53 protein-coding genes (1 of these 53 only partly in view) are annotated in these 55,614 nt (G+C 67.8%); 20 read left to right on the forward strand and 33 right to left on the reverse strand.

Translation table 11 applies throughout. The features are described 5' to 3' along the window. Positions 1–49: 49 nt before the first annotated feature. The 5 genes from B0W80_RS11455 to B0W80_RS11475 form a co-directional block, all read right to left on the reverse strand. Positions 50–2,533: an AI-2E family transporter gene (locus tag B0W80_RS11455; RefSeq protein ID WP_083745318.1), complete on the reverse strand. Its 2,484-nt coding sequence runs from the start codon at positions 2,531–2,533 to the stop codon at positions 50–52. Positions 2,534–2,668: 135 nt separating this feature from the next. Next, positions 2,669–3,112, reverse strand: coding sequence for a universal stress protein (locus B0W80_RS11460; protein ID WP_076999265.1), 444 nt, complete (start codon positions 3,110–3,112; stop codon positions 2,669–2,671). A 3-nt stretch (positions 3,113–3,115) separates the two neighbouring features. Next, the gene (locus tag B0W80_RS11465; RefSeq protein WP_076999266.1) at positions 3,116–3,835 is read right to left on the reverse strand and encodes a TerC family protein; all 720 of its coding nucleotides are present in this window, start codon (positions 3,833–3,835) and stop codon (positions 3,116–3,118) included. 138 nt (positions 3,836–3,973) lie between these two features. Further along, a complete protein-coding gene (locus B0W80_RS11470; RefSeq protein WP_076999267.1) occupies positions 3,974–5,377 on the reverse strand; it encodes a sensor histidine kinase in 1,404 nt (467 codons plus the stop codon). Then, complete coding sequence (locus tag B0W80_RS11475; RefSeq protein ID WP_076999268.1) at positions 5,364–6,038, reverse strand: response regulator transcription factor; 675 nt, start codon at positions 6,036–6,038, stop codon at positions 5,364–5,366. Before B0W80_RS11475 ends, B0W80_RS11470 begins: the two co-directional genes overlap by 14 nt. A gap of 179 nt (positions 6,039–6,217) precedes the next feature. Here B0W80_RS11475 and B0W80_RS11480 point away from each other — a divergent pair, with 179 nt between their 5' ends. Continuing rightward, positions 6,218–6,445, forward strand: a complete 228-nt coding sequence (locus B0W80_RS11480; RefSeq protein ID WP_076999269.1) for a hypothetical protein — start codon at positions 6,218–6,220, stop codon at positions 6,443–6,445. 12 nt (positions 6,446–6,457) lie between these two features. Here the strand turns inward: B0W80_RS11480 and B0W80_RS11485 are convergent, their stop codons facing one another. The 5 genes from B0W80_RS11485 to B0W80_RS11505 all read right to left on the reverse strand — a co-directional run bounded on the left by B0W80_RS11485 (position 6,458) and on the right by B0W80_RS11505 (position 9,998). Beyond that, positions 6,458–6,691 carry a hypothetical protein gene (locus B0W80_RS11485; protein ID WP_076999270.1) on the reverse strand — a complete coding sequence of 78 codons (234 nt, stop codon included), beginning with the start codon at positions 6,689–6,691 and terminating at the stop codon, positions 6,458–6,460. Beyond that, the gene (locus B0W80_RS11490; protein ID WP_076999271.1) at positions 6,688–7,293 is read right to left on the reverse strand and encodes a bifunctional 2-polyprenyl-6-hydroxyphenol methylase/3-demethylubiquinol 3-O-methyltransferase UbiG; all 606 of its coding nucleotides are present in this window, start codon (positions 7,291–7,293) and stop codon (positions 6,688–6,690) included. Before B0W80_RS11490 ends, B0W80_RS11485 begins: the two co-directional genes overlap by 4 nt. After that, positions 7,290–8,048 carry a PIG-L deacetylase family protein gene (locus B0W80_RS11495; protein ID WP_076999272.1) on the reverse strand — a complete coding sequence of 253 codons (759 nt, stop codon included), beginning with the start codon at positions 8,046–8,048 and terminating at the stop codon, positions 7,290–7,292. The genes B0W80_RS11490 and B0W80_RS11495 overlap by 4 nt, the downstream gene beginning before the upstream one ends. After that, positions 8,036–9,058 (reverse strand): acyl-CoA dehydrogenase family protein, encoded by a 1,023-nt coding sequence (locus B0W80_RS11500; RefSeq protein ID WP_218668891.1) that lies wholly within the window; start codon positions 9,056–9,058, stop codon positions 8,036–8,038. Before B0W80_RS11500 ends, B0W80_RS11495 begins: the two co-directional genes overlap by 13 nt. A 148-nt stretch (positions 9,059–9,206) precedes the next feature. Continuing rightward, complete coding sequence (locus B0W80_RS11505; protein WP_076999273.1) at positions 9,207–9,998, reverse strand: SDR family NAD(P)-dependent oxidoreductase; 792 nt, start codon at positions 9,996–9,998, stop codon at positions 9,207–9,209. A gap of 101 nt (positions 9,999–10,099) precedes the next feature. On the opposite strand from B0W80_RS11505, the gene B0W80_RS11510 reads away from it, so the two are divergent. Continuing rightward, a complete protein-coding gene (locus B0W80_RS11510; protein ID WP_076999274.1) occupies positions 10,100–12,217 on the forward strand; it encodes a hypothetical protein in 2,118 nt (705 codons plus the stop codon). A gap of 18 nt (positions 12,218–12,235) precedes the next feature. On the opposite strand, the gene B0W80_RS11515 is transcribed toward B0W80_RS11510, so the two are convergent. The 4 genes from B0W80_RS11515 to B0W80_RS11530 form a co-directional block, all read right to left on the reverse strand. Next, entirely contained in the window at positions 12,236–12,628 is a 393-nt protein-coding gene (locus B0W80_RS11515) for an OsmC family protein (RefSeq protein ID WP_076999275.1), read from the reverse strand. A 94-nt stretch (positions 12,629–12,722) separates the two neighbouring features. Then, positions 12,723–14,228 (reverse strand): tripartite tricarboxylate transporter permease, encoded by a 1,506-nt coding sequence (locus B0W80_RS11520; RefSeq protein ID WP_076999276.1) that lies wholly within the window; start codon positions 14,226–14,228, stop codon positions 12,723–12,725. A gap of 7 nt (positions 14,229–14,235) precedes the next feature. Continuing rightward, the gene (locus B0W80_RS11525) at positions 14,236–14,658 is read right to left on the reverse strand and encodes a tripartite tricarboxylate transporter TctB family protein (RefSeq protein ID WP_076999277.1); all 423 of its coding nucleotides are present in this window, start codon (positions 14,656–14,658) and stop codon (positions 14,236–14,238) included. A gap of 136 nt (positions 14,659–14,794) precedes the next feature. Next, the gene (locus B0W80_RS11530; RefSeq protein ID WP_076999278.1) at positions 14,795–15,874 is read right to left on the reverse strand and encodes an aromatic ring-hydroxylating dioxygenase subunit alpha; all 1,080 of its coding nucleotides are present in this window, start codon (positions 15,872–15,874) and stop codon (positions 14,795–14,797) included. Between the two features lie 330 nt (positions 15,875–16,204). Between B0W80_RS11530 and B0W80_RS11535 the strand changes: the two genes are divergently transcribed. The 4 genes from B0W80_RS11535 to B0W80_RS11550 all read left to right on the forward strand — a co-directional run bounded on the left by B0W80_RS11535 (position 16,205) and on the right by B0W80_RS11550 (position 20,627). Then, positions 16,205–17,251, forward strand: a complete 1,047-nt coding sequence (locus B0W80_RS11535; RefSeq protein WP_076999279.1) for an ABC transporter substrate-binding protein — start codon at positions 16,205–16,207, stop codon at positions 17,249–17,251. Further along, on the forward strand, positions 17,248–17,784 hold the full coding sequence (locus tag B0W80_RS11540) for a nucleoside deaminase (RefSeq protein WP_076999280.1): 537 nt from the start codon (positions 17,248–17,250) through the stop codon (positions 17,782–17,784). Before B0W80_RS11535 ends, B0W80_RS11540 begins: the two co-directional genes overlap by 4 nt. 239 nt (positions 17,785–18,023) lie before the next feature. Continuing rightward, positions 18,024–18,854 carry an urease accessory protein UreD gene (locus B0W80_RS11545; RefSeq protein ID WP_076999281.1) on the forward strand — a complete coding sequence of 277 codons (831 nt, stop codon included), beginning with the start codon at positions 18,024–18,026 and terminating at the stop codon, positions 18,852–18,854. A 330-nt stretch (positions 18,855–19,184) separates the two neighbouring features. Then, on the forward strand, positions 19,185–20,627 hold the full coding sequence (locus tag B0W80_RS11550) for an MFS transporter (protein ID WP_076999282.1): 1,443 nt from the start codon (positions 19,185–19,187) through the stop codon (positions 20,625–20,627). Here B0W80_RS11550 and B0W80_RS11555 read toward each other — a convergent pair. From B0W80_RS11555 to B0W80_RS11575, 5 genes are all read right to left on the reverse strand, one after another. After that, positions 20,617–21,303, reverse strand: a complete 687-nt coding sequence (locus tag B0W80_RS11555; protein ID WP_076999283.1) for a GntR family transcriptional regulator — start codon at positions 21,301–21,303, stop codon at positions 20,617–20,619. The two genes, B0W80_RS11550 and B0W80_RS11555, sit on opposite strands and share 11 nt — an antisense overlap. Positions 21,304–21,445: 142 nt before the next feature. Next, positions 21,446–22,900: a dihydropyrimidinase gene (gene hydA / locus B0W80_RS11560; RefSeq protein WP_076999284.1), complete on the reverse strand. Its 1,455-nt coding sequence runs from the start codon at positions 22,898–22,900 to the stop codon at positions 21,446–21,448. Positions 22,901–22,915: 15 nt separating this feature from the next. Then, on the reverse strand, positions 22,916–23,638 hold the full coding sequence (locus tag B0W80_RS11565) for an amino acid ABC transporter permease (protein WP_076999285.1): 723 nt from the start codon (positions 23,636–23,638) through the stop codon (positions 22,916–22,918). Between the two features lie 37 nt (positions 23,639–23,675). Then, positions 23,676–24,506, reverse strand: a complete 831-nt coding sequence (locus B0W80_RS11570; RefSeq protein ID WP_076999286.1) for an ABC transporter substrate-binding protein — start codon at positions 24,504–24,506, stop codon at positions 23,676–23,678. 57 nt (positions 24,507–24,563) lie between these two features. Beyond that, positions 24,564–25,457: a dihydrodipicolinate synthase family protein gene (locus B0W80_RS11575; RefSeq protein WP_076999287.1), complete on the reverse strand. Its 894-nt coding sequence runs from the start codon at positions 25,455–25,457 to the stop codon at positions 24,564–24,566. Positions 25,458–25,567: 110 nt separating this feature from the next. Here B0W80_RS11575 and B0W80_RS11580 point away from each other — a divergent pair, with 110 nt between their 5' ends. The 3 genes from B0W80_RS11580 to B0W80_RS11590 are packed head-to-tail and all read left to right on the forward strand — an operon-like array spanning position 25,568 to position 30,511. Beyond that, positions 25,568–28,513, forward strand: coding sequence for an FAD-dependent oxidoreductase (locus tag B0W80_RS11580; protein ID WP_076999288.1), 2,946 nt, complete (start codon positions 25,568–25,570; stop codon positions 28,511–28,513). 4 nt (positions 28,514–28,517) lie between these two features. Beyond that, a complete protein-coding gene (locus B0W80_RS11585; RefSeq protein ID WP_076999289.1) occupies positions 28,518–29,780 on the forward strand; it encodes a M20/M25/M40 family metallo-hydrolase in 1,263 nt (420 codons plus the stop codon). Next, the gene (locus B0W80_RS11590; RefSeq protein ID WP_076999290.1) at positions 29,777–30,511 is read left to right on the forward strand and encodes an amino acid ABC transporter ATP-binding protein; all 735 of its coding nucleotides are present in this window, start codon (positions 29,777–29,779) and stop codon (positions 30,509–30,511) included. Before B0W80_RS11585 ends, B0W80_RS11590 begins: the two co-directional genes overlap by 4 nt. A gap of 89 nt (positions 30,512–30,600) precedes the next feature. On the opposite strand, the gene B0W80_RS11595 is transcribed toward B0W80_RS11590, so the two are convergent. The 5 genes from B0W80_RS11595 to B0W80_RS11615 form a co-directional block, all read right to left on the reverse strand. Then, the gene (locus B0W80_RS11595; RefSeq protein ID WP_076999291.1) at positions 30,601–31,554 is read right to left on the reverse strand and encodes a VTT domain-containing protein; all 954 of its coding nucleotides are present in this window, start codon (positions 31,552–31,554) and stop codon (positions 30,601–30,603) included. 116 nt (positions 31,555–31,670) lie between these two features. Next, a complete protein-coding gene (locus tag B0W80_RS11600; protein WP_076999292.1) occupies positions 31,671–32,633 on the reverse strand; it encodes a PDR/VanB family oxidoreductase in 963 nt (320 codons plus the stop codon). A gap of 13 nt (positions 32,634–32,646) precedes the next feature. After that, on the reverse strand, positions 32,647–33,420 hold the full coding sequence (locus tag B0W80_RS11605; protein WP_076999293.1) for an SDR family NAD(P)-dependent oxidoreductase: 774 nt from the start codon (positions 33,418–33,420) through the stop codon (positions 32,647–32,649). Position 33,421: 1 nt separating this feature from the next. After that, on the reverse strand, positions 33,422–34,393 hold the full coding sequence (locus B0W80_RS11610) for a tripartite tricarboxylate transporter substrate binding protein (protein ID WP_076999294.1): 972 nt from the start codon (positions 34,391–34,393) through the stop codon (positions 33,422–33,424). Positions 34,394–34,430: 37 nt separating this feature from the next. Further along, complete coding sequence (locus B0W80_RS11615; protein WP_076999295.1) at positions 34,431–35,702, reverse strand: Rieske 2Fe-2S domain-containing protein; 1,272 nt, start codon at positions 35,700–35,702, stop codon at positions 34,431–34,433. Between the two features lie 89 nt (positions 35,703–35,791). Here B0W80_RS11615 and B0W80_RS11620 point away from each other — a divergent pair, with 89 nt between their 5' ends. Then, a complete protein-coding gene (locus tag B0W80_RS11620) occupies positions 35,792–36,613 on the forward strand; it encodes an IclR family transcriptional regulator (RefSeq protein WP_083745320.1) in 822 nt (273 codons plus the stop codon). A 10-nt stretch (positions 36,614–36,623) separates the two neighbouring features. On the opposite strand, the gene urtE is transcribed toward B0W80_RS11620, so the two are convergent. Genes urtE through urtA form a run of 5 tightly spaced genes read right to left on the reverse strand, consistent with a single transcriptional unit; the run spans position 36,624 to position 42,272 of the window. Next, on the reverse strand, positions 36,624–37,316 hold the full coding sequence (gene urtE / locus B0W80_RS11625) for an urea ABC transporter ATP-binding subunit UrtE (RefSeq protein WP_076999297.1): 693 nt from the start codon (positions 37,314–37,316) through the stop codon (positions 36,624–36,626). A 13-nt stretch (positions 37,317–37,329) separates the two neighbouring features. Beyond that, positions 37,330–38,208, reverse strand: a complete 879-nt coding sequence (gene urtD / locus B0W80_RS11630; protein WP_076999298.1) for an urea ABC transporter ATP-binding protein UrtD — start codon at positions 38,206–38,208, stop codon at positions 37,330–37,332. Continuing rightward, entirely contained in the window at positions 38,205–39,398 is a 1,194-nt protein-coding gene (gene urtC / locus B0W80_RS11635) for an urea ABC transporter permease subunit UrtC (protein WP_076999299.1), read from the reverse strand. Before urtC ends, urtD begins: the two co-directional genes overlap by 4 nt. Beyond that, the gene (gene urtB, locus B0W80_RS11640) at positions 39,395–40,984 is read right to left on the reverse strand and encodes an urea ABC transporter permease subunit UrtB (RefSeq protein ID WP_076999300.1); all 1,590 of its coding nucleotides are present in this window, start codon (positions 40,982–40,984) and stop codon (positions 39,395–39,397) included. Before urtB ends, urtC begins: the two co-directional genes overlap by 4 nt. A 13-nt stretch (positions 40,985–40,997) precedes the next feature. Then, positions 40,998–42,272 carry an urea ABC transporter substrate-binding protein gene (gene urtA / locus B0W80_RS11645; RefSeq protein ID WP_076999301.1) on the reverse strand — a complete coding sequence of 425 codons (1,275 nt, stop codon included), beginning with the start codon at positions 42,270–42,272 and terminating at the stop codon, positions 40,998–41,000. Positions 42,273–42,492: 220 nt separating this feature from the next. Between urtA and B0W80_RS11650 the strand changes: the two genes are divergently transcribed. Together B0W80_RS11650 and B0W80_RS11655 are read left to right on the forward strand one after the other, a co-directional pair. Then, positions 42,493–42,768, forward strand: coding sequence for a helix-turn-helix domain-containing protein (locus tag B0W80_RS11650; RefSeq protein ID WP_076999302.1), 276 nt, complete (start codon positions 42,493–42,495; stop codon positions 42,766–42,768). Between the two features lie 2 nt (positions 42,769–42,770). Then, on the forward strand, positions 42,771–44,111 hold the full coding sequence (locus B0W80_RS11655; RefSeq protein WP_076999303.1) for a type II toxin-antitoxin system HipA family toxin: 1,341 nt from the start codon (positions 42,771–42,773) through the stop codon (positions 44,109–44,111). A gap of 34 nt (positions 44,112–44,145) precedes the next feature. On the opposite strand, the gene B0W80_RS11660 is transcribed toward B0W80_RS11655, so the two are convergent. From B0W80_RS11660 to ppk2, 3 genes are all read right to left on the reverse strand, one after another. Then, the gene (locus B0W80_RS11660; protein ID WP_076999304.1) at positions 44,146–44,748 is read right to left on the reverse strand and encodes a lipase family protein; all 603 of its coding nucleotides are present in this window, start codon (positions 44,746–44,748) and stop codon (positions 44,146–44,148) included. Between the two features lie 244 nt (positions 44,749–44,992). Further along, positions 44,993–46,039 carry a PHB depolymerase family esterase gene (locus tag B0W80_RS11665; RefSeq protein WP_076999305.1) on the reverse strand — a complete coding sequence of 349 codons (1,047 nt, stop codon included), beginning with the start codon at positions 46,037–46,039 and terminating at the stop codon, positions 44,993–44,995. Positions 46,040–46,115: 76 nt separating this feature from the next. Then, a complete protein-coding gene (gene ppk2, locus B0W80_RS11670) occupies positions 46,116–47,033 on the reverse strand; it encodes a polyphosphate kinase 2 (protein ID WP_076999306.1) in 918 nt (305 codons plus the stop codon). Between the two features lie 148 nt (positions 47,034–47,181). Between ppk2 and B0W80_RS11675 the strand changes: the two genes are divergently transcribed. The 8 genes from B0W80_RS11675 (at position 47,182) to B0W80_RS11710 (ending at position 55,168) form a co-directional block, all read left to right on the forward strand. Then, positions 47,182–48,810 carry an inorganic phosphate transporter gene (locus B0W80_RS11675; protein ID WP_076999307.1) on the forward strand — a complete coding sequence of 543 codons (1,629 nt, stop codon included), beginning with the start codon at positions 47,182–47,184 and terminating at the stop codon, positions 48,808–48,810. A 22-nt stretch (positions 48,811–48,832) separates the two neighbouring features. Continuing rightward, on the forward strand, positions 48,833–49,876 hold the full coding sequence (locus B0W80_RS11680; RefSeq protein WP_373038561.1) for a transporter: 1,044 nt from the start codon (positions 48,833–48,835) through the stop codon (positions 49,874–49,876). A 101-nt stretch (positions 49,877–49,977) separates the two neighbouring features. Further along, a complete protein-coding gene (locus B0W80_RS11685; RefSeq protein ID WP_076999309.1) occupies positions 49,978–50,832 on the forward strand; it encodes a 3',5'-nucleoside bisphosphate phosphatase in 855 nt (284 codons plus the stop codon). A gap of 26 nt (positions 50,833–50,858) precedes the next feature. Then, positions 50,859–51,776, forward strand: coding sequence for a DMT family transporter (locus B0W80_RS11690; protein WP_256856552.1), 918 nt, complete (start codon positions 50,859–50,861; stop codon positions 51,774–51,776). Positions 51,777–51,821: 45 nt separating this feature from the next. Further along, positions 51,822–52,457, forward strand: coding sequence for an L-threonylcarbamoyladenylate synthase (locus B0W80_RS11695; RefSeq protein WP_076999311.1), 636 nt, complete (start codon positions 51,822–51,824; stop codon positions 52,455–52,457). Between the two features lie 46 nt (positions 52,458–52,503). Continuing rightward, positions 52,504–53,163 (forward strand): site-2 protease family protein, encoded by a 660-nt coding sequence (locus tag B0W80_RS11700; protein WP_076999312.1) that lies wholly within the window; start codon positions 52,504–52,506, stop codon positions 53,161–53,163. Between the two features lie 5 nt (positions 53,164–53,168). Continuing rightward, positions 53,169–54,569, forward strand: coding sequence for a tryptophan--tRNA ligase (locus B0W80_RS11705; RefSeq protein ID WP_083745323.1), 1,401 nt, complete (start codon positions 53,169–53,171; stop codon positions 54,567–54,569). Continuing rightward, positions 54,566–55,168, forward strand: a complete 603-nt coding sequence (locus tag B0W80_RS11710) for a LuxR C-terminal-related transcriptional regulator (RefSeq protein ID WP_076999313.1) — start codon at positions 54,566–54,568, stop codon at positions 55,166–55,168. Before B0W80_RS11705 ends, B0W80_RS11710 begins: the two co-directional genes overlap by 4 nt. A 125-nt stretch (positions 55,169–55,293) precedes the next feature. Here the strand turns inward: B0W80_RS11710 and B0W80_RS11715 are convergent, their stop codons facing one another. Further along, positions 55,294–55,614, reverse strand: the 3' portion of a protein-coding gene (locus B0W80_RS11715) for a HAMP domain-containing sensor histidine kinase (RefSeq protein WP_256856548.1). It continues 1,116 nt past the right edge of the window; 321 of the gene's 1,437 nt are visible here — the last part of the coding sequence; the start codon falls outside the window, past its right edge — the gene reads right to left on this strand; the stop codon is at positions 55,294–55,296.

Consider the following 55,614-nt stretch of genomic DNA (forward strand, 5'->3'; position numbering starts at 1 on the left):
TCCAGTCTCCCAGACCCTTCCGGGTGAACAACCTATTGAGACATCACAACTAGGCCGCCGGCACCGGCTGCCCGAGCGTGGCCGAATTGACCGTCGTCGCCATCGGCACGGGAAGCACGTCGCCCCATTGCACGACGCTGGCGGCCAGGGTCTTCATCAGATCGTCGGCCATGGCTTCCAGCAGGCGGATCTCCCGTTGATTCAACGCGCGCGGCTCGGTATCCAGAAGGCACAAAGTGCCCAGGACGTGCCCGCCCGCGTCGCGCAGCGGCGCACCGGCGTAGAAGCGCAGGCCTTTCGACTGGAGCGCCGGGTTGCCGGCGAATCGCATGTCTCGGGCGATGTCGGGCACGACGAGCGTCTTGACGTTGGCGACGACGTGGCCGCACATCGACAAGGCTCGCGGCATGTTCAAGTCCTCGCCGCGCACGGTCGGCGTCGAATCGGTGCCTTCGAGGCCGCCATGCGCGCCACGCACGTACTGAGTTTCCGCATCGATCAATGACACCATGGCCAGGGGCACGTCGAAGATGTCCGCGGCGCGCTGCGACGCGGCGTCGAATAGGGCCTGGGCACGCGCATCGAGGGCGCCACTGCTCAGCAGCGCGGCGACCCGTGCGGGGTCGGCCTCGCCGACCGGGGCGGCCAGGAATTCTTCGGTCAACCGGACTCCCGCGATGGAGGACACACGCATGACGGCCTCGCCGACCGACGTCACGATCGCATCGGCACCCAGGCCCTTGCACGCGTCTTCGACCAACAGCTCGGCCGGCGCGTTCCAGCACGCGAGGACGACCTTCACCTCGGGCCAGCGGCGCTTGAGCCTTCGGCACAGGTGGCGCGCGTGCACCTGCGGCTCGGGACTCAGGTACGACACGCACACGCACTGCGCGCCGTCCAGATCCAGCCCGGCGATGTAGTCGCCCGTGACGGTGCCAGGCTTTCGGACGCCGGACCGCTGCCCTTGCAACGCCATGGCGTGCGCCAGCATGCGGGCCGCCAGCGTGTCGGCCTCCCACTTGCCGCCGATCGCGACGACACGGACCGTGCCGCTGGCTTCCGGCTCCGGATACTGCTCGCGCAGGTCGTCGATCAGCGTGTCCATCCCGATGACGACGCGATGGCGGTGCTCGACGGTCGCCACGCTGGCGTGGTCGCTGGAGGCCATGCGCAGCACCGGCAGTCCGATCTCGTCGTAGAAGCCTGCCACGTTGCCGTCGACGACGTGCTCCTCGGCAAGTTCGCTGACTTCGTCGACGTCGCCGGCGATGAGCCGCTGGTAGATGCGCGTCGGCGTGTCCAGCGCGGGCTGGCTGCCCAGAAGCACGTCGAGGAAGCGCAGCCGCGGCAGATGCCGGCCGATGACCAGCAGGCAGACCGTGAGCGGGGTCGACATGATCAGCCCGAGCGGCCCCCACAACGCCGTCCAGAAGGTGGCGGAAACCATCAGCGACATCGCCGACAAGCCCGTGCTCACGCCATACAGCCAAGGTTCGATCACGTTGTTGCTGAGCATTTCGAGCGCGACGATCAGCCCGATCGTCCAGAGCACCATGCTCCAGCCGGGGTCCACGGCGAACGCCAGGCCGATCGGAAAGACGGCCGAGATCATGGGGCCGATGTAGGGCACGAAGCGCATCACCGCCGCGACCGCGCCCCAGAGGATGGCGCCCGGCACGCCGATGAACCACAGGCCGGCGGCCATCGGCACGCCGTAGCTCAGGTTGACGACCAGCTGCATCGTCAGATAGCGGCTGATGCGCTGGCCCGCCTCGTCCATGGCATCGGTCGACCTGTGCAGGCTGCCGCCCCACAGGCGCAACAGACGGTCCCGCAGATCGAGCCGGTCCAGGAGGATCAACACGACGAACACCAGCACGATGCCTGCGGTCGCGAGCGGTCCGCTCGCCGCCTCCAGCCAGGTGATGGCCTGCTGGAACGCCGACTGCGGCCGCTCGGTGAGTTGTACGCGCTGGGGCGGTGAAGATGGCGCGCTTCCCCTCTCCACGGGCGCGTTGCCGCGTTCGATGACGGGCGATGTCTGCTCGACCTCTTTCTTGAGCGTGTCGAATGTCCTCAGCGCGCCATCGAACATGCCGGGCCGATTGGCGCTCTCCCTGAGGTTTTGCAGCTTGGTCTTGATGTTGGTCTGGTACGTGGGGAGCTGCGCGCTCAGCGTGCTGACCTGGTGGCCCAGGAAGACAGCGGCCAAGCCCACCATGCCCAGCGCGAACGCGACCACGACGATCACGGCCGGCGCCCGCGGCAGGCCGCGGCGCTTCAGCAGCGTCACGAGCGGGTCGAGCACGAAGCCCAGCAGGAAGGCCAGCGCAAGGGGAATCAGGATGTCGCGGCCGAAGTACAGCGCGGCGACGATCACGCTGCCGCTCAGCAGCCCGAGCACCAATTTCAATTCGGGAATGACCGCGGCGATGGCCGCCAAAGCGCCTTGCGCGTCCGGCGATGCCGTCGACAGGGCCAAAGCTGACGCAGATTCGTCGCCGCTGCGAGGCGGCTTGTCCAGGCCAGCCATGGCTGCTCCTCATGATGGAGCTTTAAATGTCTCCGCCCAGCCGATGCGGGCACCGTCGTCCGGCCTCTTCAGGCGGAGTAGGTCATGCGCTCGAACGAGTGCATACACGAAGCGCGGCAAGCCCGCGCCGGTGCGTCACGAGCCGATGACCTGCGGCATCCGCCCTTCGTCTCCGCTGGCCCCCAGGTGATGCCTCACCTGCTGCGCCAGCGAGCCGAAGATCTTGCCGGCCAGGCTCGGCTCGTCGCGGCCGAAGACGATGCGGTCGCAGCCGTAGTCGCGGGCCGCCGTGGCGATGGTCTCGGCCGTGCGCCCCACCAGCACCGTGCAGGTGCAGGGAATGCCGGCCAGGTCGAGCAGGCTGCGTGCGTATTCGAGCTCTTCAGCCCCTGCCTCGAGCTGAAGCTCGAGCAGTTCCTGCTTGCCGAAGAGCATGGCGACATGCCCCGAGACCTTGGGCACCACCCGCAGCAGGCGGATGCTGACCCGATCGTTGCGGCGCATGCGCACGACCTCTTCGATCGCCGAGCGCGTGCGCGCAGGCTCGGTCGGATCGATGGGTACCAGGATGCGCGTCATGGCTTACCTGTTGCCGACAGCCGGTTGGCTGCCCGCGGCAGGGGCTTCTTCGCGGGGCGGACGGCGGCTGTTGATCCACTTGCCGAGCGCGACCACGGCGGCGGCACCGAAGGCCGGAACGACCGTGTGCAGGAAGTGGTGGTCGGCAACCCAGCCGGCGATGGCCGGGTCGGACACCGCCATCTCGCCGGCCACCCAGCCCAGCAGGGCCGCGCCGAGAACGATGATGATCGGGAAGCGGTCCATCAGCTTGAGGATGAGGGTGCTGCCGAAGATGATCAGCGGGATGCTGATGACGAGGCCGAAGACCAGCAGCGGCACGTTGCCCTTGGCTGCGGCGGCCACGCCGACCACGTTGTCCAGGCTCATCACCAGGTCGGCCAGCACGATGGTCTTGATGGCGGCAGCCAGGCCGGCATGGCCTTCGAGGTGCGACTCTTCGTCTTCACCCTTGAGCAGGCCGATGCCGATCCAGAACAGCAGCGCTGCACCGACCAGCTTGAGGTACGGCAGCGTGAGCAGGTAGACGGCGAAGAAGGTCAGGATGACGCGCAGGACGATCGCGCCCACGCTCCCGAAGATGATGGCCTTTTTCTGCTGCGCAGGCGGCAGCGAGCGTGAGGCCATCGCGATGACGACCGCGTTGTCGCCACTCAGGACGATGTTGATGAGGATGATCTGCGACAGGGCGATCCAGAAATCGGGGCTCGACAAGAACGACACGGTGTCTCCTGAAAATGAATCGGAACCACCGCGGTTCCGTCATCCCGAGGTTAGAGACCTGTCCTGTCACCTTTCTGCCGGCTGGCTGACAGCCGCATGTCCGCAAGCTGTCAGAAACCTGACCAAACGGCCTCTCCTCTACACCACCCTGTCACCTGTGCGCAACGGGAAAAACACGCTGAAAGTGTTGCCCACCCCATCGATGTCTTCTTCGAGCGTGATGCGCGCGCCATGCAGCGTGGCGATCTCGCTGACGATGGCCAGGCCGAGGCCGCTGCCGTCTTCCTGCGTGCCCAGCAGGCGGTGAAAGCGCTCGAAGATGCGCGCGCGGTCCTGCACCGGAATGCGGGGGCCGTCGTCGTTGATGGCGAGGCGGCATTGGTCGTCGCCGATCTGGGCGGTCTGCACGGTCACGCGGCCGCCCGGATGGCTGTAGCGGATGGCGTTGTCGATGAGGTTGTTGACGAGCTCGCGCAGGCGGTCGTGGTCGGCATCGATCATCAGCGCGTGCTCGGTGCCTTCGAAGCCCAGGTCGATGTCGCGCTTGAGGGCCTGCGGCACCCATTCCATGCTCACTTCGAGCGCATGGGCGTTCAGGTCCAGCGGCCGCAGCTGCATGGAGTCGAGCGCGCCGGGTTCGTTGCGGGCCAGCGAAAGCAGCTGCCGCACCAGCCGCGACAACCGGTCGGCGCTGATGTAGAGCTGGGCCAGCGAATGGCGCACGCGCTCCAGGTCGTTCTCGCGCAGCGCGAGTTCGATCTGGGCCTTGAGGCCGCTCACGGGGGTCTTGAGCTGGTGGGCCGCGTCGGCGACGAAGCGGTTCTGGAAGTCGAAGGTGCGCCCGAGCCGCGCCATGAGCTCGTTGACGTCGTCCACCAGCGGCCGCACTTCGCCCGGCACGTCGTGGGTGTCGATCGGGCTCAGGTCCAGGTGCGAGCGGTTGGCCACGGCACGCCGCAGCCGCTGCAGGGGCTCCAGGCCTCGCGACACGCCGAACCACACGACCAGGGTGGCCATGACCATCAGCAGCAGTTGCGGCAGCACCACGTTGGCCACCATCTCCCAGGTCAGGTGGTCGCGCTTGTTGAGCGTCTCGGCCACCTGCACGCGGACTTGCGGCGGCCCGGCGTCGGGCCCGACGGGCATCCAGGCGACCATCATGCGCACCGGCTCGCCGCGGAATTCGGCGCCGTAGAAGTCGGGCGCCGGGGGCTTGCCGTTGCGCGGCGAGGGCAGCTGGGCGTCGCCGCCGAGTTCGGCGCCGTCCTCGCCCACCACTCGGTAGAAGAGCCGGTCTTCCTGGTCGAGCAGCAGCACGTTGGCGGCCGGCTCCGACAGTTCGAGCCGGGGCCGCGTGCCGTCGAGCTTGACGTGCAGCGCGATCTCGCGGCCGATCTCGTGCAGCGCACGGTCGTAGGCCAGGTTGGCGAAGCGCAGCGAGTTCCAGTAGGCGACGCCGGTGTCGAGCACCAGCAGCACGGCGAGCGGGCCCAGCAGCCACGCCAGCAACTTGCGCTGCAGCCGGGGCTCAGCCTTCCCCATCGCTGCTGTCGATCAGGTAGCCCATGCCGCGCACGGTGCGGATCTCGCAGCCCAGCGGCTCCAGCTTCTTGCGCAGGCGGTAGACGTTGACTTCGATGGCGTTGTCGCCGACCTCGTCGCCCCAGCCGTACAGGTGGTTGACCAGCTGCTCCTTGCTCACCACGCGGCCGGCGCGCATCAGCAGCAGTTCGAGCAGGGCCAGTTCGCGCGGCGACAGGTCGAGCGGGCGCTTGTCGTGGAAGACACGGCGCCCCACGGTGTCGTAGCGCAGCAGGCCGTGTTCGAGGAATGGCGTGGACTGCGTACTGCGGCGCAGCAGCGCGCGCACGCGGGCTTCGAGCTCGGGCAGGTCGAAGGGCTTGGCCAGGTAGTCGTCCGCGCCCAGGTCGAGGCCGCGCACGCGGTCTGCCAGCGTGTCGAAGGCGGTGAGCATGAGGACCGGCATGGTGGACTTGCGCGCGCGCAGGCGCTTGAGCACGTCGAGCCCGCTCAGGCCGGGCAGGCCGATGTCGAGGATGGCGAGGTCGTAGATGGCCGGCACCAGCGCATGGTCGGCCTCTTCGCCGGTGGACACCACGTCGACGGCATGGGCCGACTGCACGAGCGCGCGGGACAGCGCATCGGCCAGCACCCGGTCATCTTCGACGAGCAGTATCCGCATGGGGTCTCTTCTGTCTTCTGTTGTGTCGGTTCTATCGCGTCGCTCCGTCGCAGCGCCGTGTTGCTGTGTTGCTGGGACGCATCTCCCGACCATGCTAACCGCAAGGCGCTGACACGCGCCCGCGCTTCGGCGGCGCAGAATCCGGGTTTTCGACTTGAGGCCCGAGGAGGCGGGACAAGATGGACATGGAAGAAGTCAACGAACGGCTGCGTGCGCTGGAACTGCGTGCCGTGGCCCACACCGCGGCGATCGCGGTGCTGCTGCAGGAGCAGCCCAACGCGGCGGCCAAGCTGCACCTGGTCAGCGAACACCTCGTCGACGCGCCACCGATCCCGATGTCGGACGCGGACTTGGTCAAGGTGGCGGCGTACATCCAGTCGATGCTGGGAGGGCCCTGGATCGATTGACGACCGTCGCGGTCACTCGTCCGTCTTCTTGAGGCCCCGCACGTTCATGATGGCCAGGCAGACCTGGAGCGCGATGAGCGCCCAGGCCTTCTGCTGAAAGCCCCAGACGGTCCACAGCACGTTGCTCGCCAGGAAGACCCAGAAGCCGACGTTGCGGCGGCCCTTGTCGTTGGACGCCACCAGCCAGGCGGCCAGCACCGAGGCGACGAAGGCGGGCCACTGCAGCAGATCGGCGATCTCGCTCAACGGATGCCTTCCTGCTGCGCCACCGAGCGCGGGTCGCGCGACCACACCTCGAGGATGAAGTCGTCTTCTTCGTGGCGCAGCAGGCGCGGAAGGCGGAGCTCGGCCAGGATCGCGTGGACCTTCAACGTGGAAAGCGTGCGTTCCTCGAAGTCAGGCCGCCAGTGGCACGCGACCAGGCTGCCGCCGAGCGCCAGCGCATCGCCGCAGCAGGCGGCCGTGGCGCGCATCGATGCTTCGTCGAGGAAATAGCCGATCTCGCTGAGCACGATCAGGTCGAAGGGGCCGTCGTCGCGCGGCCACTGCGCCGGCAGCACGTGCTGCTCGACGCGCACGTTGTCGCGCGTGCGCGCCCTGTCCCGTGCCAGGTCCACCGCCCGCGCGTCGAAGTCGCTCGCGAGCACCTGGTCACAACGGTCGGCCAGAGCCAGGGTCAGCACGCCGACGCCGCAGGCGGGCTCGTAAGCGCTGCGATAGCGCCGCCGGGGCAGCGATGCCATCAGCAGCGCGCACTTGCGTTCCTCGTACCAGCGCGTGCCGACGCCATAGGGGTCGTCGCTCCCACGGTAGAGACGGGCGAAATAGTCGGACTCCGGCCCGCTCATGCCAGCACCACTTCGAAAGGCCACGATGCCCGCGCCACCGCCTTGGCCGGGAGGATCGGGCCGGCGCCGGTCGAAGCGTCGGGCTCGAGCTGGCTGGCATGGCTGTGCAGCGCGCGGCGCTTGCGGTCGACCAACGCGGGCGACAGTTGCAGGCGTCTGGCGCGCTGCCATGGAATGCGAGGATCGCCGGGCGCGGCCCAATGCCAGGCCCACACGGGTACTTCGAGCAGGCCGGCGCCGGAGCGCGCGGCGAGCCCAACGCATGCATCGCCGGTGGCTTCGTGGTCGGGATGGCCGTCGAGCCGCCAGGTCGTGACGATCAGGTCGTCGGGCCGCACCAGCGGCTGCAGTCGATCGAGCAACGCCGGACCCAGCGCGCGCAGGCCGCCATCGGGCAGGCCCAGCCGCAGCGGCTCGACATCGAGGCCCAGGCAACGCAGCGCCTGCCGGCTTTCCAGCGGCCGCATGCGGGCCAGGCGCGACGGCGGCCAGATGGAAGAACCCGGATGGCTCGCGGCGCCGTCCGTCACGGCGACGACCTGCACAGGAATGCCGGCCTGTGCCAGCAACACCATCAGCCCGCCGGCGACCAGCAACTCGTCGTCGGGATGCGGGGCGACCACGACGGCCCGCGCCCGGCCGGCCATGAGCGTCACCGCGTCGACATCGCCGATCGCCGCAGCCGACAGCCACGCGCGCCAGGCTTCTTCGGAGGTGCCCTCGCCTTCGATGCGCCGATCGCTCACAGCGTCCATGGGTCACGCTCCTTGTCGCGCTCCTGGTCGGCCGCGATCAAGCTGCCCAGGGCGGCGAGATCGCGTTCCGCGTGGCTTTGCCGCAGATAGACGGGCAGGTCCGCCATGGCACGGGCGAAGTGCGGGTCGCGGCAGAAGGGCGTGGCGCCGAGCGCCCGGCCGGCGTGTCGCATGACTTCGGTGGCGGCCTGCTCGACCACGAGCCGGGCACGCAGCGCCACGGCCTGCGCATCGGCTTGGGGGTGTGCGTCGATCCATGCCGCACTCTCCCGCAACACCACCGCCGCGGCTTGCAGTGCGACGTCGACCGAACCCAGGTGCGCCAGGCGGTGCGGGTCCGGCTTGCCGCCGGCGCCGCGGTGCAGTGCGCGCGCGATGCCGAGTGCGCCGCCGAACCAGCAGGCGGCGATGCCGGCACCGCCGTGCCAGAAGCCGGGGCGTGCGACGTAATCACCGGGGCCACCGAGCGCCGTGGCCTCGGCATCCTCGAATCGAACCTCGACGCTGCCGCTCGCAGCCATGCCGACGGCCGACCATCCTTCGCCTGTCACGGTGACGCCCGGCGCCTGCAGCGCGACGGCCGCGAGGCAAGGCTCGGAGGCTTCGTTCCAGCAGCTCACGACCGCATGGGTCACGTCGTTCGCGCCCGAGCACCAGGCCTTGGTGCCCGAGAGCCGCACGCGCCCCGACGAAACCTCGCGCATCGCCAGCCGCGCGGTCGGCGGCTCCGCGCACCAGGTTCCCCAGCGGCTGCCGGCTTCGGGCGCGCGACCGCCGAGTTCGGCAAGGATGGCCAAGGCATCGGTGTGTCCTTCGAAAAGCTTGGCGAGCGAGAGATCGCACGCCGCCACCTCGGCGAGCAAGCGCCAGCGGGCCAGCGTCCGGCCAGCACCCGGCAGCGGGAGGTCGCCGATGCCGGCCTCCAGCACTTGTGTAAGTGACGGCACGGTGCCGTCCGCTTCTGCAAGCGATCGAAGGTATTGGAGATGCTGGAGATGGAGGTCGGGCATGGGCGCGTCGGGAGCCGACAGTGGACGGTGGTCCCGCCACAGCCGGCTCTGGAAAGTTAGACGCGGCACTGGCGGTCACGCGTCGGCGCAACGCGTCTGGCGGTGTAAGGTCGCGGCCCGCGCCGGCCGCGTCGCGCGAGTGCCCGGCCTAGAAGGCGCTCTTGGTGCAGCCGCCGTCGACCCGCAGCGCGGCGCCGGTCGTTCCCGACGACAGCGGGCTCGCCACGTAGGCCACCAGGCTCGCGATCTCTTCCGGCGTTTCGAAGCGCTTGATCAGCGAGGTCGGTCGCACCTTCTCGAAGAACTGCTTCTCGTAGGCCTCGAAGGACATGCCGTCGGCCTTGGCCAGCGCTTCCACGAAATCGCCCACGCCGCGCGACCGGGTCGGGCCGGGCAACACGCTGTTGACGGTGATGCCGGTGCCGGCCAGCGACTCGGCCAGGCCGCGCGCGACGGCGATCTGCGCCGTCTTGGTCATGCCGTAATGGATCATCTCGGCCGGTATCTGCAGGGCGCTTTCGCTCGACACGAAGACGATGCGGCCCCAGTCGGCGCGCTTCATGGCCGGCAGCACCAGGCGCGCCAGGCGCACGCCGCTGAGCACGTTGACGTCGAAGAAGCGCAGCCAGTCCTCGTCGGGGATGTCCTCGAAGGGCTTGGGCTCGAAGATGCCCAGGTTGTTGACCAGGATCTCGATGCCCGGGAACTGCCCGACCAGCGCCTCGGCCGCCGCGGCGGTGCTCAGGTCGCCTGCGAAGCCCAGCACCTCCCCGCCTTCGCCTGCCTGGATGCCGGCCACCGCCTTGTCGACCGCCTCCTGCTTGCGGCCGTTGACGATGACGCGCGCGCCTTCGGCCGCCAGTGCCGCCGCGATGGCGTGGCCGATGCCGGCGGTGCTGCCGGTGACGAGTGCGAGTTTGCCCTTGAGTTGGAGGTCCATGGTTCCGCCTTTCTTGTGGATGGAATGGTCGACGCGAATAGCCCGGCATCCTTGCATGGATCAATGGCCGTTGCCAGCGCCGGAAATGGAGAATGCAACGGATGAACCTTGCCCGCCTCGCCGCGTTCACGTCGCCCCTCCTCTTCTGGCTCGCGCAGCCGGCCATGGCGCAGTCGCCCGACCGCAACTGGTCCCGTGCGGAAGGCGACGACTTCGTGCTCCAGGCCCCGGCGCGCGTGCGCTACGGCGCCGGCGAACGCTGGGTGGAAAAGATCGTCGACGCGCGGGGCAGCTGCACCAACGCCTTCTTCGGCATGGACCCGGCGCCGAACGTGCGCAAGGCGTGCAGCCTGAGCGGCCCGGCACCGTTGCGGGCCGTGCGCTCGACGGCCGCCACTTCCGGCGTGACCGGCGTGACCGATGTGGTGGACCGCGCCGGCAAGATCGTGCCCGAGGCCTACCGCGCGCTGGCATCGGTGCTGGGCGAAGACCAGGGCATCGCCTACCGCTACGGCCCCGCAGGCGCGCCCGACGCCGCTGCCGATGCGAAGCGCCCCACCTTGTTCGAGCGGCAGGACCAGTTCGCACGCTGCGGCAATCCGTCGGACTGCCGCACGTCCTGGCAGGTCGGCGGGCCGCGCCGGGAAGTCGACTTCTCGTACTCCACCAACCAGTCGAGCGTGGTCTTCGTGGCCGACGACCCGGTGCAGCGCGCCGGCGTGGGCGACCTGCAGGCGTCGGCCTTCGAGACCAACACCTATGCGCAGAAGCCGCAGTTGCCCTGGCAGCTCGGCGGCGGCGGGCTGGACAGCGTCAACGCGGTGAAGTACCGGTCGGCCGCGCTGCTGCCCAACGACGGCAGCGCCCGCCCCATCGCGGCCGGCCGCTGCAGCGGGCCGGCCGGCTACTGCCCGACATCGGTGATCGCCTTCCAGAACGGTCTGCTGGCCACCACCGGCAGCAATACGGCGCACAACCAGGCCACCGCGCAACTGGCGCCCAACAAGGTGCCGACGGCCGTGGCGATGACCGCCAACAGCGAGTTCGCCTTCGTCACGGTGTGGGACACCGCTGCGCTTAAGGGCCAGGTGGCCGTGGTCGCGCTGGCCGGCCTGTGCGACGGCTGCAAGCTCGAAGGCCCCTACTACGAGTGGTGGAACGAATGGCAGGGCGTCTACCCCGGCCTGCCCAACATGGGCAACATCGCCTTCATGAAGGTCATGGGCTACGTGGACCTGCCCGATGACATGAAGGCGCCCACCGAGATCGCGGTGACCACCGGCATGCATCCCTTCGCCACGGTGCTGGGCGGCGGCCTCTTCATGGGCCAGAAGCATTCGCCGCTGGCGTACAACTGGCGCTCGTTCACGCGCTACGGCGAGAACTACCAGCGCTATGCGAAAGGCGGCATCGCGGTGGTGGTGTCGAAGTCGGAGCAGAAGGCGGCCTTCATCGACCTGAAGCCGCTCTTCGGCTACATCAACGACGTGTACTTCAGCGACCAGGTCGAGCGCCTCGGCCGCGTGGGGCAGGAAGAACGGCAGTGGCCGCACGGCTTCGGCTTTCGTCCGCAGGCCAGGCCGGTGGTGGTGAAGACCATCGCGCTCGATGCACGGCCCACGGCCGTGAAGACCACCATCACCCGCACGAAGGATGCACAGGCCTGGATCGCCACGCAGGAAGGCGCGGTGCGCATCTTCAGCACGGGCGGCTACGCGCTGGGCGCGGCGGACGGCTCGGGGTCGCCCGACAACATCGCCATGCTGGGCAAGGTGGCGGTGGGCCGCAACCCGACATCGCTCGCGCATTCGAAAGGCGAGCCCGACCCCGCGATGCGTGACGACCCGCTCAACGGCCAGGTGATCGTGACTTCGCGCGCCGAGCGCAAGGTGCAGTGGGTGCGCTTCGCGCCGGACGGCCGCGGCGGCCGCGTGGTGCGCACCCTGCAGGACAGCCGCATGGCCGACCCCATCGCGGCCGAGGACATCGACAACTTCGCCAACGTCGGCATGACGATGAGCGTGGCCGACTACGGGGGCCGGTCGGTGCTCAACTACCGCTACGGCACCGTCGTCTTCGCCGACCGCGGTGCGCAATGGGCCTGCCAGCCGCCGCGCGGATGCCCGGTGCAGGCGACCAACGGCATCGGCATCGAGTTCGGCGGTGGCTACAAGATGGAAGGGCGGCCGTTCCAGATCAACACGTCGAACGTGCCCTGACCTGCGCAGCGCGGTCCGTCACACGAGCCGCGTGTCGATCTCCGTCTTCACCTCGGTCATCAGCTTGTGCAGCGGGCACTTGCCCGCCACACGCAGCAACGCCGCCTTCTGGTCGTCGCCGATCGCGCCGGAGACGTGGAGCGTGGCGTCGAGCTTGTAGACGCCCTGGCGTTCCTGGCTGTCGTCGCGGTCGACCGTCACCTCGATCTCTTCGACCGGAATGCCCTTGTGCTGCGCGTAGACAAGCACGGTGAGCGCCTTGCAGGCCGCGAGCGCGGCGTCGTACAGGTCGTGCGGGCTGGGGCCGGCATCGTGGCCGTCGAGCGAGGTGTCGACGGCGAACTCGTGGCCGCGGATCTTGACGATGTGGCGCGTGCCGGTGGTGCCGTCGCGGCGAACGGTGATGGTCATGGGAGTCCTTCCGGAGATGGATCGGCCCGGCTTGCACCGCCATGGCGCAGGCCGGGCCGAGGGCGTCCGATGGTAGCGCCCAGGTGCCGGGTCGTCAGGCCTCCTGCCGCTGCGGTGCACCTGGCCGGCGCGCCTGCCGCACGAACGCGATCAACTGCCAAGCCACGAACACGCCCACGAGCGCCAGCAGCGTCCCGCTGATCGGCCGCGTGAAGAAGATGCCGAAGCTGCCGCGGCTCAGCAGCAGCGAGCGGCGGAAGTTCTCTTCGAGCATCGGGCCGAGGATGAAGCCCAGCATCAGCGGCGCGGCGTCGAGCTCGAGCCGCATGAACATGTAGCCGACGAAGCCGAAGGCGGCAGTGATGAAGATGTCTTCGAGGCTGTTGTTCACGCTGTAGGTGCCGATGCAGCAGAAGAACAGGATCGACGGGAACAACACGCTGTAAGGTATCTTGAACACCGACAGCCAGTAGCGCACCAGCGGCACGTTGAGCACCAGCAGGAAGACGTTGCCCACCCACATGCTCGCGACCAGGCCCCAGAACAGGTCGGGGTGGCTCGCGATCATGTTGGGGCCGGGCTGGATGCCCTTGATGATGAAGGCTGCCAGCATCAACGCCATCACGGCGTTCTCGGGAATGCCGATGCTCATCAGCGGAATGAAGCTGGTGCGCGCGGCGGCTTCGTCGGCGGCGGCCTGGCCGGCCACACCTTCGATGCAGCCGGTGCCGATCTCGTGCTTGTACTTGCTGACCTTCTTGTCGATGGCATAGGCCGCGAACTGCGCGATGGTCGGTCCGCCGCCGGGCAAGATGCCCAAGAAGGAACCGATGGCACCGCCGCGCAGTGCGCTGGGCAGGATGCGCTTGAACTCGGCCCAGGTCGGCATGAGGTGGATCTTGCCGTTGAAGGGCGAGCGCTCCTCGCGCGCGTCGAGGTTCTTCGTGATCTCGGCGATGCCGAAGCAGCCGAGCGCGATGCTCACGATGCCGACGCCGTCGACGAGGAAAGGCAGGTCCATGGTGAAGCGCGCCACGCCGCTGTTCACGTCGGTGCCGATCTGGCCCAGCAGCACGCCGATCAGGCACATGGCCAGGCCGTTGAGCAGGCTGCCGGTGGTGACGAAGCTCACACAGACGAAGCCGACCATCATCATGGCGCAGTAGTCGGCCGGCCCGAAGAGGAAGGCGACCTCGCCGAGCACCGGCGCCAGCCACGAGAGCACGACGATCGCGATGGTGCCGCCGATGAAGCTCGATACCCCCGCCGTGAACAGCGCGAGCCCGGTCTTGCCCTTGAGCGTCATCTGGTAGCCGTCGATGCAGGCCACGATGCGGCTCGCATGCGGGATCTTCATCGTGATGGCGCTCACGCTGTCGCCGTACTGCGCACCGTAGTAGATGCCGGCCAGCATGATGAGCGCACCGCCGGTGGGAATGGAATAGGTCAGCGGCAGCAGCAGGCTGATGGTGGCCAGCGGGCCCAGGCCGGGCAGCAGGCCGACGAGCGTTCCGACGACGCACCCGAGGGCGCAGAACATCAGGTTCTGGATGGTCAGGGCGTGCGAGAAGCCGAACGCCAGGTTGTGCAGGACGTCCATGGCGCGGTCAGTAGAGCGGCAGGTTGAGGCCGAGCAGCTTCTGCAGAAGCAGCGCCATGGCGACCAGGCCGGCCGCGATCTTGACGTTGCGCACCCACGAATACGAGGTGCCGGCCATCGTCGAGCAGAACACCATGAACACGATGCCCGCGATCATGTTGAGGTGCTCCGAGATCAGCGCGAAGCCACAGAGGCTCGCCAGGATGATCGCGATGTTCTTGGGGTTGAGGTCGAGCCGCACCTTGTCGACCAGCCGCGACCGGATGACAGTGACGACGCCGATCACGAACAGCAGCGAGCTCACCAGCGCGGGAAAGAGGCCGGGGCCCGCATGGCTGAAGTCGCCGATGGTGTAGCGCAGCGATTGCAGGCCGAAGGCCAGTGCGATCGCCATGAGGAACAAACCTCTGGCCAGGTTTCTGTCTTTCATACGAACGCTTGTCTCCGAGTGATGAGGGCGGAAGCGATGCTCCTGCCGCGTCACTGATCGGAATCTGACGGGTCCGTGAGGGGAAACACGTAGCGCCCGGCCGGCCCTCCCCTGCCGGCTGCGCGTGGTGGTCGACTCAGGCGGCCTTGGCCTGCGCCTGCACCGCCACGGTGCCGCGATGCACCTCGCTCTCGCCATGCCGCGCCAGCAGCTGCATCAGGTGCTTGCGGATCAGCATGCCCGGGCGGTCCGACTCCATCGAGTACTCGACGCCGCGACGGCGCGTGTCGACCAATGCATCGGGGTCGGTGGATTCGAGGATGTCCTTGTCTTCGCGCGTGATCTGGTCGTCGAAGTCGATCAGCATCTGCGCCGGGCAGTCGGCCTCGCTGTCGTTGCGGAACAGCCATTGGCACAGCTGCATGCGGCCGTCGTCGATGGGCGTGAAGCAATTGATGATGACGTGCCGGATGCCCGAGGGGTACTCGATGTCGAGCCGGCGCGAGAAGGGCAGGAAGTAGGCGTTGCGCATGTGGCGCGTGGTGACCGCGTCCTTCACGCCGCTGATCGCATGAAACTGCGGTGGGTTGGCGGCGTCTATCGTGGTCTGGGCATGAAAGCCCTGCTCGTTCTCGATCAGCTCGTACTTGCTGGGCTTGGGGCTCGCAGCCACGCCGAAGGTGGCGCGGTGCACGAAGCTGAAGTGCGAGTTGTCGAAGGAGTTCTCCAGCGCGCGCATGGGGCTGGTCTGCCACTCTTCGTAGAACTGGAAGATGGTGCGCCAGCCCTCTGCCTCGAACTCGGGGATGGGCGGGATCTCGGCGACAGGGTCTTCCAGCGCCACCCACGCATAGCCGTAGCGCGCCACGCAGTGGTAGGCGGTGGTGCGGTAGTCGGGCGAGATCGGGCGGTCGGGCTCGTACTGCGGGATCCGGATCACGCGGCCGCCTCGGTCGTAGGTCCAGCCGTGATAGCCGCATTGAATGGCGCCCTGCCCGCACGCGCGCCCTGCGTCATCCACGCACCAGCCCTTCGACAGCTTCGCGGTGCGGTGGCAGCATCGGTCGCGCAGCGCGGCCGGTCGGCCCTCGGCATCGAGGAAGAGAACGATGTTTTCGCCGAGCAGCGTGAAGGGACGCGGGCCCTGCTGCAAGTCGGACAGCGGCATGACGGCATGCCAGAACTTGCGGAACACGGGTTGCTGCGTGACGAGCATGGAAAGACTCCTTCTTGGGTGTGTGGGGACGACCGTGAAAGAGCAATTTCCCGCCGCGGGCCTGCCAAAAGAATCGGAAGGCCGGGGCTGAACGCTTCTACTCTGCGGGGCAGTTCACGCAAGTTGCGGGCCTGCCGATGCGCACGAATGGCGCGAGGAATGCCTTGTCTGCCTTGGCATGCCTGGCATGGCTCCTGCATTGAGCGGACCAAGAGTAGAAGCGTTCAGCAGCGCACGCACTTGAATCGTGCGCCCGCCCGGAAATTGCTCTTGGAGTACCCGGCCGCAACGCCGGGCGTTCAAGGCCCACGATTTCCAGGAGAGACCTCCATGCAACGCCGTTCGTTCATCCGCGCCACCGCTGCCCTCGGTGCAGCCGCCATCGCTTTGCCAACCGTCTCCAGCGCCTTCGCACAAGGCAACGGCGGCAAGCTGACGCCGATCAAGTTCACGCTCGACTTCCGCATCAACGGGCAGACCGCGCCCTTCTTCCTGGCCGAGAGCAAGGGCTACTACCGCGACGAGGGGCTCGACGTTGCGATCGACACCGGCGCGGGCTCGGTCGCATCCATCACCCGCATCGCGAGCGGCGTGTACCAGCTGGGCCTCGGCGACATCAGCTCGCTGATCGAGTTCAACGCGCAGGGCGCAGGCACGCCGGTGGTGCAGGCGGTGTACCAGTACTACAACCGCGCACCCTTCGCGATCATCGGCCGCAAGGACCGCGGCATCACCTCCGACTTCAAGAGCCTGCAGGGCAAGAAGGTCGCGGCCGCGGCTGTCGAGTCGACCCGCCGCGCCTGGCCCATGGTGGCGCGCAAGCAAGGCATGAGCGGCGACGCCTTCCAGTGGCAAACCACTGACTTCAGTGCGCGCGACAACGTGATGGTGCGCGGCGACGTCGACGCGGCGACCTACTTCCACGACTCGGCGATCTCGCTTTTCGCGCGGATGAAGCCCGAGGAGCTGTCAGTGCTCAAGTATTCGGATGCGGGCGTGAACCTGTACGGCAACGCGATCCTGGCGAGCAGCAACCTGGTGGCGCAGAACCCGAAGGCGGTCGCCGCCTTCTTGCGCGCCACCAACCGCGCCATCGTCGAGACCTTCGCGAACCCCGGCCCCAGCATCGCGGCGATGCGCCAGCGCGAGCCGATCCTCGACGAGAAGGTGGAGCGCGAGCGCTGGGCCATCACGGCGCAATACGTGGGCGCGGCAGACACGGCCGGGCACGGCCTGGGCGACATCCGCAAGTTCACGCTGGAGCAACAGGTCGACGAGGTGGCCGAGGTCTTCGCCCTCAAGCGCAAGCCCTCGGCAGATGCCATCTTCAACGGCTCGATGCTGCCTTCGCGCGGAGAACGTAGCATCAGGGCATGAACCATTTGGGAACGAACGCGCAGACCTTGCCCACGGTGCTCGCAGAAACGCCGCTCGACGAGCGTGACGGGCGCTACCTTCGCAAAGCCATCGTCTGGTCGCATGCCGCGCGCCGGCGCGGCAACCGGCCCTTCGGGGCGATCATCGTGTCGGCCGACGGCGAGGTGCTGGCCGAGGCCTACTGCAACACCACCGAGACCGACGACGTCACCGGCCACGCCGAAACCAATGCAGTGCGCATGCTGGCCGGGCGCGGGCTCCCGCGCGAAGCCCTGGCCGGCGCCACGCTGTATTCGTCGGCCGAACCCTGCGTGATGTGCGCAGGCGCCATCTTCTGGTCGAACATCGGCCGCGTGGTGTTCGGCATCGACGCCGAGCGGCTGCGCGTGTTCCGCGGCGAGCGTGCCGAGCAACGCGATGCGGTGCTGTCCTGCCGCGACGTGTTCGAGGCCTCGCCGCACCCCATCGATTGCGTCGGGCCGGCGTTGCTGGACGAGGCCATCGCAGCGCATGTGGGGGCGTGGAAAAGCTAGGGCTGTCACATCCGGTTAACGCTTTTTTCCACATCCCCGCCTTGGCGGTGCAAAAAGGCACTTGGCTGGTGCGTCGGCTGCTTTCTCCTCTGCCGATTCCTTGAGCAACCTGGTGCGATCCCTTGCAGGACAACGCTCTTTCGACTTGTTCGCCGAGTTTTCCACAAGCTTGTCCACCTTCTCGGCGAAGAACTCCGGCCACCGGGACGCCTCCCTTCCTGCTCCTACACTCTCGGCCCATGCCCTGGAATGCGCGACTCGCGCTCGACTATCGACTGGAAGGCGCACGCAGCGTCGCCCGCTTTCGCCATGAAGGCCCGCTGCGCATCCTTCAGAGCCTGTACCCCGAAGGCGACACGGTCTGCCACAACGTGCTGGTGCATCCGCCCGGAGGGCTGGTGGGTGGCGACACCCTGGACATTGCCGTTCGCGCCGCCCCGGGCAGCCACGGCCTGATCACCACGCCCGGCGCCAGCCGCTTCTATCGCTCCGAGGGCGAACTCGCCCTGCAGCACACCACGCTGGACCTCGAGGCCGGCGCCCGCGTCGAGTGGTTGCCGTTGGAAGCGATCTGCTTCAGCGGCTGCCGCGCCGAAAACCGGCTGACGATGCGGCTGGCCGCGGGCGCCGAACTGATCGGCTGGGACGTGGTGGCCCTCGGCCTGCCCAATGCCGGCAAGCCCTTCGAGCGCGGCGTGCTGCAGCAGCACCTGGAGCTGCCGGGCGCCTGGCTGGAGCGTGGCCGCATCGAAGCCGCCGACCGGCGCCTGCTCGACGGCCCGTTGGGCCTGGCCGGGCATCGCTGCCTGGCCTCGATGTTCTTCGTCACGGGCTCACCCCTCGCGCGGGCACGCCGCGAAGCGGCCCTGGACTGCGCGCGCACGCTGGCCGAGGCGCACGCGCTGTGCGAGAGCGCGGGCGCCACCAGCCCGCAGCCCGGCGTGGTGGTGTTGCGGGTGCTGGCACCCGTGGTGGAGCCGGCCATGCAGCTGTTGAGGCAGGTCTGGCGCACATGGCGTGCCGAGCTGTGGAAGATGCAAGGCCAGGCGCCGCGCATCTGGTCGATGTAGCGCACGGCGACGCAAGCCCTCGCCCTACTTCGCGCTCGGGCCTTCTCCGTCCGTGCGGGGCCGCGCGGCGACCTATCGTGGAAGCACACAACCACACAGGAGAACCCTTCCATGAAAAGCATCATCCTCTGGCTCTGCGGCGTGCCGATCGGCGTGATCATCCTGTTGAAGGTCTTCGGGGTCTTCTAAGCCTTCCTGTAGCCATTCGAGGTCCGCGACCTCGATGGCCGGCTGGCAAGGTTGCTGCATCGCTCGGGCTTTGCACCTACGGGTGCCGGCCCTGATGCGGGTTAGGCTGCGCCCCATGGACTGCACGATGATGCCGTCGCAATGACGGGCTCCGCCAGCGACATCCCTGCCCGCCTCGACCGCCTGCCCTGGTCGCGCTGGCACTGGCGCGTGGTCATCGCACTCGGCATCGCCTGGGTGCTCGACGGACTTGAAGTCACGCTGGTGGGTTCGATCGGCGGCGTACTCGAGCGGCCCGACACCTTGGCGCTGAGCGCGGCGCAGATCGGATGGTCGGGTTCCATCTACATCGCGGGCGCCGTCATCGGCGCTCTCTTCTTCGGACGCATGACCGATCGGTTGGGCCGCAAGAAACTTTTTCTCATCACCCTCGCGGTGTATGCGTTGGCCACGCTGGCCACTGCCTTCTCCCCCAACTTCGCCTTTTTCGCGGTGTGCCGCTTCTTCACGGGGCTGGGCATCGGCGGCGAATATGCGGCCATCAATTCGGCCATCGACGAGCTGGTTCCGGCGCGTGTGCGCGGCCGGGTGAACCTGGCGATCAACGGCAGCTTCTGGATCGGTGCGGCGCTCGGCGCAGGCCTGAGCCTGTGGCTGCTCGACCCGGCCGTGCTCGGCCCCGTGTGGGGCTGGCGCGTGGGCTTCGGTCTCGGTGCCGTGCTCGCCGTGGCGATTCTCCTGGTGCGCCGCCACGTGCCCGAAAGCCCGCGCTGGCTCATCGCGCATGGCCGCGCCGACGAGGCCGAAGCGATCGTCGCCAAGATCGAGGCCGAGGTCGCCGCGCAGCACGGCCCGCTGGCCACGCCACAGGGCCGCGTGGACTACGGCCCCCGCAAGAGCCCGGGCTGGCGCGAGGTGATGCAGGTGCTGGTGCGCCGCTATCCGCAGCGCAGCGCCGTGGCGCTCGCATTGATGATTTCGCAGGCCTTTTTCTACAACGCGATCTTCTTCACCTACGCGCTCGTGTTGACGCGCTTCCATGCCGTGCCGGAAGGCCAGGTGGCGCTCTACATCTTTCCCTTTGCGCTCGGCAACGTGCTGGGGCCGCTGATCCTGGGACCGCTGTTCGATCGTGTCGGTCGCCGACGGATGATCGCGTTGACCTATATCGGCGCGGGGGTCGGCCTGGCGCTGACCGGATGGGCGTTCATGCAGGGCATGCTCGACGCGCGCAGCCAGGCGCTGGCCTGGTCGGCGGTGTTCTTCCTCGCCTCGGCGGCAGCCAGCTCGGCCTACCTCACTGTGAGCGAGGTGTTCCCTCTGGAGATGCGCGCGATCGCCATCGCGATCTTCTATGCCGTGGGCACGGGCGCGGGCGGCTTCGTGGCGCCGGTTCTGTTCGGCGCGCTCATCGAAACCGGCAGCCGCGGCGCGGTGGCGGTGGGCTATGCGATCGGCGCCGCTCTGGTCGTAGTGGCGGGGCTCATGGCGCTGCGTTTCGCGGTCGATGCGGAGCGCAAGCCCCTGGAGGAAGTGGCGCCGCCACTGGGCAGCGACGACATGCCCGGCCCACTCACTCGATGAGCGCGCGCCTCACGTCGTCCTGAAGGCTTCGCAAATGCTCGCGCATGGCCGCGCGAGCGCGCTCCGGGTCGCGCGCCCGCAGTGCCGCGATGATCGCGCCGTGCTCGTCGTGGTTCTCGCGCTGCCTGTGCAAGGGGCTGTGCAGGCGGAACAAGCGCGCATTGACACGCAGTTCCTCCACCAGGCGCGGGAACACCACGTTGCCACTGGCCGTGGCGATCACCATGTGAAAGCGGTCGTCGAAGTGGAAGTGCTCGGTCTCGCTGTGCTCGCCGCCATGCAGCGCCAGGCTCTCGTCTTCGAGCGTCTGGATTTCGGCATCGGTGATCTTGCCCACGGCCAGCGCGATCGCCTCTCCTTCGATCACTTCGCGCGCGCGCATGCAGTCGAAGTATTCCTTGGTGCCCAGCGCGCGCACGGCATACGAGCGCGCATCGCGGCGCACCAGCAACCCTTCGCCGGCGAGCCGCACCAGCGCCTCGCGCATGGGCGTGCGCGAAATGCGCAGGTCTTCCGCCAGGCGGGCTTCCTGCAACGGGCTGCCGGCCGAGATCTGGCGATCGAGGATGAGCGTCCGCAGGCGCTCGTAGGCCTGCTCGGCCAGGCTGGCGGAGCGCACTTCGAGCGGCGCGATGGTGATGGTGGCGGGTTGCGCCGGACTGGGAAGGCTGGGCATGCGAACGGAAGAATGTTCCACGGGGCGCGAAAAGCTTAGCAGGCCCGGCCCGCCGCGGCCGCACCGCGACGGTACGCCGCATCTTCGACGGCATCGGCGAACCCATCCGACGGAACGACGCAGCGCAGCTTGTAGCGCAGCTTCACAGCCACTTCTGCAGCGGATTTCCCGCATTCGGCAAGCGCGGCCGCAGGCATGGCAGGAACTCGCCGCTGCCCGCTTCGGCGCAGAACACGCCGTCTTGCCACACGACCCGTCCACGCGACACCGTGATGCCCGGCCATGCCCGCAGCTTCATGCCTTCGTAGGGCGTGTAGTCGGCCGCGTGGTGAAGCATGCCGTTGGCGATGGTGATTTCTTCACCCTCGTTGAACTGGTCCCACACCACGAAGTCGGCATCGCTGCCCACGGCGATGGTGCCCTTGCGCGGATACAGGCCGTACAGGCGCGCCGGATTGGTGGAGGTCAGCTCGACGAAGCGATGGATGTCGAAGCGGCCTGCCATCACCCCCTCGCTCATCAGCAGCGGCAGCCGCGTCTCCACGCCCGGAATGCCGTTCGGAATGCGGTCGAAGGAGGCGTCGTCGCCAGCCACCCGCTTGCCGTCGGCGCCCTGCATGTTGAACGGTGCGTGGTCCGAGGAGACGATGGTGAACAGGCCACTGGCCAGCGCATTCCAGATGAAGGGCTGGTTCGCCTTGTCGCGCGGCGGCGGGCTGCAGATGCAGCGCGCGCCGTGCAAGGGGTCTTCGTGGTCCAGGCCCAGGTCTTCGGCGCTCAGGAAGAGGTACTGCGGGCAGGTCTCGGCATGGATCGGCAGCCCGCGGCCGCGCGCCCAGTGGATCTGCTCGACCGCCTCGCGACCCGAGACGTGGACGATCAGGATCGGCGTGTCGACCAGTTCCGCCAGCGCGATGGCGCGGTGCGTGGCCTCGCGCTCCACCGCCATCGGCCGGGAACTGGCGTGGTAGCGCGGTGCGGTGAGCCCCGCGTCGAGCAACTGCTCGGTGAGCCACGCGATGCAGTCGGCGTTCTCGGCATGGACCATCGTCATCGCGCCATGCCGTCGCGCCGTGGCCAGCACCTCGATGACCTGGCGGTCGTCCAGCTTGAGATCGTCGTAGGTCATGTAGATCTTGAAGGAGGTGTAGCCCTTCTCGATCAGCGCCGGCAGCTCCTTGCGGGTGACCTCGCGCGTGGGGTCCGACACGATCAGGTGGAAGGCGTAGTCGATCACCGCCTTGCCTTCGGCGCGGCGGTGGTAGTCGTCGACGGCCGCCTGGATGCTGTGCCCCTTCTGCTGCGCCGCGAAAGGCAGCACGGTCGTGGTGCCGCCGCATGCAGCCGAGCGCGTGCCGGTGTAGAAGTCGTCGGCGGAGCGCGAGCCGTCGCTGGTGGGCTGGTCGAAGTGGCAGTGGCCGTCCACGCCGCCGGGCGTGACCAGGCGGCCGCCGGCGTCGATCTCGCGAGCGGCGCTGCCCTCCAGGCCCTGCGCGATGGCGCAGACGCGGCCGTCGCGCACGCCGATGTCGGCGCGATAGCGGTCGCCCACGGTCGCGATGTCGGCGTCGCGCAGGATCAGGTCGTAACGGGTCATGCGTTTCCTAGTTTCCTAGCGTTGCTCGAGTGCAGCCTCGGGGGGCACCGCGGCGGGGGTACTGGCATTGCCGTATGCGCGGCCGTAGTGGCGTTCGATGCGGCGCTGCACGAAGTCCCAGGCGGTGGTCATCAACAGGTAATAAAGAGCGGCGACGAGGAACAGTTCGAGCACCATGAACTTTTCCTGGATCAGGACCTGCGTGCGGCGCAGCAGCTCCTCCATCGAGATCACGGACGTGATCGACGTGGTCTTGAGCAGGCCGTTGATGCTGTTGCCCAGCGTCGGCACGATCAGCCGCATGGCCTGCGGCATGACGATGTAGCGCATGGTCTGCGCGCTGCTGAAGCCGACCGCGCGGGCCGCGTTGGTCTGGCCCACCGAGATGGACTGGATGCCCCCCCGCACGATCTCGGCCAGGTAGGCCGCTTCGTTCAGGATCAACCCCAGCAAGGCCGACTCGATGACCGACAACTTCAATCCCACTTGTGGCAGGCCGGTGTAGATGATGATCAGCTGCACCAGCAGCGGCGTGCCCCGAAACACCCAGATGTAGAAGTGCGCCGGCGCCGCCAGCCAGCGCCGGCTGGACAGGCGCGCCAGTGCCAGCGCGCAGCCGACCACCAGGCCGCCCGCGATCGCGGCGAGCGTGAGCCACAGCGTGGTGACGGCGCCGCTCAGCAGATATGGATTGAACAGGTAGTCGATGAATCCCGACCAGCTCCAGCCTTGTCCCATGGTGTTCCTTCGATTGACCGACGGCCGCGGCGCGGCCTCAGCCCGCCGGACCCTTGACCGAGGCGGCGCCGTCCACGGCCTTCACGCCGTACTGGTCGAACAGCTTCTGGAAGCTGCCGTCGGCCTTCATGTCGTTGATGACCTTGGCCATGGCCCCGGCCAGGTCCTTGTTGCGTGCAGCGAGCGCGACGGGCGTCGGAAACAGGCCATGCAGCACGCGGTCGAAGTCGCCGCGCTTCTGGTATTCGGCGCCGGTGGAGTCGATCGACAGCGCCACTTCCACCTGCCCCGCGCGCAGGGCCTGGAAGGCCATCGCGAAGTTCTCGAAGGTGCGGATGGTCATGCCCTTCATGCCCTTGTCGGTGAGCTGCTTGTCGAGTTCGCGGGCCTTGCGCTCCTCGAAGCCGCCGATCTCGACGCCGATGCTCTTGCCCGACAGGTCGTCCGGCTTGCCGATCTTCAGGGGGTTGCCCTTGGCGGTGCTGATGCTGATGGCCTGGTCTTCATAGATCACCATCTGCATGAGCTTGGCGCGTTCTTCGGTGTAGAAGATGCCGGTGTTGATGACGTCCCAACGACCCGCTTGCAACCCCGGGATCATGGCGGAGAACTCGATGCGGACGTACTCGGGCGTCAGGCACAGGCGCTTGGCGATCGCCTCGCCCAGTTCGACGCGCATGCCCTTGAGCGCGCCGGTCTGGTCGACGAACTGCATCGGCGGGAGGGTCGGGTTGACCGACATCACGAGGGTGCCCTTCTTGACCAGCGCCGAATCGGGCACCGGTGACTTGCAGGCCTGGGCCTGGGCGACGCCCGTGCCGAGAAAGAGAAGAAACGAGGCCGACACGAGAGTGGGAAGCAGTTTCATGGTGATGTCCTTGGAAAGTGGAAAACCAGCGAAAGAGGCGTGAACGTGAACGCGTTGTCAGGCGCGAATCGAGTCGAGAAGCTGCAGGCGATCGAGCGCCCGGCGCAGGTCGGCCGCATCGGCCTCGGGCAGCGGCAGGCGCGGCGCGCGCGGCTTGCCGACCGGCAATCCCATCATCGTCAGGCCGTCCTTGGAGGCAGCGACGTAGCGATGGCCACCGACCCAGCGCACGATGGGCAACATCTGCTTGTACAGCGCGAGCGCCGCGGGCATGTCGCGCTCGTCCGCCACCAGCTCGAACAGCCGCGCCGACATCTTCGGGATCAGGTTGGAGCAGACCGCGACCCAGCCCTGCGCGCCGAGCCAGAACGACTCGTAGCCAAGAATGCCGGCGAACACCGTCATGCGGTCGCCGCAGAGCTCGATGATGTCGCGCACGCGCGTGACCTCGAGCGTCGACTCCTTGATGTACTTGCAGTTGTCGATGCGCGAGAGACGCGCCACCAGCTCCGGCTTCAGGTCCACGTTGGCCGTGGCCGGGTTGTTGTAGACCATGATGGGAATGCCGATCGCTTCGCCCACTTTGCGGTAGTGCTCGAACAGCTCGTCGTCGGTGGGCGTGCTGTAGAAGGGCGGAATGATCATCACGCCATCGGCGCCCATCTGCTCGGCCTCGCGGCTCAGCCGCACGCATTCGTCGGTCCACTCCGCGCCGGTGCCGATCAACACAGGCACGCGTCTTGCGGCGGTGCTGACGCACGTTTCGATGACCAGCTGCCGTTCTTCCTGCGTAAGCGACAGGAATTCGCCGGTGCTTCCCAGCGGAATCAGGCCGTGGATGCCTTCCTCGATCTGCCAGTCGACCAGCTTGCGCAGGGCGGGCACGTCGACCCGGCCGTCGGCGGTCATGGGGGTGATCAGCACCGTGTAGGTGCCTCGAAACGCTGTCATGGCTTGGGTCCTCGGGAAATCGGGTGACGCGGTATATGTATACGTGTAGTATACGTATACGTTAATCCGCGTCAACGACGTTTTCGCGTCGAACCGCCTCCCATCCCGACATGAGCGCCAGACTGACCAATCCCGCCATTGCCACGACCGGCCGCCCCGTGCGGTTCTGGTACGACGGGCAGCCCCAGGAAGGGCTGGAGGGCGAAACCATCGCCGCTGCGCTGGCGGCCGCGGGCATCCGCGAGATGCGTCACACGCGCGAAGGCGGTCGCCGTGGCCTTTACTGCGGCATGGGCGCCTGCTTCGATTGCCTCGTGACCGTCGATGGCCGCTCCAGCCAGCGCGCCTGCCTGACCAAGGTGGCCGAAGGCCAGCAGGTGCGTTCGGCCATGCCGGCCGGCACGGCGTCGGACCCGCTGGTCGCCCTCGCACCGGAGGCCGCCGCGGCGCCCGAGCAACTGGAAGTCGACGTGCTCGTCATCGGCGCCGGGCCTGCCGGCCTGTCGGCGGCCCTGGCGGCACGCCGAGCCGGTGCCATCGTGCTGGTGCTCGACGAGCGCCTGGAATCGGGCGGCCAGTTCTACAAACCGCTCGCGCCGTCGCATCGGGCCCGGACGCCGAGCGATCGGCAGTTCGCGGATGGTTTGGCGCTCGAACGCGAGACGCTCGCCGCTGGCGTTCGAATCAGCCAGGGCGCACAGGTCTGGGCCGCGTTTTCGCCGCGCGAGGTCGGTGCGCTCGTCGACGGCCGAGCGCACGTCATCGCCTGCCGCCAGCTGGTGATCGCCCCGGGCGCCTACGAGCGACCCGTGCCCTTCCCCGGCTGGACGCTTCCCGGCGTGATGACCACCGGCGCCGGCCAGACCCTGGCGCGCGCCTACCGCGTGGCACCGGGCCGGCAGGTGCTGATCGCCGGCAACGGCCCGCTCAACTTGCAGCTCGCCGCGGAGCTCCTGGCCGGCGGTGCCCAGGTGCTGGCGGTGCTGGAGTCCGCACCGCGCCCTTCCTTGCGCCAATGGCGGCAGATGCTGGTAGCCGCGCGCACTGCGCCCGACCTGCTGCAGCAGGGCTGGCGCTACCTGCGCCAGCTGCGCGCCCGCGGCGTACCGGTGCTGTGGGGCCATGTGGTCGAGGCGGCCGAAGGCCGGGACGCGCTGCGGGCGGTCACCGCCGTGCGCACCGACGCACAGGGCCGCGCCGTGCCGGGCACCACGCGCCGCTTCGAGGCAGACACCCTGTGCCTCGGCTACGGCTTCATCCCGTCGACCGAACTGGCCCGCATGCTGGGATGCGAGCACCGCCTGGCCGATCGGCACCTGGGCTACCCGGCCACCGTGACGCGCGAGGATGGCGCGACGAGCCTGGACGGCGTGTACGTCGTGGGCGATGGCGCCGACCTGGGCGGCTCGCGCGTCGCCTTGGCACGGGGCCGCCTGGCCGGCCGCGCCGCGGCGCGCACGCTCGGGTTCGACGCACCGGAACCGGCCGATGCGCTCGATGAGCTGCACCGGGCCCAGCGTTTTCAGCAGGCCCTGTGGTCGATCTACGCGGCGCCGCCCGTGTCGCTGGCGGCTGTCCCGGACGAAACGCTGCTGTGCCGATGCGAGGAGGTGAGCTTCGGCTCGGTGCGAGAGCAGATCCGCGCCGGCCGCGACACGCTGGCCGCCATCAAGCGCAACACGCGCCTGGGGATGGGCCGTTGCCAGGGTCGCTATTGCGCAGCGACCGCGGCCCGGCTGGTCGGCGAACTCACGGGCCGGCCGCCGCACGCCGAACAGTATTTCGCGCCGCGCCCCCCGGCCAAACCGGTGCCGGCCGGCGCCCTTGGCTTCGAAAAGCCCGAATGGGGCGGGCACAAGCCTGCCATCACGCCGAACCTCGCGCGGCCGGTGGAGCACACGCCGTTCGCACCCCTGCGCACCGATGTGCTGGTGATCGGTGCCGGCGTCCTGGGCTCCTGTCTCGCCTATTACCTGTCGCAAGACGGGCAGGACGTGACCGTGGCCGACCGCGACGACGTCAACCTCCAGGCCTCGGGTGCCAACGCAGGCAGCCTGCACGTGCAGCTGCTGTCCTTCGACTTCGGCGCCAAGGCGCAGGCCGGCGGCGGCCCCGCGGCCGCCACGCTGCCGCTCGGGCCGACATCGGTGCGCCTGTGGCAGGAGATCGAGGCCGCCTGCGGCGAAGACCTGGAAGTCAAGATCACCGGCGGGCTGATGGTCGCCGACAGCGAGGCCGGCATGCGATTCCTCGAAGCCAAGGCCGCGCTCGAGCGCAGCCACGGCATCGACACGCAAGTGATCGACGGCGCCGGGCTGCGCCAGCTTTCGCCGGCCCTGAGCGAGCGGCTTCTGGGTGCGGCGCACTGTCCACTGGAAGGCAAGATCAACCCGCTGCGCGCCACCTACGCCGTCGCCCGGCGAGCGCAGGAGCAAGGCGCGCGCCTGCTGCGCGGCTGCGACGTGCAGCGCATCGAGCGGCTGCCTGGCGATGGCGCCGGCTTCGTGGTGCACACCTCGCGCGGCATCATCCATGCGGGCCGCATCGTCAATGCCAGCGGCGCCTGGTCGAGCACCATCGGCCACATGCTGGGCGTGCACATCCCGGTCAAGGGCGCGCCGCTGCAGATGATCGTGACGGAGCCTGCTCCTGCGCTGGTCAACCACCTGGTCGCACACGCCGACCGGCACCTGAGCCTCAAGCAGGCGGCCAGCGGCGGACTGATCATCGGCGGCGGCTGGACCGCCGCCTTCCACGACGACATGCGGCTCAATCGCGCCGAGCGCGCCAGCATCGAAGGCAACCTGTGGGTGGCGCGCCAGGTGCTGCCCGCGGTGAGCGGCCTGCACATCGTGCGCTGCTGGGCCGGCATGAACGTCAACATCGACGGCGCGCCGATCATCGGCGACGTGCCCGGGGTGCCCGCCTTCTTCAACGCGGTCACCTCCAACGGCTACACGCTGGCGCCGGTCACCGCTCGGCTGGTGACCGACCTGATCGTGCGCGGCCGCACCGACATCGACATCACTCCCTTCCGCATCGACCGATTCCTCTGAACCCATGAACGATCCGACCCGCGCACGCGAAGCGCTGCGCCACACCATCGACACGCATTTCGAAGAGCAAGTGCGCACGCTCGCGCGGCTCGTGCAATGCCCTTCCGACAATCCGCCGGGCGACTGTGCACCGCACGCCGAGCTCACGGCGGGCCTGCTCGAGGCCATGGGCTTCGCCGTCGAGCGCCACCCGGTGCCGGCCGAGTTCGCGGCCGCGCACGGCATGCGCAGCGTGACCAACCTGATCGTGCGCGAGCGCTTCGGCAACGGGCCGGTGGTGGCGCTCAACGCGCACGGCGACGTGGTCCCGCCCGGCGATGGCTGGAGCGTCGACCCTTACGGCGGCGAGGTGCGCGACGGTTGGCTCTATGGCCGCGGCGCCGCTGTGTCGAAGTCCGACTTCACCACCTATGCCTTCGCGCTGCGCGCGATCAAGGCCCTGGCAGCATCCGGAACGCCGCTGGCCGGCACGGTCGAACTGCACCTGACCTACGACGAAGAAACGGGCGGCATGACGGGCCCCGGACGCATTCTGTCGGAGGGCCTGAGCCGTCCCGACTTCGTGCTGTCGGCTGCCTTTTCGCACCACGTGGTGGTCGCTCACAACGGCTGTCTGCACCTGGAGGTGACGCTGCGCGGCAAGTCGGCGCATGCGGCGCGGCCGGACACGGGCCACGACGCGATCGAGGCCGCGGCGTCGTTGCTGCCGGCGCTCTACCGGCATCGCGACGAACTCGCCCGACGCCCCTCGCAGACGGTGGGCATCACGCATCCCACCCTGGTGGTGGGCCTCATCGCGGGCGGGATCAACACCAACGTGGTGTCCGATGTGCTGAGCCTTCGTATCGACCGCCGCATCGTCCCCGAAGAGTCGCCCGAAGCGGTCGAGGCCGAGCTGCGCGAAGTGATCGAATCTGCATGCCGCCCCCTGCCGGGCATCACGGCCGACATCCGAAGGATCTTGCTGGCCCGGCCGTTCGCACCCGCGCCGGGCGCGCAGGCGTTGACCGACCTGGTGTGCGACGAAGCGAGCCGGGTGATGGGCAAGCCGGTGACGCCGATCGGAGTGCCGCTCTACACCGACGCGCGCCTCTACAGCGAAGCCGGCATCCCCACGGTGATGTACGGTGCCGGCCCCGAAAGCCTGCTGGAGGCCAACGGGCACCGCGCCGACGAGCGCGTGCCGCTGGACGAACTGCGCAAGGCGACGCTCGTCGTCGCCAACACCCTCCACCGAATCCTGACCACCCAGCCATCCACGCCATGATCGAGATCAGTCAAGTCAACAAGTGGTACGGCGCCTTCCAGGTGCTGACCGATTGCACAACCACCGTCCGCAAGGGCGAGGTGGTCGTCGTCTGCGGCCCGTCGGGCTCGGGCAAGTCCACGCTCATCAAATGCGTCAACGCGCTGGAGCCGTTCCAGCAGGGCCGCATCACGGTCGACGGCGTGTCGGTGGGCGACCCGAAGATCAACCTCAATACGCTGCGCTCCCGCGTGGGCATGGTGTTCCAGCACTTCGAGTTGTTCCCGCATCTCACGATCGAGGAGAACCTGTCGATCGCGCAGCTCAAGGTGCTCAAGCGCTCTGCCGCCGAGGCGCACACCACCTCGATGGCGCTGCTGGAGCGCGTGGGCATGCGCGCCCATTCGCACAAGTTTCCCAACCAGCTTTCCGGCGGACAGCAGCAACGCGTGGCGATCGCCCGTGCGCTGGCCATGAACCCGGTCGCGATGCTCTTCGACGAGCCCACGTCCGCGCTGGACCCGGAGATGGTCAACGAGGTTCTCGACGTGATGGTGCAGCTGGCACGCGAAGGCATGACGATGATGTGCGTCACGCACGAGATGGGCTTTGCGCGGAAGGTGGCGAACCGCGTGATCTTCATGGACCGCGGCGCCATCGTGGAAGACTGCGCCAAGGAGGAATTCTTCGGCAACCCGTCGGCACGCTCCGAGCGCGCGCAGCAGTTCCTGTCGAAGATCCTCCAGCACTGAGCCGAAAGGCCCGCCCCCCGATTCCGAGCATGCGTGGACACGCCCGGCGTGCCAGGGCGGCGCTCGGGCCTGAAGGCTCTCAGTGGGTTCTAGCCTTGTGGATGAGGCGCCGTGGGGTGCCCGGCCGCCACCCAGGCTTCCAGGCCTCCCGCCAGCGGCCGCGCACGCATCAGTCCGCGCTGCATCAGGGCCTGCGCGGCCAGCGCCGCCGAGACTTCGTTGGGGCAGTTGCAATACAGGATGATCTCGCGCTGGCCCGCGTCGAAAGGCAGCGCGGCGCTGCGCTGCTGCAAGGTCTTGAGCGCGATCGGCACGGCACCGGGAATGCGCCGCGGATCGACCTGCACGCCGGCCTCACCACGCACGTCGATGAGCAGCGGCGGTTCTTCGCCCGACATCAGCGCGGCCAGTTCGTCGATGGAGGCGCGTGGCATGGTCGTCACGCGCAGGAAAGCGCGCCGCCGCCACCAGCGCCGCAACAGCAAGGCGGCAATCACGACGACCAGCGCCGCGGTCGCGACGCCGCCCGCATTGGCCAGTGCGTCGAGCACCGCCTGGATCTGCTCGCGGAACACCCAGCCCAGGCACAGGAACACGCCGGCCCACAGCAGCGCGGCCAGCGTCTCGAAGGCCAGGAAGCGCAGCGAGCTCATGCCGAGCGCGCCCGCCATCGGCGGCGCCACCACCGACACGCCCGGCACGAACTTGGCCGCCACGAGCGACAGGCCGCCCCACCGGGTGATCAGCGATTCGCTGCGGCGCACGCAGGAATCCGGCGACATCGAGATCTTGCACAGCACGCGCATGAAGCGGTAGCCGTAGATGCGCCCGGCGTAGAACCAGACGGCGTCGCCCAGCACGTTGGCCACCAGCGTGGCACAGACCATGGCGACGATGAGCACCGGCTCGGCAATGGCCGCGATGCCGCCGGCCACCACCAGCACCGGCGCGGCCGGAACGGGCAGGCCCACGCGGGCCGCGAAGGTCACGGCGAAGACCACCGCCAGGACGTGGTCGACCATCAGCGCGATCAGCGCTTCCATGGAGCCTCCCGGCGACGTGAGCAGGCAGTTAGGCGGTGTGGGTTGGCGGGCAAGGCGGGCGGGCGAGTGAAACGGCCGCTAGCGTAACGCGCCCGGCCCGTCTCCGGCGGTCTCCTTCAGAGATCGAGCACCAGCGGCCCGCGGCGGCAGCGCGAGACGCAGATCATCATGCTCTTGTTGGCCGCACGCTCCGCTGTGGTGAGGATGCCGTCGTGGTGCTCGGCTTCGCCGGCGAGCAGGCGCGTCTCGCAAGCGCCGCAGACGCCTTCGCGGCAGCTGTGCGCGGCATCGATGCCGCCGTCGAGCAGCGCATCGAGTATCGATTGGCCGGGGGCGACCTCGATCGAGCGCTTGCTGCGACGCAACTCGACGGTGAAACCGCCTTGGTCCGCCGCGGGCGCCACGACCGGTGCCGCGAAGCGCTCGACATGGACGTTCGCATGGCCCAGGGACTCGCAGGCTCGCTCGAACGCGGCGAGCATGGGCGCAGGGCCGCAGCCATAGAAATGCGCGTCGCGTGGGCGGTCCGCCAGCCAAGCCTGCAGATCCGGCGGACCGCCCGCCTCGTCGTCGAAGTGCCAGTGCAGGCGCACCAGGCCGCCGGCCAGCAGACCGATCTCGCCGGCGAAGGCCGCCTCGCGCCGCGATCGCGCGCAATAGAAGAAGTCGACCGGGCGGCCCAGGACCACGAGCCGGCGCAACATGGCCAGCAGCGGCGTGACGCCGATGCCGCCTGCTACCAGCACGCTGTGCGCCGCCTCTTCGCGCAGCCGGAACAGATTGCGCGGCGCGGAGACCGGCAGCGTGCTGCCGACACGCAATTGCTGGTGCACATAGCGCGATCCGCCGCGGCTGGCGCGGTCTTCCTGCACCGCGACCACGTAGCGGTGGCGCTCGCTCGATGGATTGATCAGCGAGTAGCTGCGCACCAGCCCGTTGGGCAGGTGCAGGTCGAGATGCGCCCCCGGCTCGAAGGCCGGCAGCTCGGACCCGCCTTGCGAACGCAGTTCCAGGCTGAGCACGCCCGGCGCCTCGTGGCGCAGCGTATGGACCAGCGCGTCGATGGTGGGAGCAGACATGGACGCATCCGCCTCACATGATCGACAGGCCGCCGTCCACCATCAGCGCGGTGCCGGTGATGAAGGAGGCCTCGTCGGAGGCCAGCCAAAGAATCGGCCGCGCGATCTCTTCCGGGGCCGCCCAACGGCCGAGCAGCGACGTGGTCTGGCGCTCGCCCTTGAGCGTCTCGACGCTCTTGCCCTTCTGGCCCGCGCGTGCCACGTGGAAATCGGTCAGCGTGGAGCCCGGGCACACTGCGTTGACACGGATGCCGTGCTCGGCCTCCTCGAAGGCCAGCGTGCGCGTCATGGCCAGCTGTGCCGCCTTGGTCGCGTCGTAGAGGCCCATGCCCTTGCGACCCGTCACCGCGTAGCAGGAGGACACGTTGACGATGCTGCCGCGGCCGCTGCTGCGCAGCGCCGGCAAGGCAGCGCGGCAGTAGTTCGACGCGCCGATCAGGTTCACGCCGACCATGGCCTGCCATTCTTCCGGCGTCGCCTCGGCCAGCGCCGTGTAGTTGCGCATGGCCGCGTTGTTCACCAGCACGTCGATGCGGCCGAAGGCGGCCACGGCCCGGGCCACGGCCTCGGCGGCCTGGCCGGGGTCTGCCACGTTGGCGGCATGGCCATCGATGTGCGCACCGGGGACTTCGCTGCGCACGGCGTCGATGGTGCGGGCCAGCGCGGCAGCGTCGGCATCGACCAACGTGACCGCAGCACCCTCGGCGCAGAACAGCAGCGCCGTCGCCGCGCCGATGCCGGCACCGCCGCCGGTGATCAGCGCGGCCTTGTTCAAAAGTCTGGGCATGTCAGTCCGCCTTCGCGCCGGTGGCCTTGATGACCTTGCCCCAGCGCGGAATCTCGGCGCGGATCCAGCCGGCGAACTGCGCCGGCGTGCCAGCCACCACCTCGAACTCCATGGCTTCGAGCTTCTCCCGCACATCGGGCATGTGCAGGATCTTGACGATCTCCTTGTTGTAGCGGTCGATGATGTTCTTGGGCGTACCGGCGGGCGCCAGGAAACCGATCCACGACGTGGCGACGAAATCGGGGTAGCCCGACTCGGCCAACGTGGGCACGTTCGGCGTGCTCGCGAAGCGCTTCTGGCCCGATGACGCGACGAGCCGCAGCCGCCCTTCCTTGACGAACTGCTGCACGTTGCCCGGCACCAGGAAGGCAGCCTGCACGTTGCCCGCCACGAGGTCGGTGATGGCCGGCCCGGCGCCGCGGTACGGCACGTGCGTGGCATCGAACTGGGCGGCCGACTTGAACATCTCCATGGTCAGGTGCGACGCGCTTCCGGCTGCCACCGACGCATACGAGAGCTTGCCCGGATTCGCCTTGGCCCACGCCACGAACTCCTTCACCGACTTGACCGGCAGATCCGGGTTGACGGTGAGGTATTGCGGCGTGCTTACCGCGAGCGTGATGGGCGCGAGGTCCTTCACCGGGTCGTAGGGCATCTTGTCGAAGAGCGTCGCGTTGATGGCGATCGGCCCGTTGTAGCCCACCAGCAGCGTGAGCCCGTCGGGCGGCGACTTGGCGACGTAGTCGGCGCCGATGTTGCCGCCTGCGCCGGGGCGGTTTTCGACGATCACCGGCTGGCCGATCAGGTCTTGCAGCTTGGCGGCGACGATGCGGGCCAGCACGTCGTTGGTGCTGCCGGTGATCGGCACGATGATGCGCACCGGTTTGGTCGGCGACCATTCCTGCGCCGGCGCGGTGCCGGCCAGCGCCAGGCCCAGCGCGGCCGCCGCCAGCGCCCTGATGAAGTTTTTCATGGGGTTGTGTCCTTGTCGTTCGTTGTGTCGGCGCGCATCAGATCGAATACACGGGCTGCTTGCTGCCATCGGCGAGGTGCTCGCGGGCCCACTCGCTCGGGTTGTCGCCGCGCGGCAGCAGCACGCCGGCTGCGCGCACGTGCTGCATGGACGCGTCGAGCGCAGGCGGCTCCACGCCCTCGGCCAGCCCCAGCGCCGCCTCGTGCAGCATGCGGCGCGCCATCACGATGGCCTTGTCGGTGGGCAGCAGGCGCTCGGCCTCGTGGTCCTGGATCGGGCCCATGCTCTCCTGCAGCGACGCGTCCTGCATGCTGAAGCCGAAGATGCCGCTGTAGGCGCGCTTTTCCTGCTGCGCGCGGCGGTCCATCAGGTAGTCGTTGTCCTTGTTCGCGAGCGGACGGAAGCTGTCGGGTGCGTACACCACGTGGATGCCCTTGCCCTCTTCCATGTCGCGCCGCTCGTCGGCCGACAGCGGCTTGTCGGGGTGGAAGTTGATGCTCCAGGCCCAGCAGTGGTGGTCGTCGATCGGCACCCAGACGTGGCCGCCCAGCGCATGCTCGCCGAAGGGCGGGATCAGCGTGAACCACGGAAACAGCCATTGCGTGACGCGCCAGTAGTACGAATCGGGCTCGCCGTTGCGCCTTCCGAAGAGCGTGAGGCCGAAGGGGTTCTTCTCGATGTCGAAGATCACGTTGCCGTCGGCCTTGATGTAGTCGTTGGCCTTGGTGCCCTGGTGCATCGGGTCGGTGTCGACTTCGTAGCGGTGCACGTACGAGACGTGGCTGGTGTCGATGCCGCCCTCCATGGCTTGCAGGTAGTTGCTCTCCTGCAGGCGCTTCGACACGAAGACGTGGCTGGCCGGCAGGTTGCACCACTCGACTTCGGGGGGGGCCGGCTGCTTGTCGGCCGGGCCCATGTAGGCCCAGACCAGGCCTGCGCGCTCGATGCACGGATAGCCCTTGATGTTCATGCGCGCGCACGACTGGGGCGACGAAGGCACGTCGACGCAGTGGCCCTGGCGGTCGAACTTGAGGCCGTGGTAGGCGCAGCGAATGCCGCCCTCTTCGTTGCGGCCGAAGTACAGCGACACGCCGCGGTGCGAGCAGAACTCGCTGATGAGCGCCGCGTGGCCCTCGGTGTCGCGAAAGGCGATCAACTTCTCGCCCAGGATCTGCACGCGCACCTGCGGGCCGTCGGGCTCGGCGATTTCGCTGGACTGGAGGATCGGCACCCAGTAGCGCCGCATCAGGTTGCCCATGGGGGTTCCGGGGCCGGTGCGCACCAGCGTTTCGGACATCTCTTTGTTCATGTCTTGGATTTCCTTCGTGGGTGAATGACGGGGCTCGACGGCTCATGTTGTCCGTCTGATGAGATTAGTATCCGTTCTATGGACACATCATGTCAAGCCCGGTTGCCGTGCCCGATACCATCGGCGCTGCAATCGACCCGAGGACAAGGAACAACGTGGCGGAGAGCGAAAAGCTGAGTGACAGCGTGCGTGCGGTGGACCGCGCGCTGGAGATCCTGTTGGCCTTCACGCCCGGCGACGACGAGCTGTCGGCCGGCGAGTTGCTCAAGCGCGTGCAGTTGAGCCGGCCCACGCTCTATCGACTGCTGAACACGCTGGAGCAGAACGGCTTCGTGGTGTCGGTGGGCGAGCCGCAGCGCTTCAGGCTCGGGCCATCGGTGGCGCGGCTGGCCCACGTGTGGACGGCCACACAGGACATCGGCGCGGTGGCCCAGCCCATGATGCAGCGCCTGCGCGAGCGCACCGGCGAGACGGTGGCGCTGTTCATCCCGCAAGGGCTGCACCGCGTCTGCGTGGCAGAGTTGCCGAGCAACCAGCCGCTGAGCTTCAAGCGTGGCGTGGGCTATTCGGAGCGCATCGTGGTGGGTGCGAGCGGCCGGGCGATCCTGGCCCACATCCCCTTCGGCGACCGCACCTTGCAGGACTACGCCGCAGACATGAAGGTCGACCTGCGCGGCTACCCCAAGGAGCTGGAAGCGATCCGCCAGCGCGGCTACGCCACCAGCCGCGACGAGCTGCTGCAGGGTGCCGTCGCCATCGCCGCGCCCTATTTCAACGGCAGCGGCGAGGTGGCGGGGTCGATCGCGGTGTTCGGGCCCAGCGCGCGCATCCACGCGCCCGAGGTCGAGGCCATCGGCAAGCTGCTGGTCGAGGAAGCGAAGGCGCTGTCGAAGGCGCTCGGCCAGCGCTGAAGAGCAGGGATCAGATCGCGACCAGCTGCCGCACGCCCTGGGCTTCCATGTCCTTGCCCAGGCCGCGTGCGATGACCTCGCCGCGCTCCATCACCAGGTAGTCGTCGGCCAGCGCCTCGGCGAAGTCGTAGTACTGCTCGCACAGCACGATCGCCATGTCGCCGCGATCGGCCAGCATGCGGATCACGCGGCCGATGTCCTTGATGATGCTGGGCTGGATGCCTTCGGTCGGCTCGTCGAGCACCAGCACCTTGGGGCCGGGCGCCAGGGCCCGCGCGATGGCCAGCTGCTGCTGCTGGCCGCCGGACAGGTCGCCGCCGCGGCGGTTCTTCATCTGCTTGAGCACCGGGAACAACTCGTACAGCTCGCCGGGAATGGGCGTGCCGGCCGAGCGGTAGGCCAGGCCCATGCGCAGGTTCTCCTCGACCGTGAGCCGGGCGAAGATCTCGCGGCCCTGCGGCACGAAGCCCAGGCCGGCGCGGGCGCGCTCGTAGGGGGTCCATTTCTGGATGGGGGCGCCGTCGAATTCGATGCTGCCGCTCTTGATCGGCACCAGGCCCATGAGCGACTTGAGCAGCGTGGTCTTGCCGACGCCGTTGCGGCCCAGCAGCACGGTGACCTTGCCCGCGTGCGCCTCGAAGCTCACGTCGCGCAGGATGTGCGAGCCGCCGTAGTACTGGTGGATGTTCTTGACCTTGAGCATGTCCTGCCTTTTCTCAGCGGCCGAGGTAGACCTCGATCACCCGCTCGTCCGCCTGCACTTCGTCGAGCGTGCCTTGCGCGAGCACCGAGCCGTCGCACAGCACGGTCACGATCTCGGAGATGGTGCGCACGAAGCTCATGTCGTGCTCCACCACCATCAGCGAATGCTTGCCCTTGAGGTGGAGGAAGAGTTCCGCCGTGCGTGCCGTCTCTTCATCGGTCATGCCGGCCACCGGCTCGTCCAGCAGCAGCAGCTTCGGGTCTTGCATGAGCAGCATGCCGATCTCGAGCCACTGCTTCTGCCCGTGGCTCAGGTTGCCGGCCATGCGCGACACGCTGTCGGCCAGGTGGATGGTGTGCAGCACCTCGGCCAGCTGGTCGGATTGCGCGGAATCGAGGCTGAACAGCATCGACGACTTCACGCCCTTGTCGGTCTTGAGTGCCAGCTCCAGGTTCTCGAACACGGTCAGGTGCTCGAACACCGTCGGCTTCTGGAACTTGCGCCCGATGCCCAGTTGCGCGATCTCGGCTTCCTTGTGGCGCAGCAGGTCGATGGTGCTGCCGAAAAACACGGTGCCTTCGTCCGGCCGCGTCTTGCCGGTGATGATGTCCATCATCGTGGTCTTGCCCGCGCCGTTGGGGCCGATCACGCAACGCAGTTCGCCCGGTGCGATGTCGAGCGACAGCTTGTTGATCGCCTTGAAGCCGTCGAAGCTCACGCTGACGTCTTCCAGGTAGAGGATGCGGCCGTGCGTGACGTCGACTTCGCCCGGCGAAGCATGGCGGCCGTAGCCGGCCTCGCGGCCGCCGGATTCGGTGAGCTGGCCGGCCGCCCCCGGATAGGCATGGCGGGCAATGCGCTCGGCGCCGGCTTCCATCAGGTCCGGTGTCATGCCCGTGCTCCCTCTGCCGGCAGCGCGGCGGGCTCGACGCCCTGCTCCACTGCCACCGAGCGCTGCTTCGGCTCCTCGGCAACGACCTTCCTCTCCCGGCCCACCCACTTCTTGACCAGGCCCACGACGCCGTTCGGCAGAAACAGCGTGACAGCAATGAACAGCGCCCCCAGAAAGTACAGCCAGTACTCCGGATAGGCCACGGTGAGCCAGCTCTTGGCCCCGTTGACGATGAAGGCGCCGACGATCGGCCCGACCAGCGTGGCCCGCCCGCCCACGGCGGCCCAAATGGCGATCTCGATCGAGTTGGCTGCGCTCATCTCACCCGGGTTGATGATGCCCACCTGCGGCACGTACAGCGCGCCGGCCACGCCGCACATGACGGCCGAGATCACCCAGATCGTCAGCTTGTACGGCAGCGGGTTGTAGCCCGAGAACATCACGCGCGACTCGGCATCGCGGATGGCCTGCAGCACGCGGCCGAACTTGCTGCCGATCAGCCACTTCGAGAGCAGGAAGAAGCCCAGCAGCGTCAGTCCGGTCAGCGTGAACAGGGTCATGCGCATCTCCTGCGTGGCGATGGGCGTTCCCAGGATGCGCTTGAAGTCGGTGAAGCCGTTGTTGCCGCCGAAGCCGGTTTCATTGCGGAAGAACAGCAGCATCGCCGCGAAAGTCATGGCCTGCGTGATGATCGAGAAGTACACGCCCTTGATGCGGGAGCGGAACGCGAAGAAGCCGAAGACGAAGGCGACGACGCCGGGCACGGCGATGATGAGGACCAGCGTGGCCACGAAGCTGTCGCTGAAGGTCCAGTGCCAGGGCAGCGTCTTCCAGTCGAGGAACACCATGAAGTCCGGCAGGTCGCTCTTGTAGTTGCCGTCGCGGCCGATCTGGCGCATGAGGTACATGCCCATCATGTAGCCGCCCAACGCGAAGAAGAGGCCATGGCCCAGCGACAGGATGCCTGTGTAGCCCCAGATCAGGTCCATGGCCAGCGCGCAGATGGCATAGCACATGATCTTGCCGACCAGCGCGACGGCGTAGTCGCTCATGTGCAGCGCGCTGCCGGCGGGCACCAGCAGGTTGAGCACCGGCGCCAGTGCGCAGACAGCGATCAGGGCGACGAAAAAGGCCGTCCAGCCCTTGCCGCTCAGAAGCGGCGCCTTGGAAGGAAGTACGACCCCGCTCATGCCTCTGCACTCCGGCCCTTGACTGCGAAGATGCCCTGCGGCCGCTTCTGGATGAAGATGATGATGAAGACCAGCACCGCGATCTTCGCGAGCACCGCGCCGGCCCAGCCTTCGATGAACTTGTTGAGCACGCCCAGGCCCAGCGCCGCGTAAACCGTGCCTGCGAGTTGGCCGACGCCACCCATCACGACCACCATGAAGGAGTCGACGATGTAGCTCTGGCCCAGGTCGGGGCCGACGTTGCCGATCTGCGAGAGCGCGCAACCCGCCAGGCCCGCGATGCCGGAACCGAGCGCGAATGCATAGGTGTCGATGCGCGCCGTGTTCACGCCCATGCACGAGGCGATCGGCCGGTTCTGCGTGACGCCGCGCACGAAGAGACCCAGGCGCGTGCGGCCGATCAGCCAGCCCATGGCCAGGAGCACGAGCACCGCGAAGATGATGATGCAGATGCGGTTCCAGGGCAGCTGCACGTTGCTCAGCATGGTGAGGCCGCCGCTCATCCAGCCAGGGTTTTCGACACCCACGTTCTGCGCGCCGAAGAGCGAACGCACGAGCTGCTGCAGCATCAGGCTGATGCCCCAGGTGGCCAACAGCGTTTCGAGCGGCCGGCCGTAGAGGAAGCGGATCACACCACGTTCCAGCACCGCGCCGACCAATGCCGAGGCCATGAACGCGACCGGGATCGCAGCCACCAGGTACCAGCCGAAAGCGGCCTCGGGCATGTAGCGCTGGAACACGCCTTGCATGACGTAGGTGGCGTAGGCGCCGATCATCATCAGTTCGCCGTGCGCCATGTTGATGACGCCCATCAGGCCGTAGGTGATGGCCAGGCCCAGCGCGGCCAAAAGCAGCACCGAGCCCAGGCTGATGCCGCTGAACACCGCGCCGATGCGCTCGCCCCAGACCAGCGACGCGTCGATGGATGCGATGGCGGCGCCGATGGCCGACTTCACCTCGGCGTCCTGTTCTTCGCCCAGGCGCTCGTTGAGCAGCAGCTTGGTGTCGGGGCTCTTGCTTTCGCCGAGCGCCTTGATGGCATCGATGCGTCGCGCCTTGTCGGGGCTGGAGAGCATGCTCGCGGCACGCACGAGCTCGAGCGTGGCCTTGATGCCTGCATCGGACTCCGCCGCCAGCGCTTTCTCGACCAGCGGAAGGCGCGATTCGTCGGGCGAGCTCAGCAGGCCCTTGGCACCCTCCGCACGCACCGCGGCGTCGGGGCTGGCGAGCTTGAGCGCGGCCTGCGCAGCGTCGAGCGCGCTGCGCATCAGGTTGTTGTTGATGACCTCTTCGGCGTCGTCGGGCAGCTTGAGTTCTGCACCGGTGACGGGGTCATAGCCCTTGTCGTCCTTGACGACGAAGACCTTGTCGGCCGTGTAGCGGACCGCATTGTCGGACATGGCCTGGATGAAGTCCGCGGTCTTCTGGTCGGCGTTGGTCACCGCGCGGTTCAGCGCGGCGACGCGCGCCTCGGTGTCACCCGAGGCGATGGCTTTCGCCTCGTCGATGGTGAGGGCCACCGCGTGGCCCGCACACAGCACTGCCGCCGCAGCGAACAATCCCTGAACAATTCGCTGTAGCAGCATGCGTTCGTCCGCCTTACATCTTGGACTTGCCGTCCGGCTCGTCCTTCTTCTTGTCGTTGCCCTCGATGTAGGGGCTCCACGGCTTGGCCTTGACCGGTGCCGGCGTCTTCCACACCACCTTGAACTGGCCGTCGGCCTGCACTTCGCCGATGAACACGCTCTTGTGCAGGTGATGGTTCTTCTCGTCCATTTTCGAGACGATGCCCGAGGGCGCAGTGAAGGTCTGGCCGGCCATGGCGGCGATCACCTTGTCGGTGTCGGTGCTCTTGGCCTTCTCGACCGCCTGCTTCCACATGTGCACACCGATGTAGGTGGCCTCCATCGGATCGTTGGTGAGCGGCTTGTCCTTGTGGCCGGCGATGTTCTTGGCCTTGGCGTAGTCGCTCCACTGCTTGATGAAGGCGGTGTTGGTCGGGTTCTTGATCGACATGAAGTAGTTCCATGCCGCCAGGTGGCCCACCAGCGGCTTGGTGTCGACGCCGCGCAGTTCTTCTTCGCCCACCGAGAAGGCGACCACGGGCACGTCCTTGGCCTTCAGGCCGGCGTTGCCGAGTTCCTTGTAGAAGGGCACGTTGGAGTCGCCGTTGATGGTCGACACCACGGCCGTCTTGCCGCCCTGCGAGAACTTCTTGACGTCGGCGACGATGGTTTGATAGTCGCTGTGGCCGAAGGGCGTGTACTTCTCGTCGATGTCGCTGTCCTTCACGCCCTTGCTCTTCAGGTAGGCGCGCAGGATCTTGTTGGTGGTGCGGGGGTACACGTAGTCGGTGCCCAGCAGCACCCAGCGCTTGGCGCCGCCGCCTTCCTTGCTCATCAGGTAGTCGACCGCCGGAATGGCCTGCTGGTTGGGCGCGGCACCGGTGTAGAACACGTTCTTGCTGAGCTCTTCACCCTCGTACTGCACGGGGTAGAACAGCAGGCCGTTCATTTCCTCGACCACCGGCAGCACCGACTTGCGCGACACCGAAGTCCAGCAGCCGAAGATGACCGAGACCTTGTCCTGGCCCAGCAGCTGCTTGGTCTTCTCGGCGAAGAGCGGCCAGTTGGAGGCGGGGTCGACGATCACCGGTTCGAGCTTCTTGCCCATCACGCCGCCCTTGGCGTTGATCTCGTCGATGGCCATCAGCACCGTGTCCTTGAGCACGGTCTCGGAGATGGCCATGGTGCCCGACAGCGAGTGCAGCACGCCGACCTTGATGGTGTCGGCCGCGAAGGCCGGCACGACGGAAAGGCTGGCGAGCGCGACGGCGGCCGTGAGCGCCTTGAGAGTGAAACGGCGTTCTTGCATGAGACTCTTCTCCTCTAGGTGTGAATCGATGGGAGGAGTCTGCGGTCGAGCGCGCCCTGGAGCTATACGCCGGGTGGCGTACAGGCAGGCGACCAGTGCACGCGCACCGGGTCACCATGACCCATGGAATGGGTATTTTTCAATTTACCTTCCATGTTGGTAAATTGCACTTTACCCGCTTCATCGATAAACTGCCGTTATTCGTCTTGCGGATAAAAACATGCGGCAACTGCTTTCCGTTTCTTCGCAATTGGGTCCGTGGATCAAGGCCGCCCGCCGCGAGGCGGGGCTGTCGCAGGAGCAGCTCGCATCGAGGCTGGGCATTAGCCAGAGCCGGATCTCGCACATGGAGCTTCACCCCGGCACCCTCAGCGTCGAGCAGCTGCTCTCCATCTTCTCCGTGCTCGGCCTCGAGATCATGATCGGACCCAAGCCCTCCGGCGCACCGCCCGGTCTGGCACTGGCGGCCCGCGAACCCGCCCCTCCGGAGTGGTAGCCATGGGCCGCAAATCGCACGCACGCACGCTGTCGATCTGGGCCAACGGCGAACGCGTCGGCCGCTGGCACATGCCTGGCCGAGGCGAAGACGAACTGGTCTACGACGCGAACTGGCTGCGCTCCGCAGCCGGGCGGCCCTTGTCGCTGTCTCTACCGCTCATCGCGAACGCCGTGCATCGCGGCGACGCCGTGCGGAACTACTTCGACAACCTGCTGCCCGACAGCATCCCGATCCGGGAACGAATCGCAAGGCGCTTCCGGACGGGCTCGGCCGACACCTTCGATCTGCTCCAGGCCGTCGGGCGCGATTGCGTCGGCGCCATCCAGTTGCTGGGCGAGGACGACACACCCTCGGGCGTCGAACGCATCGAGGCAACGTCGCTGACCGAGCAGGACGTCGAGCGACTGCTCCAGCACGCCGTCGATCCCGGGCCCGCCGGCACGCCGAACACGGCAGAAGACGAACTGCGTATCTCACTCGCCGGCGCACAGGAAAAGACTGCGCTCCTATGGCACAGCGGCCAGTGGCTGCGGCCGCACGGCGCGACGCCCACCACCCACATCCTCAAGCTCCCGCTGGGCCTGGTCGGCCACCGCCGTGCCGACTTCAGCACCTCGGTGGAAAACGAATGGCTGTGCCTCAACATCCTCCAGGCCTACGGCGTGCCCGCGCCCGACTCGGCGATCCTGCGCTTCGGCGCGCAGAAGGTGCTGGCCGTGGAGCGATTCGATCGCCGGTGGCATTCGTCGGGCCGCTGGCTGCTGCGGCTGCCGCAAGAAGACTTCTGCCAGGCGCTGGGCCTGCCTTCGCACCTGAAGTACGAAGCCGACGGCGGCCCCGGCATGCTGGCCCTGGCCGGCGTGCTGCGCCAGTCGGCCGAGGCGCGCCGCGACCTGGGGACATTGCTCACGGCGCAGATTCTTTTCTGGATGCTCGGCGCACCCGATGGCCACGCCAAGAACTTCAGCATCCGCCTGCAGCCGGAGGGCCGCTACCGGCTCACGCCGCTCTACGACGTGATGTCGATCTGGCCGGTGGAGGGCAACGGCCCGAACCAGTTCTCACGCCACGAGGCCAAGCTGGCCATGGCGGTGCTCGGCAAGAACAAGCACTACCATTTCAAGACCATCCAGCGCCGGCACTTCAACGAGACGGCGCGCAAGTGCCTGTACGGCAACGATGCCGAAAACTTGGTCCAAGCCATCCTGGCGCGCACGCCGCAGGTGATCGCCCAGGTGGCGGCGCAGCTTCCCGCGGGATTTCCGCAACGGGTCGCGGACACCATCCTGAAAGGCCTCGCCGATGCGGCGCGGCGCCTCGAAGCCATGCCACCGTCCTAGTGCCTGGACCTCAACCAGAACCTGGGGGCCAAGCCTAGAAATACGCCCGCGCGTAATTGATCGGCGCATGGTCCGCCAGGTCGCGCAGCAGCACCGCGCCGCGCTTCCACGCATGGTCGACCACGTAGCTCGCCCGGCCCTTGGCGCGGTCGCTTTCGATGAACCCGACGTCCGGGTTGTGCATGGGCTGCCCGTCGCAGCTGATGTAGCAGGTGGGCCCTGCATGAGCATAGAGCGAGAAGGCCGGCGGGAGCTGCGTGACGATGTCGCAGCCGTTGACCAGCCTCAGCATCTCGACGTCGGCGAGCGCGGCCACGAACGCCGTGTTGCCGACGCGCGGCCCACCCAGGGTGACGATCAGGTTCGGCGGCATCACGGTGGCGATCAGCGTCGCGAGCGCGCCGCCGAGGCTGTGGCCGCAGAAGATCAGCGCACGGCGGCTTGCGCCCTCCCCTGCATCGAGCCATTCGCGCACGGCCGGCAGCAGGGCACGCGCCGCGCGTGCGAAACCGGCGTGCACCCGGCCGCCGCTCTCGGGCCAGTCGACCTGGTTCGCCTGCAGGCTGGTGGCGATGTCGCGAATCTCGTCGGGCTGGGTACCGCGGAACGCGACCAGCGCCGTGCCGTCGGCATGCATCGCCGCGAAGGCGAAGCTGTGCGTGCCTTCGTGCGTGATGAGCGTCGGGGCGCCGAAGCCGCGGAGGCCAGTGCGTCGGCCAGGCGCCGGTGCTCGGCTTCGGAGAGCTCGGCCCGGTAGTAGGCCAGCCGCGCGGCCTCGATCGCCCATTGGGCGTCGCTGAGGCTGCGGCCGGGCTCGAACAGGGTGTCGTGGCGCTCGGGCGAATAGAGCGCGGTGCGGCTGGGGTCGTAGGCGATGCCGCTCATGAATCGATCGCCTTGAACTGCTTGGTCACGAAGCCCCAGATCAGCCGCGAGGCATTGGGCCCGGCGGCATCGCTGAAGGGCAGCCGCGGCGCGCCGCCGCTCCACGCATGGCCGAGGCCGGCGATTTCGCACAGCGTGACGAAGGTGCGGCCCTCGCGCTTGAATTCCGTCACCCGCATGGGATGCCGCTTGCCGCGCTGCACGGTGCGTTCGATGCCGGGCCGGGCACCGGTGGCTGCAGCCCACACGGTAGCCGTGCTCATCGCATTGCTGGCCGACACGACGATGTCCACATCGCCATGCAACACCAGCAGCGGCGGCAGGGTGGTGAAGACGGCTGCAGCGCCCATCGCCTTGCCCACCGCAGTGACGGGCATCGGCGGCACCTGGCGGCCCCGCATGGCGCTCAGCGCGGTAGCCGACGAACGGGCGGCGCCGGGCGCCACGCCCGAGTGCATGGCCGCGGCCTTGAAGCGCGCCGGGTAGCGCGTGGCCATGAGCGCCGCCATGCCGGCGCCGGCGGAGAGCCCGGCAACGGCGACACGGTCGCGGTCGATCGGGTAGAGCACCTTGACCTGGTCGACCGCCGCCATGAGCGTCGCGGCCTCGGCGTCGGCCTTGCCGGAGCGCCGGTCGTACCAGTTCCAGCAGCCCTGCGGATTGACCAGCCGGTCCTGCTCGGGGTACAGCACGAAGAAGCGTTCGCGTGCCGCGATGAGGTTCATGCGGGTGCTCGCGGCGAAGTCACGCCCCGTCTGGCCGCAGCCGTGCAGCATGACCAGCAAAGGCAGGCGCTCCCCCACGACAACCCCCGGCGGCCGGTACAGGTGATAGCGGCGCGCACCGCCGGGGCCGATGGCGAGCCCGGAGAGCCAGTCGCCCGGCCCACGCGGGGGCTTGATCTGTTCGGCTGCGGCGCGCTGCACCTGGGTGGCGATGCGCTTGCCGCTGCGCAGCGTGGCCTTGGTGAGCGCGCTTACCCCGCGCTGGTAGGCGCGGGCGAATGCGGAGGCGGCGGACGTGGACGAGCGGCGACGAGCCATGGTGCGAGAGCGGGAACTGGCCGCACCTTAGCAGCTTCCGGGCCGCGGGCAACCCGGCCGAAGAAGGCTCGAAGGCTCAGTACACCTCGGGCACGATCATCGCGGCCGGCACCGGCTGGCGCAGGTAGTCGGCGTGGCGCACGCGAGCCGGCAGCTCGATCGGCGGATGCGGCACCTCGTGGTAGGGCATCTGCCCCAGCAGGTGGCTGATGCAGTTCAGGCGCGCCTTCTTCTTGTCGACCGCCTGCACCACCCACCAGGGGGCTTCGGCGATGTGGGTACGCTCGAGCATGGTTTCCTTGGCCTTGGTGTATTCCTCCCAACGGCGGCGGGATTCCAGGTCCATCGGGCTGAGCTTCCACTGCTTGAGCGGGTCGTGGATGCGGCCGAGGAAGCGCATGTGCTGCTCTTCGTCGGTGATGGAGAACCAGTACTTGATCAGCTTGATGCCGGAGCGCACCAGCATGCGCTCGAAGTCGGGCACCGTGCGGAAGAACTCTTCGTACTCGTCGTCGGTGCAGAAGCCCATCACGCGCTCGACGCCGGCGCGGTTGTACCAGCTGCGATCGAACAGCACCATCTCGCCCGCAGCCGGCAGATGCGACACGTAGCGCTGAAAGTACCACTGCGTGCGTTCGCGGTCGTTCGGTGCGGGCAGCGCCGCCACGCGGGCCACGCGGGGGTTGAGCCGCTGGGTGATGCGCTTGATCACGCCGCCCTTGCCCGCCGCATCGCGGCCTTCGAACAGGATCACGACCTTCTGGCGCGAGTGCTGCACCCAGTCCTGCAGCTTGACCAGTTCGCCCTGCAGGCGGAACAGCTCCTTGAAGTAGGCCCGGCGCGCGTCCTTGTCGGTCGCGTTGCCGGATTCGAGCTCTTCCACGTTGCGGTCCTCGATCTCGAGTTCAAGTTCCTCGTCGTAGCTGTCGATCAGGTCGCGCGCGATGCGCTGCACCAGCTCGTCTTGGTTGCTCAGGGTGGAAGGCAGCGTCATGGCAGGGCGGGGGAATACAGGAGGAAGACCCATCCTGCCCCTGCGAAATGACGAATTGGTGACAGACTGAAAGCCCTGCCCGCGTCGTCACAACACTGACATACGGCGCGAACAGCATGGCGCGAAGCTTCACAACATCTCCAAGACCATGAGCTCGATCGTCGCCGAAACTTCGTCTGCGGCCGCTTCGGCCGCGGGCCGCCCGCAGCTCGACAGCAAGCCCGGAGCGGCCACCCTGGTGGTCTTCGTCGGGCTGCTGGCAGCAGGGCTGCTATACACGGCCTGGAGCCTGGCCCAGGACGTGACCGCCACGGGCACTCCGATCACCACCTACGTACCCTTCATCCTGCTCGGCGTGGCCTTGCTGATCGCGCTGGGCTTCGAGTTCGTCAACGGCTTCCACGACACCGCGAACGCCGTCGCGACCGTGATCTACACCCATTCGCTGCCGCCCAATTTCGCGGTCGTGTGGTCGGGCTTCTTCAACTTCCTCGGCGTGCTGGTCTCCAGCGGCGCCGTGGCCTTCGGCATCATCTCGCTGCTGCCGGTGGAACTGATCCTGCAGGTGGGCTCGGGCGCCGGCTTCGCGATGGTGTTCGCACTGCTCATCGCGGCCATCGTCTGGAACCTCGGCACCTGGTGGCTGGGCTTGCCGGCCTCGTCGTCGCACACCCTGATCGGTTCGATCATCGGCGTGGGCGTGGCCAACGCGCTGATGCACGGGCGTGACGGCACCAGCGGCGTGGACTGGGCACAGGCCACCAAGGTGGGTTATTCGCTGCTGCTGTCGCCGCTGGTGGGCTTCTGCTGCGCGGCGCTGCTGCTGCTGGCCCTGCGCGCACTGGTGAAGAGCCGCGAGCTCTACGAAGAGCCGAAGGGCAACGCCCCGCCGCCCTGGTGGATCCGCGGCATCCTGATCCTGACCTGCACCGGCGTGTCCTTTGCGCACGGTTCGAACGACGGCCAGAAGGGCATGGGCCTGATCATGCTGATCCTGGTCGGCACGGTGCCGATGGCCTATGCGCTCAACCGCGCGATGCCGGCCGACCAGACGGTGCAGTTCGTCGCCGTCGCCGAGCTGGCGCAGAACGCGCTGGTGCGCAGCGCGTCGGGCGCCGTGCCCGCGCCGCAACCGGCGCAGGCGCGCGACACGCTCTCGACCTATGTCCGCACCAAGGAATTCGGGCCAGCCGTGGTGCCGGCCGTCGCGGCCATCACCGGCAGCATCGGCGCGCAGGTGCGCGAGCACGGCTCGCTCGCCGCCGTACCGGCCGAGAAGGTCGCCAACGTGCGCAACGACATGTACCTCGCCTCCGAAGCGATAAGGCTGCTCGACAAGAGCGGCGCAGCAAGGTTGGACGAGGATGCCAAGGCCAAGGTCGACGCCTTCCGCAAGGAGATCGACGACGCGACCAAGTTCATTCCCCTGTGGGTGAAGGTGGCGGTGGCCATCGCGCTGGGCCTTGGCACCATGGTGGGCTGGAAGCGCATCGTCGTGACGGTGGGCGAGAAGATCGGCAAGACGCACCTGACCTATGCGCAGGGCGCTTCGGCCGAATTGGTGGCCATGGTCACGATCGGCGCGGCGGACATCTACGGGTTGCCGGTCTCGACGACCCAAGTGCTTTCGTCGGGCGTGGCCGGCACCATGGCAGCCAACAGATCGGGGCTGCAGATGGCCACGCTGCGCAACTTGTTGCTGGCCTGGGTGCTGACGCTTCCGGCCGCGATCATCCTGTCGGGCTCCCTATATTGGCTGTTCACGCATTTCTTCTGAGTTTTCTTCCGAGTTTCCGCTCCTGAACCGCCCCGTCCTGCCCTCGCCCCGGGATATCGCGTCCGCCCCCTACGGCGGCGACGAAGCCGGCCTGATCTGCGGCTACCTCTTCGACGCGACAGCCGACGATTCGGCGCGTGCCATCGACTCGAACGAAGTGGCCGACTGGCTCGCGCAGCAAACGGTGCCCGAGGGCGCCTATCTGTGGCTGCATTTCAACCTGAGCCATGCGCAGGCGGAGCGCTGGCTTCATCGCCATGCTCGGCTGGCCGACACCTTCTTCGAGACCCTCAAAGACGGCATGCATTCCACCCGCATCGAGCGGGCCGACGATTCGCTGATCGCCGTGATCAACGACGTCCATTTCGACTTCAGCTTCGAACCGTCGGACATCTCGACCCTGTGGATCAACGTCGGCCAACACCTGGTGGTGACGGCGCGCACCAAGCCGCTGCGTTCGGTCGATGCGCTGCGCACGGCCGTGAAGGCGGGCGATGTGCCGCTGTCGAGCGCCGAGTTGCTGGAGCACCTGCTGCGCGTGCAGGCCGATGTGCTGGTGAACGTGGTGCGCGGCGTGACCGCCCGCGTCGACGCGATCGAGGACGACTTGCTGATCGGGCGACTCGACCACAAGCGCGCGCGGCTGGGCGAGATGCGGCGGCTGCTCGTGCGGCTGCAGCGCCTGCTGGCACCGGAGCCGGGCGCGCTGTTCCGCCTCTTGCAGAAGCCGCCGGAATGGCTGGCCGAGGACGATGCGCAGAAGCTGCGCGGCGCGACCGAGGAGTTCTCGGTGGTGCTGCGCGACATGGGCGCATTGCAGGAGCGCATCAAGCTGCTGCAGGAAGAAATCGCCGCCAACGTCAACGAGGACACCAGCCGCAGCCTGTTCGTGCTGACCGTGGTGACAGTACTCGCACGCCCGATCAACATCCTGGCTGGCCTGTTCGGCATGAACGTCGGCGGCATTCCGCTGGCCGAAAACAAGCATGGGTTCTGGATCCTGCTGGCGATCGTGATCACATTCACCGTGGTCGCCGCCTGGGTCGCGTTTCGCCGCAAACGGTGAAAGCACCCGCCGGCGCCCCTTGTTTGCTACGCATTCGATAGCGCGAGGGGCAGCCGCCATGCGCCCTGCAAGCCCATGCAAGAAAGAATAAGATTCGGGGCGTGTCTTCCATCCTGAACGCCGACCTGCATTGCCACTCCGTGGTGTCCGACGGCACCCTGACGCCCGAGGCCCTGGCCGCCCGCGCAGCCGCCAACGGCGTCGAACTGTGGGCGCTGACCGACCACGACGAGATCGGCGGCCAGCACCGTGCCGCGGCCGCGGCACGCAGCCACGGCATGAAGTACCTCACCGGCACCGAGATCTCGGTGACCTTCGCCAACGAGACCGTGCACATCGTCGGCCTGGGCTTCGACCCGGACGATGCGGCCATCAGCGAGGGCCTGTACGACACGCGCGGTGGCCGCGGCCGGCGGGCGCAGGAGATGTCGGAAGGCCTGGCCAAGGTGGGCATCCAGGGCGCCTACGAAGGCGCGCTCAAGTACGTGGGCAATCCCGAGCTCATTTCGCGCACCCATTTCGCCCGCTTCCTGGTCGAGCAGGGGCACTGCCGCGACACCTCCGAGGTGTTCCGCAAGTTCCTGACCGAAGGCAAGCCCGGCTTCGTGCCGCACCGCTGGGCCGCGTTGAAGGACGCCGTGCGGTGGATCACCGAGGCCAAGGGCCTCGCCGTCATTGCGCATCCGGGCCGCTACAAGTTCACCGCCAACGAGGAATACGCCTTGTTCCTGGAGTTCAAGGAACACGGCGGGCGGGCCATCGAGGTGGTGACGGGCAGCCACACGACGGCCGAATACACCGAATACGCCGACAAGGCCCTCGAGTTCGGCTTCGCCGCCTCGCGCGGCAGCGACTTCCACAGCCCCGACGAGAGCCATTGCGACCTGGGCCAGCTGCCCCTGCTGCCCGGGAAGCTCACCCCCGTGTGGGAGCTGCTGCAAGACCGCATCCAGTGACGGGTCCGACCACGACCACCGGCGGCCTGGACGTCCGGAAGAGTTCGCGCGACATCGAGTCGGAACGCATTCTCGCCGGCATCGGCCTGGTGCTGCTGGCCACGGCCTGCTTCGCCACGCTCGACACGGCGACCAAGCTGTCGACCGCGGGCGTGCCGATCTTGATGGGGGTGTGGTTCCGCTATGCGTTCCAGGCCATCGCGACCACCGTCGTGCTGCTGCCGCGCGAAGGCGCTGCGCTGCTGCGGACGCGGCATCCAAAGTTTCAGCTCCTGCGGGGCGCGCTGCTGCTGACGTCGAGCACGCTGGCCTTCTTCAGCCTGCGGTACATGCCGGTGGCTGAATTCACCTCGATCGTGCTGATCGCACCGCTGGTCATCACGCTGCTGGCCGCCATCACGCTCAACGAGCAGGTGTCGCCACTGCGTTGGGCCTTGGTGGCGGGTGGCTTCGTCGGCACGCTGGTCATCCTGCGGCCCGGCGGCGAGGCGCTGAGCTGGGCCGTGCTGCTGCCGATCGGTCTGGTGCTCACCAACGCGTGGTTCCAGGTGCTCACGAGCAAGCTGGTGCGCACCGAGAACCCGCTGACGATGCACTTCTATACCGGTTGGGTCGGCACGCTGATGGCCTCGCTGGCCCTGCCCTTCGTGTGGACCTCGCTGCCGGGCTGGGAATGGTGGGCGCTGCTGTGCCTGATGGGCTTCCTGGGTACCGTGGGGCACTTCATCCTGATCCTGGCCTACCAGCGCGCCCCTGCTTCCACGCTCACGCCGTACCTCTATGCGCAGATCGCCTTCGCCATGCTGGGCGGCTGGGTCATGTTCTCGCAGGTGCCGGACCGCCTCTCGCTGATCGGCATGGCGCTGATCGCCGTCTGCGGCGCGGCCGGCGCCTGGCTTACCGTGCGCGAGCGGCGGGTGCCGATCGAACCTGCGGAGTCGTAGCGGGCGAGCCCGATCCTTGCTACGCGGCACAATGCAACGAGCACCATGGCCCAGTTTTTCGAACTCCACCCCGACAACCCGCAACAGCGCCTGCTGAAGCAGGCCGCCGCCCTGCTGGCGCGCGGCGAGATCGTGGCCGTGCCGACCGACTCGAGCTATGCGCTGGCCTGCCACCTCGACGACAAGGACGCGGTCGACCAACTGCGGCGCATCCGGCAGGTGGACGAGAAGCACCACCTCACGCTGCTGTGTCGCGACCTGAGCGAACTGTCGAGCTACGCGCGTGTGGACAACAAGCAATACCGCCTGCTGAGAGCCGCCACGCCGGGGCCCTACACCTTTCTGCTCGAAGCCACCAAGGAAGTGCCGCGGCGCGTCAGCCATCCGCAACGCAAGACCATCGGCCTGCGCGTGCCCGACCACAAGGTGCTGGGCGAACTGCTGATGCTGCACGGCGAGCCGCTGCTGGCCACCACGCTGATTCCGCCCGGCGAGACCGACGCACTCAATGACGCCCAGGCCATCCGCGACCGCTTCGAGAAGCAGATCGGTGCCGTGATCGCCTGCGGCGCCTGCCCCTCGGAACCGACCACGGTGGTCGACCTCACGCCGATGGGCACGGGCGGCGAGCCGGTGCTGGTTCGACAGGGCCGCGGATCGCTCGCACCGCTGGGGTTGTGAACTTTTGCGCTGCTTCGCGCGCGGAGCCGTCTGAGACAATCGCCCGGTGGATATTTCGAACCTGATTGAAACGGTGCTCATCTATGCGCTGCCCGTGATCTTCGCGATCACCGTGCATGAGGCAGCACATGGCTACGTGGCCCGTTACCTGGGCGACCAGACGGCCTGGATGATGGGCCGCGTGACGTTGAATCCGGTCAAGCACATCGACCCGCTCGGCACCATCGTGATGCCGATCGTTCTCTATATCGCCACGTCCGGCAATTTTCTTTTCGGCTACGCGAAGCCAGTGCCCGTGAACTTCGGGCGCCTGCGGCATCCCAAGCGCGACATGATCTGGGTGGCGCTTGCGGGCCCGGCGTCGAACTTCGTCCAGGCGATCTTCTGGGCGCTCGTATTCGTTGCGTTGCCCGCGGCCGGCGTCACCGAGCGCTTTTTTCTCGAGATGGCGAAAGCCGGGGTGCTCGTCAACCTCGTGATGTGGGCCTTCAATCTCTTTCCCTTGCCCCCGCTCGATGGCGGCCGCGTGCTGGCCGGCCTGTTGCCGCGAGGTGGCGCGCAAAATCTACTCGCCCGCATCGAGCCCTACGGATTCTTCATCGTCATGGGCCTGGTCATCGCCGGCATCGTCGGCACCTGGTGGCTGCGCCCGCTGATGATCGCCGGCTACACCGCCATCAATTTTCTGATCTCGCCTCTGCGCTGAGCCCCATGGCAAGCACTTCCAACCCCTCCACCGTGCGCTTCCTCACCGGCATCACCACCAGCGGCACGCCGCACCTGGGCAACTACGTCGGCTCTGTGCGCCACTCGGTACGCTTCAGCCGCCAGGCCCACGTCCAGAGCTTCTACTTCCTGGCGGACTACCATGCGTTGATCAAGGTCGACGAGCCCGCGCGCATACAGCGGTCCACGCTGGAGATCGCCGCCACCTGGCTGGCCTGCGGGCTCGATCCGGAACGCGTGACCTTCTACCGCCAGTCCGACATCGTCGAGATCCCCGAGCTGACCTGGTTCCTCACCTGCGTGACGGGCAAGGGCATCCTCAACCGGGCCCATGCCTACAAGGCCCAGATGGACAAGAACGTGGCGCGCGGCGAAGACCCGGATGCCGACGTCAACGCCGGCCTCTTCATGTACCCCGTGCTGATGGGTGCCGACATCCTGATGTTCAACGCCCACAAGGTGCCCGTGGGCCGCGACCAGGTGCAGCACATCGAGATGGCGCGCGACATGGCACAGCGCTTCAACCATCTGTACGGCGAGCATTTCACGCTGCCCGAGGCCGAGATCGACGATGCGGTGGCCACCCTGCCTGGCCTCGACGGCCGCAAGATGAGCAAGAGCTACGACAACACGATCCCGCTCTTCACCCCGCGTGCCCAGTTGCAGAAGCTCATCGCCGGCATCGTGACCGACTCGCGCGCACCCGGCGAGCCCAAGGACACCGAAGGCTCGGCGCTGTTCCAGATCTACCAGGCGTTCGCCGACGCGCAGGAAACCGAGGCGCTCAGGCGCGCTTTCGCCGACGGCATTGCCTGGGGCGAGGCCAAGCAACTGTTGTTCGAGCGCATCGACCGCGAGGTGGCGCCCTTGCGCGAGCACTACGACGCGCTCATCGGCGACCCGGGCAAGATCGAGCAGATCCTCCTGGCCGGCGCCGAGAAGGCGCGTGCCATCTCGCGTCCCTTCATGGCCGACCTGCGCCATGCCGTGGGCCTGCGCAACCTGGCTGCGAGCGCCGGCAAGGGTGCCGCCAAAACCAAGACGGCGAGAGCCGCCAAGCCCTCGTTCAAGCAATACCGTGAGAAGGATGGGCTTTTTTATTTCAAGCTGCTCGACGAAAGCGGTGTACAACTGTTACAAAGCTTGAGTTTCGCATCGCCGCAGGACGCGGGCCGAGCCATCGGCACGCTTCGAGCGCAGCGCGGCGCGGCTCTCGCACTGCTCGCTGAGCAGTTGGAACCGGTCGACAATGCGAACACGCGTGCAATCGAGGACGCGCTGGAGGCGCTGGCGGCCGATGCCGCCGGCGATAAGAGCCAAGGGACGATATCGCGCGACACAACGACCGGCGGGGCCGGAGCGCACACAGTGAGAAATGAGCCATGAGTATCTATGTCATCGACGACCACCCCTTGATGCGCGACGCGATCGTGATGGTCTTGCGGCGCCTGCGGCCCGCCGAGACCATCGTCGAGCTGGAGCGGCTCGACAAGCTGGCCAGCGCGGTCAAGCAGCATGGCGAACCCAACCTGTTCTGCCTCGACCTGAAGCTGCCTGACGTGACCGGCGTCTCCGGCGTGCTCGCGGTCAAGAAAATCTATCCCGACGTGCCTGTCGCCGTGTATTCGGCCTCGCCGGCGGGTGACATGGAAGAGGCCTGCATCGAGGCCGGTGCCGACACCTACATCGAGAAGTCGGCCAGCTCCGCCGAGCTGACCGCCGCGCTGCGCGGCCTGCTGATGGCCGACACCGAGGTCGAAGAACCGGTCACCGCCACCAACAGCAAGTTGTCGAAGCGCCAGACCCAGCTGATCGCCATGCTCGACCAGGGCATGAGCAACCGGGACATCGCCACCGAACTCGACATCAGCGAGCACACGGTGAAGGTGCACCTGTGGCGCCTGTTCCGCCGCCTTGGCGTGAAGAGCCGGACCCAGGCATTGCATCACGCGCGGACCAACGGTTTGCTCTCGAGCAGTAACTAGCTCTCCCCCAGGCTCCCCCACTTCGTGTGGTCCGCCAACCCCCTCACCGGGGGCGACACCAGCGGCCCGGCAAAGCCGGTTCCGCGGTGTCCACGAACGAAAAGACCGCCGCTGGCGGTCTTTTTTTATCCGACTGCGCCGGAGATTCGCGTTTGAGCTTGTGACTCGTCGGCGTCATGCAGCGCGACGCGGAACACGCTGCCGCGGCCAAGCCTGGAGCGCACGCTGACGGGATGCCCCAGCGCGTGCGACAGCCGCGCCACGATCGCCAGGCCCAGGCCGAAGCCGTCCGAGGTGCCGGCATGGTCAGCCACCTTGTAGAACTCCAGGAAAACGTCGCGCAGATGCTCGCGCGCGATGCCGATGCCGGTGTCCCACACCTCCACCCGCAGCCCGTCGCGGGTGTGGCGCGAAGCGAGCAGCACGCCGCCCTCGGCCGTGTACTT

The sequence above is a fragment of the Variovorax sp. KK3 genome (genome assembly GCF_001984055.1).
Classification (GTDB): domain Bacteria; phylum Pseudomonadota; class Gammaproteobacteria; order Burkholderiales; family Burkholderiaceae_C; genus Variovorax.

What these genes read in the sequence shown, in the direction of transcription:
- B0W80_RS11455 (WP_083745318.1), bottom strand. Translation starts at nt 2,533, where the DNA reads ATGGCTGGCCTGGACAAGCCGCCTCGCAGCGGCGACGAATCTGCGTCA.
- B0W80_RS11460 (WP_076999265.1), bottom strand. Translation starts at nt 3,112, where the DNA reads ATGACGCGCATCCTGGTACCCATCGATCCGACCGAGCCTGCGCGCACG.
- B0W80_RS11470 (WP_076999267.1), bottom strand. Translation starts at nt 5,377, where the DNA reads ATGGGGAAGGCTGAGCCCCGGCTGCAGCGCAAGTTGCTGGCGTGGCTG.
- B0W80_RS11475 (WP_076999268.1), bottom strand. Translation starts at nt 6,038, where the DNA reads ATGCGGATACTGCTCGTCGAAGATGACCGGGTGCTGGCCGATGCGCTG.
- B0W80_RS11480 (WP_076999269.1), top strand. Translation starts at nt 6,218, where the DNA reads ATGGACATGGAAGAAGTCAACGAACGGCTGCGTGCGCTGGAACTGCGT.
- B0W80_RS11490 (WP_076999271.1), bottom strand. Translation starts at nt 7,293, where the DNA reads ATGAGCGGGCCGGAGTCCGACTATTTCGCCCGTCTCTACCGTGGGAGC.
- B0W80_RS11495 (WP_076999272.1), bottom strand. Translation starts at nt 8,048, where the DNA reads ATGGACGCTGTGAGCGATCGGCGCATCGAAGGCGAGGGCACCTCCGAA.
- B0W80_RS11500 (WP_218668891.1), bottom strand. Translation starts at nt 9,058, where the DNA reads ATGCCCGACCTCCATCTCCAGCATCTCCAATACCTTCGATCGCTTGCA.
- B0W80_RS11505 (WP_076999273.1), bottom strand. Translation starts at nt 9,998, where the DNA reads ATGGACCTCCAACTCAAGGGCAAACTCGCACTCGTCACCGGCAGCACC.
- B0W80_RS11510 (WP_076999274.1), top strand. Translation starts at nt 10,100, where the DNA reads ATGAACCTTGCCCGCCTCGCCGCGTTCACGTCGCCCCTCCTCTTCTGG.
- B0W80_RS11515 (WP_076999275.1), bottom strand. Translation starts at nt 12,628, where the DNA reads ATGACCATCACCGTTCGCCGCGACGGCACCACCGGCACGCGCCACATC.
- B0W80_RS11520 (WP_076999276.1), bottom strand. Translation starts at nt 14,228, where the DNA reads ATGGACGTCCTGCACAACCTGGCGTTCGGCTTCTCGCACGCCCTGACC.
- B0W80_RS11525 (WP_076999277.1), bottom strand. Translation starts at nt 14,658, where the DNA reads ATGAAAGACAGAAACCTGGCCAGAGGTTTGTTCCTCATGGCGATCGCA.
- B0W80_RS11530 (WP_076999278.1), bottom strand. Translation starts at nt 15,874, where the DNA reads ATGCTCGTCACGCAGCAACCCGTGTTCCGCAAGTTCTGGCATGCCGTC.
- B0W80_RS11535 (WP_076999279.1), top strand. Translation starts at nt 16,205, where the DNA reads ATGCAACGCCGTTCGTTCATCCGCGCCACCGCTGCCCTCGGTGCAGCC.
- B0W80_RS11540 (WP_076999280.1), top strand. Translation starts at nt 17,248, where the DNA reads ATGAACCATTTGGGAACGAACGCGCAGACCTTGCCCACGGTGCTCGCA.
- B0W80_RS11545 (WP_076999281.1), top strand. Translation starts at nt 18,024, where the DNA reads ATGCCCTGGAATGCGCGACTCGCGCTCGACTATCGACTGGAAGGCGCA.
- B0W80_RS11550 (WP_076999282.1), top strand. Translation starts at nt 19,185, where the DNA reads ATGACGGGCTCCGCCAGCGACATCCCTGCCCGCCTCGACCGCCTGCCC.
- B0W80_RS11555 (WP_076999283.1), bottom strand. Translation starts at nt 21,303, where the DNA reads ATGCCCAGCCTTCCCAGTCCGGCGCAACCCGCCACCATCACCATCGCG.
- hydA (WP_076999284.1), bottom strand. Translation starts at nt 22,900, where the DNA reads ATGACCCGTTACGACCTGATCCTGCGCGACGCCGACATCGCGACCGTG.
- B0W80_RS11565 (WP_076999285.1), bottom strand. Translation starts at nt 23,638, where the DNA reads ATGGGACAAGGCTGGAGCTGGTCGGGATTCATCGACTACCTGTTCAAT.
- B0W80_RS11570 (WP_076999286.1), bottom strand. Translation starts at nt 24,506, where the DNA reads ATGAAACTGCTTCCCACTCTCGTGTCGGCCTCGTTTCTTCTCTTTCTC.
- B0W80_RS11575 (WP_076999287.1), bottom strand. Translation starts at nt 25,457, where the DNA reads ATGACAGCGTTTCGAGGCACCTACACGGTGCTGATCACCCCCATGACC.
- B0W80_RS11580 (WP_076999288.1), top strand. Translation starts at nt 25,568, where the DNA reads ATGAGCGCCAGACTGACCAATCCCGCCATTGCCACGACCGGCCGCCCC.
- B0W80_RS11585 (WP_076999289.1), top strand. Translation starts at nt 28,518, where the DNA reads ATGAACGATCCGACCCGCGCACGCGAAGCGCTGCGCCACACCATCGAC.
- B0W80_RS11590 (WP_076999290.1), top strand. Translation starts at nt 29,777, where the DNA reads ATGATCGAGATCAGTCAAGTCAACAAGTGGTACGGCGCCTTCCAGGTG.
- B0W80_RS11595 (WP_076999291.1), bottom strand. Translation starts at nt 31,554, where the DNA reads ATGGAAGCGCTGATCGCGCTGATGGTCGACCACGTCCTGGCGGTGGTC.
- B0W80_RS11600 (WP_076999292.1), bottom strand. Translation starts at nt 32,633, where the DNA reads ATGTCTGCTCCCACCATCGACGCGCTGGTCCATACGCTGCGCCACGAG.
- B0W80_RS11605 (WP_076999293.1), bottom strand. Translation starts at nt 33,420, where the DNA reads ATGCCCAGACTTTTGAACAAGGCCGCGCTGATCACCGGCGGCGGTGCC.
- B0W80_RS11610 (WP_076999294.1), bottom strand. Translation starts at nt 34,393, where the DNA reads ATGAAAAACTTCATCAGGGCGCTGGCGGCGGCCGCGCTGGGCCTGGCG.
- B0W80_RS11615 (WP_076999295.1), bottom strand. Translation starts at nt 35,702, where the DNA reads ATGAACAAAGAGATGTCCGAAACGCTGGTGCGCACCGGCCCCGGAACC.
- B0W80_RS11620 (WP_083745320.1), top strand. Translation starts at nt 35,792, where the DNA reads ATGTCAAGCCCGGTTGCCGTGCCCGATACCATCGGCGCTGCAATCGAC.
- urtE (WP_076999297.1), bottom strand. Translation starts at nt 37,316, where the DNA reads ATGCTCAAGGTCAAGAACATCCACCAGTACTACGGCGGCTCGCACATC.
- urtD (WP_076999298.1), bottom strand. Translation starts at nt 38,208, where the DNA reads ATGACACCGGACCTGATGGAAGCCGGCGCCGAGCGCATTGCCCGCCAT.
- urtC (WP_076999299.1), bottom strand. Translation starts at nt 39,398, where the DNA reads ATGAGCGGGGTCGTACTTCCTTCCAAGGCGCCGCTTCTGAGCGGCAAG.
- urtB (WP_076999300.1), bottom strand. Translation starts at nt 40,984, where the DNA reads ATGCTGCTACAGCGAATTGTTCAGGGATTGTTCGCTGCGGCGGCAGTG.
- urtA (WP_076999301.1), bottom strand. Translation starts at nt 42,272, where the DNA reads ATGCAAGAACGCCGTTTCACTCTCAAGGCGCTCACGGCCGCCGTCGCG.
- B0W80_RS11650 (WP_076999302.1), top strand. Translation starts at nt 42,493, where the DNA reads ATGCGGCAACTGCTTTCCGTTTCTTCGCAATTGGGTCCGTGGATCAAG.
- B0W80_RS11655 (WP_076999303.1), top strand. Translation starts at nt 42,771, where the DNA reads ATGGGCCGCAAATCGCACGCACGCACGCTGTCGATCTGGGCCAACGGC.
- B0W80_RS11660 (WP_076999304.1), bottom strand. Translation starts at nt 44,748, where the DNA reads ATGCATGCCGACGGCACGGCGCTGGTCGCGTTCCGCGGTACCCAGCCC.
- B0W80_RS11665 (WP_076999305.1), bottom strand. Translation starts at nt 46,039, where the DNA reads ATGGCTCGTCGCCGCTCGTCCACGTCCGCCGCCTCCGCATTCGCCCGC.
- ppk2 (WP_076999306.1), bottom strand. Translation starts at nt 47,033, where the DNA reads ATGACGCTGCCTTCCACCCTGAGCAACCAAGACGAGCTGGTGCAGCGC.
- B0W80_RS11675 (WP_076999307.1), top strand. Translation starts at nt 47,182, where the DNA reads ATGAGCTCGATCGTCGCCGAAACTTCGTCTGCGGCCGCTTCGGCCGCG.
- B0W80_RS11695 (WP_076999311.1), top strand. Translation starts at nt 51,822, where the DNA reads ATGGCCCAGTTTTTCGAACTCCACCCCGACAACCCGCAACAGCGCCTG.
- B0W80_RS11705 (WP_083745323.1), top strand. Translation starts at nt 53,169, where the DNA reads ATGGCAAGCACTTCCAACCCCTCCACCGTGCGCTTCCTCACCGGCATC.
- B0W80_RS11710 (WP_076999313.1), top strand. Translation starts at nt 54,566, where the DNA reads ATGAGTATCTATGTCATCGACGACCACCCCTTGATGCGCGACGCGATC.